The organism is Marivirga sp. (genome assembly GCF_035704835.1).
Classification (GTDB): Bacteria; Bacteroidota; Bacteroidia; order Cytophagales; family Cyclobacteriaceae; genus Marivirga.
In genome coordinates this window covers 1-57671 of sequence record NZ_DASSWQ010000082.1, presented here as the reverse complement: position 1 = coordinate 57671, position 57671 = coordinate 1, and the positions used below count along the sequence as shown (strand labels likewise).

At 34.0% G+C, this 57671-nt stretch carries 51 protein-coding genes and 1 pseudogene (1 of these 52 running past the window's edge); 28 read left to right on the top strand and 24 right to left on the bottom strand.

Translation table 11 applies throughout. The annotated features are described in order from the left end of the window. The 5 genes in view from ccsA (VFM92_RS14390) to VFM92_RS14370 are tightly spaced (at most 49 nt apart) and all read right to left on the bottom strand, a layout consistent with a single transcriptional unit that may run on beyond the window. Nucleotides 1-2358, bottom strand: partial view of a cytochrome c biogenesis protein CcsA gene (ccsA, locus tag VFM92_RS14390; protein ID WP_325122926.1) — the 5' portion only. The gene continues 174 nt to the left of window position 1, outside the view; only the first 2358 of its 2532 coding nucleotides appear in the window; its start codon is at nt 2356-2358; its stop codon lies beyond the left edge, outside the window. A 15-nt stretch (nt 2359-2373) separates the two neighbouring features. After that, a complete protein-coding gene (locus tag VFM92_RS14385) occupies nt 2374-2775 on the bottom strand; it encodes a cytochrome c maturation protein CcmE (RefSeq protein WP_325122925.1) in 402 nt (133 codons plus the stop codon). A 49-nt stretch (nt 2776-2824) separates the two neighbouring features. Then, the gene (locus VFM92_RS14380) at nt 2825-3079 is read right to left on the bottom strand and encodes a CcmD family protein (RefSeq protein ID WP_325122924.1); all 255 of its coding nucleotides are present in this window, start codon (nt 3077-3079) and stop codon (nt 2825-2827) included. Beyond that, entirely contained in the window at nt 3066-3731 is a 666-nt protein-coding gene (ccsA, locus tag VFM92_RS14375; RefSeq protein ID WP_325122923.1) for a cytochrome c biogenesis protein CcsA, read from the bottom strand. The genes VFM92_RS14380 and ccsA (VFM92_RS14375) overlap by 14 nt, the downstream gene beginning before the upstream one ends. A gap of 3 nt (nt 3732-3734) precedes the next feature. Further along, a complete protein-coding gene (locus tag VFM92_RS14370; protein WP_325122922.1) occupies nt 3735-4400 on the bottom strand; it encodes a heme exporter protein CcmB in 666 nt (221 codons plus the stop codon). Nucleotides 4401-4479: 79 nt separating this feature from the next. On the opposite strand from VFM92_RS14370, the gene rfbC reads away from it, so the two are divergent. Beyond that, nucleotides 4480-5031 carry a dTDP-4-dehydrorhamnose 3,5-epimerase gene (gene rfbC, locus VFM92_RS14365; RefSeq protein ID WP_325122921.1) on the top strand — a complete coding sequence of 184 codons (552 nt, stop codon included), beginning with the start codon at nt 4480-4482 and terminating at the stop codon, nt 5029-5031. Here rfbC and VFM92_RS14360 read toward each other — a convergent pair. Further along, entirely contained in the window at nt 4999-6078 is a 1080-nt protein-coding gene (locus tag VFM92_RS14360) for a hypothetical protein (RefSeq protein WP_325122920.1), read from the bottom strand. The two genes, rfbC and VFM92_RS14360, sit on opposite strands and share 33 nt — an antisense overlap. A 119-nt stretch (nt 6079-6197) precedes the next feature. Between VFM92_RS14360 and rfbB the strand changes: the two genes are divergently transcribed. The 5 genes from rfbB (at nt 6198) to VFM92_RS14335 (ending at nt 12299) form a co-directional block, all read left to right on the top strand. Next, nucleotides 6198-7256, top strand: a complete 1059-nt coding sequence (gene rfbB, locus VFM92_RS14355; RefSeq protein ID WP_325122995.1) for a dTDP-glucose 4,6-dehydratase — start codon at nt 6198-6200, stop codon at nt 7254-7256. Between the two features lie 114 nt (nt 7257-7370). Next, complete coding sequence (gene rfbA / locus VFM92_RS14350; RefSeq protein ID WP_325122919.1) at nt 7371-8240, top strand: glucose-1-phosphate thymidylyltransferase RfbA; 870 nt, start codon at nt 7371-7373, stop codon at nt 8238-8240. 60 nt (nt 8241-8300) lie between these two features. Then, nucleotides 8301-10049 (top strand): ABC transporter ATP-binding protein, encoded by a 1749-nt coding sequence (locus VFM92_RS14345; protein WP_325122918.1) that lies wholly within the window; start codon nt 8301-8303, stop codon nt 10047-10049. A 471-nt stretch (nt 10050-10520) separates the two neighbouring features. Beyond that, nucleotides 10521-11066 (top strand): hypothetical protein, encoded by a 546-nt coding sequence (locus VFM92_RS14340; RefSeq protein ID WP_325122917.1) that lies wholly within the window; start codon nt 10521-10523, stop codon nt 11064-11066. A gap of 267 nt (nt 11067-11333) precedes the next feature. After that, entirely contained in the window at nt 11334-12299 is a 966-nt protein-coding gene (locus tag VFM92_RS14335; RefSeq protein WP_325122916.1) for a TerC/Alx family metal homeostasis membrane protein, read from the top strand. Here the strand turns inward: VFM92_RS14335 and VFM92_RS14330 are convergent. From VFM92_RS14330 to VFM92_RS14320, 3 genes are all read right to left on the bottom strand, one after another. Next, a complete protein-coding gene (locus VFM92_RS14330) occupies nt 12296-13252 on the bottom strand; it encodes a DUF533 domain-containing protein (protein ID WP_325122915.1) in 957 nt (318 codons plus the stop codon). The genes VFM92_RS14335 and VFM92_RS14330 overlap by 4 nt on opposite strands. 47 nt (nt 13253-13299) lie before the next feature. Then, nucleotides 13300-13551, bottom strand: coding sequence for a hypothetical protein (locus VFM92_RS14325; protein WP_325122914.1), 252 nt, complete (start codon nt 13549-13551; stop codon nt 13300-13302). 108 nt (nt 13552-13659) lie between these two features. Further along, the gene (locus VFM92_RS14320) at nt 13660-14673 is read right to left on the bottom strand and encodes a gliding motility lipoprotein GldB (RefSeq protein ID WP_325122913.1); all 1014 of its coding nucleotides are present in this window, start codon (nt 14671-14673) and stop codon (nt 13660-13662) included. A gap of 43 nt (nt 14674-14716) precedes the next feature. Between VFM92_RS14320 and VFM92_RS14315 the strand changes: the two genes are divergently transcribed. Then, nucleotides 14717-15346 carry a porin family protein gene (locus VFM92_RS14315; protein ID WP_325122912.1) on the top strand — a complete coding sequence of 210 codons (630 nt, stop codon included), beginning with the start codon at nt 14717-14719 and terminating at the stop codon, nt 15344-15346. Here the strand turns inward: VFM92_RS14315 and VFM92_RS14310 are convergent. The 8 genes from VFM92_RS14310 to VFM92_RS14275 all read right to left on the bottom strand — a co-directional run bounded on the left by VFM92_RS14310 (nt 15343) and on the right by VFM92_RS14275 (nt 23995). After that, nucleotides 15343-16269 carry a lytic transglycosylase domain-containing protein gene (locus VFM92_RS14310; RefSeq protein WP_325122911.1) on the bottom strand — a complete coding sequence of 309 codons (927 nt, stop codon included), beginning with the start codon at nt 16267-16269 and terminating at the stop codon, nt 15343-15345. The genes VFM92_RS14315 and VFM92_RS14310 overlap by 4 nt on opposite strands. 21 nt (nt 16270-16290) lie before the next feature. Then, a complete protein-coding gene (locus VFM92_RS14305; protein WP_325122910.1) occupies nt 16291-17022 on the bottom strand; it encodes a TIGR00730 family Rossman fold protein in 732 nt (243 codons plus the stop codon). A gap of 73 nt (nt 17023-17095) precedes the next feature. Continuing rightward, the gene (locus VFM92_RS14300; protein ID WP_325122909.1) at nt 17096-18007 is read right to left on the bottom strand and encodes a hypothetical protein; all 912 of its coding nucleotides are present in this window, start codon (nt 18005-18007) and stop codon (nt 17096-17098) included. Nucleotides 18008-18010: 3 nt separating this feature from the next. After that, nucleotides 18011-19807, bottom strand: coding sequence for an ABC transporter ATP-binding protein (locus VFM92_RS14295; RefSeq protein WP_325122908.1), 1797 nt, complete (start codon nt 19805-19807; stop codon nt 18011-18013). A 60-nt stretch (nt 19808-19867) separates the two neighbouring features. After that, nucleotides 19868-21901, bottom strand: coding sequence for a protein-disulfide reductase DsbD family protein (locus VFM92_RS14290; protein ID WP_325122907.1), 2034 nt, complete (start codon nt 21899-21901; stop codon nt 19868-19870). A 258-nt stretch (nt 21902-22159) separates the two neighbouring features. Next, nucleotides 22160-22561 carry a hypothetical protein gene (locus tag VFM92_RS14285; protein ID WP_325122906.1) on the bottom strand — a complete coding sequence of 134 codons (402 nt, stop codon included), beginning with the start codon at nt 22559-22561 and terminating at the stop codon, nt 22160-22162. Then, nucleotides 22558-23727: a DUF4221 family protein gene (locus tag VFM92_RS14280; RefSeq protein WP_325122905.1), complete on the bottom strand. Its 1170-nt coding sequence runs from the start codon at nt 23725-23727 to the stop codon at nt 22558-22560. Before VFM92_RS14280 ends, VFM92_RS14285 begins: the two co-directional genes overlap by 4 nt. Nucleotides 23728-23767: 40 nt before the next feature. Next, nucleotides 23768-23995 (bottom strand): hypothetical protein, encoded by a 228-nt coding sequence (locus VFM92_RS14275; protein ID WP_325122904.1) that lies wholly within the window; start codon nt 23993-23995, stop codon nt 23768-23770. A 113-nt stretch (nt 23996-24108) separates the two neighbouring features. Here VFM92_RS14275 and VFM92_RS14270 point away from each other — a divergent pair, with 113 nt between their 5' ends. Together VFM92_RS14270 and VFM92_RS14265 are read left to right on the top strand one after the other, a co-directional pair. After that, the gene (locus VFM92_RS14270; RefSeq protein WP_325122903.1) at nt 24109-24345 is read left to right on the top strand and encodes a hypothetical protein; all 237 of its coding nucleotides are present in this window, start codon (nt 24109-24111) and stop codon (nt 24343-24345) included. An 80-nt stretch (nt 24346-24425) separates the two neighbouring features. Then, complete coding sequence (locus tag VFM92_RS14265; RefSeq protein WP_325122902.1) at nt 24426-25838, top strand: pyridoxal phosphate-dependent decarboxylase family protein; 1413 nt, start codon at nt 24426-24428, stop codon at nt 25836-25838. Nucleotides 25839-25842: 4 nt separating this feature from the next. Here the strand turns inward: VFM92_RS14265 and VFM92_RS14260 are convergent, their stop codons facing one another. The 4 genes from VFM92_RS14260 to VFM92_RS14245 all read right to left on the bottom strand — a co-directional run bounded on the left by VFM92_RS14260 (nt 25843) and on the right by VFM92_RS14245 (nt 28907). Further along, nucleotides 25843-26700: a Brp/Blh family beta-carotene 15,15'-dioxygenase gene (locus VFM92_RS14260; protein ID WP_325122901.1), complete on the bottom strand. Its 858-nt coding sequence runs from the start codon at nt 26698-26700 to the stop codon at nt 25843-25845. Between the two features lie 103 nt (nt 26701-26803). Beyond that, nucleotides 26804-27247 (bottom strand): hypothetical protein, encoded by a 444-nt coding sequence (locus VFM92_RS14255; protein WP_325122900.1) that lies wholly within the window; start codon nt 27245-27247, stop codon nt 26804-26806. Between the two features lie 2 nt (nt 27248-27249). After that, nucleotides 27250-27810 carry a hypothetical protein gene (locus VFM92_RS14250; RefSeq protein ID WP_325122899.1) on the bottom strand — a complete coding sequence of 187 codons (561 nt, stop codon included), beginning with the start codon at nt 27808-27810 and terminating at the stop codon, nt 27250-27252. A gap of 143 nt (nt 27811-27953) precedes the next feature. Further along, nucleotides 27954-28907: a threonine/serine dehydratase gene (locus VFM92_RS14245; RefSeq protein WP_325122898.1), complete on the bottom strand. Its 954-nt coding sequence runs from the start codon at nt 28905-28907 to the stop codon at nt 27954-27956. Nucleotides 28908-28994: 87 nt separating this feature from the next. On the opposite strand from VFM92_RS14245, the gene VFM92_RS14240 reads away from it, so the two are divergent. Next, nucleotides 28995-30254 (top strand): phospholipase, encoded by a 1260-nt coding sequence (locus tag VFM92_RS14240; protein WP_325122897.1) that lies wholly within the window; start codon nt 28995-28997, stop codon nt 30252-30254. 52 nt (nt 30255-30306) lie between these two features. Continuing rightward, complete coding sequence (locus tag VFM92_RS14235) at nt 30307-30720, top strand: response regulator (protein WP_325122896.1); 414 nt, start codon at nt 30307-30309, stop codon at nt 30718-30720. A 10-nt stretch (nt 30721-30730) separates the two neighbouring features. On the opposite strand, the gene VFM92_RS14230 is transcribed toward VFM92_RS14235, so the two are convergent. The 3 genes from VFM92_RS14230 to VFM92_RS14220 form a co-directional block, all read right to left on the bottom strand. After that, entirely contained in the window at nt 30731-31390 is a 660-nt protein-coding gene (locus tag VFM92_RS14230) for a DUF3365 domain-containing protein (protein ID WP_325122895.1), read from the bottom strand. Nucleotide 31391: 1 nt separating this feature from the next. Further along, entirely contained in the window at nt 31392-33311 is a 1920-nt protein-coding gene (locus VFM92_RS14225) for a GAF domain-containing protein (protein ID WP_325122894.1), read from the bottom strand. 98 nt (nt 33312-33409) lie between these two features. Continuing rightward, on the bottom strand, nt 33410-33925 hold the full coding sequence (locus VFM92_RS14220) for a YfiR family protein (RefSeq protein WP_325122893.1): 516 nt from the start codon (nt 33923-33925) through the stop codon (nt 33410-33412). A gap of 237 nt (nt 33926-34162) precedes the next feature. Between VFM92_RS14220 and prfA the strand changes: the two genes are divergently transcribed. The 17 genes and pseudogenes from prfA (at nt 34163) to VFM92_RS14140 (ending at nt 57498) form a co-directional block, all read left to right on the top strand. Then, nucleotides 34163-35233 (top strand): peptide chain release factor 1, encoded by a 1071-nt coding sequence (prfA, locus tag VFM92_RS14215; RefSeq protein WP_325122892.1) that lies wholly within the window; start codon nt 34163-34165, stop codon nt 35231-35233. Beyond that, complete coding sequence (locus VFM92_RS14210) at nt 35217-36602, top strand: choice-of-anchor Q domain-containing protein (protein ID WP_325122891.1); 1386 nt, start codon at nt 35217-35219, stop codon at nt 36600-36602. The genes prfA and VFM92_RS14210 overlap by 17 nt, the downstream gene beginning before the upstream one ends. Before the next feature lie 151 nt (nt 36603-36753). Further along, complete coding sequence (locus VFM92_RS14205; RefSeq protein WP_325122890.1) at nt 36754-37896, top strand: acyl-CoA dehydrogenase family protein; 1143 nt, start codon at nt 36754-36756, stop codon at nt 37894-37896. A gap of 321 nt (nt 37897-38217) precedes the next feature. Then, complete coding sequence (locus tag VFM92_RS14200) at nt 38218-38910, top strand: ABC transporter ATP-binding protein (RefSeq protein ID WP_325122889.1); 693 nt, start codon at nt 38218-38220, stop codon at nt 38908-38910. Between the two features lie 12 nt (nt 38911-38922). Then, nucleotides 38923-41448: an ABC transporter permease gene (locus VFM92_RS14195; protein WP_325122888.1), complete on the top strand. Its 2526-nt coding sequence runs from the start codon at nt 38923-38925 to the stop codon at nt 41446-41448. A 103-nt stretch (nt 41449-41551) separates the two neighbouring features. Continuing rightward, nucleotides 41552-42100: a hypothetical protein gene (locus tag VFM92_RS14190; protein ID WP_325122887.1), complete on the top strand. Its 549-nt coding sequence runs from the start codon at nt 41552-41554 to the stop codon at nt 42098-42100. A gap of 148 nt (nt 42101-42248) precedes the next feature. Further along, nucleotides 42249-42440 carry a 30S ribosomal protein S21 gene (rpsU, locus tag VFM92_RS14185; protein ID WP_085516059.1) on the top strand — a complete coding sequence of 64 codons (192 nt, stop codon included), beginning with the start codon at nt 42249-42251 and terminating at the stop codon, nt 42438-42440. 133 nt (nt 42441-42573) lie between these two features. Next, nucleotides 42574-43455: a tyrosine-type recombinase/integrase gene (locus VFM92_RS14180; RefSeq protein ID WP_325122886.1), complete on the top strand. Its 882-nt coding sequence runs from the start codon at nt 42574-42576 to the stop codon at nt 43453-43455. A 24-nt stretch (nt 43456-43479) separates the two neighbouring features. After that, nucleotides 43480-43779, top strand: a complete 300-nt coding sequence (gene hpf, locus VFM92_RS14175) for a ribosome hibernation-promoting factor, HPF/YfiA family (RefSeq protein WP_325122885.1) — start codon at nt 43480-43482, stop codon at nt 43777-43779. Nucleotides 43780-43858: 79 nt separating this feature from the next. After that, entirely contained in the window at nt 43859-45028 is a 1170-nt protein-coding gene (locus tag VFM92_RS14170; RefSeq protein ID WP_325122884.1) for a tetratricopeptide repeat protein, read from the top strand. 9 nt (nt 45029-45037) lie between these two features. Continuing rightward, nucleotides 45038-46360 carry a hypothetical protein gene (locus VFM92_RS14165; protein ID WP_325122883.1) on the top strand — a complete coding sequence of 441 codons (1323 nt, stop codon included), beginning with the start codon at nt 45038-45040 and terminating at the stop codon, nt 46358-46360. Nucleotides 46361-46510: 150 nt separating this feature from the next. After that, on the top strand, nt 46511-52948 hold the full coding sequence (locus VFM92_RS14160) for a PAS domain-containing protein (RefSeq protein ID WP_325122882.1): 6438 nt from the start codon (nt 46511-46513) through the stop codon (nt 52946-52948). Next, nucleotides 52902-53075 (top strand): ATP-binding protein, encoded by a 174-nt coding sequence (locus tag VFM92_RS16950; protein ID WP_414675579.1) that lies wholly within the window; start codon nt 52902-52904, stop codon nt 53073-53075. Before VFM92_RS14160 ends, VFM92_RS16950 begins: the two co-directional genes overlap by 47 nt. A 487-nt stretch (nt 53076-53562) precedes the next feature. Next, a pseudogene (locus tag VFM92_RS14155) lies at nt 53563-53961 on the top strand (response regulator); the annotation flags it as partial. A gap of 6 nt (nt 53962-53967) precedes the next feature. Continuing rightward, nucleotides 53968-54993 carry a response regulator gene (locus VFM92_RS14150; RefSeq protein ID WP_325122881.1) on the top strand — a complete coding sequence of 342 codons (1026 nt, stop codon included), beginning with the start codon at nt 53968-53970 and terminating at the stop codon, nt 54991-54993. Beyond that, entirely contained in the window at nt 54983-55369 is a 387-nt protein-coding gene (locus tag VFM92_RS14145; RefSeq protein WP_325122880.1) for a response regulator, read from the top strand. Before VFM92_RS14150 ends, VFM92_RS14145 begins: the two co-directional genes overlap by 11 nt. A gap of 686 nt (nt 55370-56055) precedes the next feature. Continuing rightward, on the top strand, nt 56056-57498 hold the full coding sequence (locus VFM92_RS14140) for a hypothetical protein (protein ID WP_325122879.1): 1443 nt from the start codon (nt 56056-56058) through the stop codon (nt 57496-57498). The last annotated feature ends 173 nt before the right edge of the window (nt 57499-57671 follow it).

Genomic DNA, 57671 nt, shown 5'->3' with positions numbered 1-57671 from the left:
AGTATTAGATTCAGGTTTAATGTTTTCAATATTAATTTTCACACCAATTTCCCTATTTTCATCAGGAATTCTACCTGCCATATTATCACGAATTAAATAATATGGATTCAAGATATAATCTTCCCCATCTCCATACACTTTTATTGTAGCTCTAACAGCTAGGTCATCTCCTTTTAATTTCTCGCCTTCAATTTCTTCTACTCTTTTTACATCTTCTAAAACAGTGACAAAATCATTCAAGAAAAACTTCTCACCAAAAGTGACCTCCATAGTTTTTGGTTCTGACCATTCAATTTCCTGAGTTGGGTCAGGTACAGAAGAAACGTGAGTATATAAATCTTTTGTCAGTGTCCTTCTGATGTCTGGCGAGGAAATCAATCCACCCATATCGGCATTAATTTGAGCACGAGGGAAAAGAGAAAATTTATCACCATCTGCATGAAGGTAATCAACTTTATAATAGTGATTTGCTCCATAAACTTTTAAAGTATCTCCAACTTTTAAGATCTCATCATCTCTTTTGATTTCTCTTTTGACAATTTTAGAGTTCACATCTTGAGTATCTTCCACATAAGAAGCCTTCACATAACCGCCATCATGGCTTTCATAAAAACGACCTCTATAGGTAAGCGTATATTCCCCCATGGTTTGAGGGTCATTAATGAAAAGCGGAATATTTTCCTGATTAAAATTATCCTCTACTTCCTCCGAATTAGTTAATAATAATCCAGTTTTATTCAATGAAATAGTTTTAGAATAGCCGGTTGAAAATAAAATCCCCAAAAGCATCATACCCAAGCCCATATGCGCAATGGCACCGCCTGAAAGTTTATAATTACTTTTAACAATTTTGAAAAAGATTTTAGCATTTGCCACTATCGTATAAACAGATGCAATTACTAAAATTATATAGGCTATATTGCTCATCCCAGCCAAAACAATGATTAAAGCAGAAATCAATAAAGTGATAAGTATTGGAAATAAAAGTGATTCTTTTACTTCCGATTTTTTCATCTTCTGCCACCAAAAGAATTGTCCAGTTCCAGATAAAATAGCTAAACCTACTGCAAACCACATTTGCCATTTCGTATAAAATTCAATTTGATCAGCCGGAGGAGCTAAATTTGAAATACCGCCAAATGATTGAATAATAGAATTATAAACTGGAATAGAAGTCGGTAACAAAATTTGAAAACCCATTAAGCAGAGCAAAGTAGCACCCATAAAAATCCAGAATTCCCTTGAATAGGTAGAAACTTCTTTCTCTGTAGATGGGATATGTTTCCAGCGAACAACTGCTAATACAATTGAAATTATTAAAAAGCTTAATAAATATAGTAACAATTGACCTGACAATCCTAAATCAGTGAAGGAGTGAACAGATGTTTCTCCCAGCACTCCACTTCTAACCATAAAAGTGGCATATAAAACCATCAAGAAAACCGAAAGCACCAAAATGATGGAAGCTTTCAAAGCAGTTTCACTCTTTTTGTAGGTAATCATAGTGTGGATACTTGCCACTAAAACTAACCATGGCACTAAAGAAGCATTCTCTACTGGATCCCAGTTCCAGAAACCTTCAAAGTTCAAAGTTTCGTAAGCCCAATAGCCACCCATTAAAATTCCAACTCCTAAAATAGCAGCTGAGAATAACGCCCATGGTAATGCTGGTCTAACCCATCCTTTAAAATCCTTTTTCCATAATCCACCAATTGCATAGGCAAATGGAATTAAGGTTGTAGCATATCCTAAGAATAAGACTGGTGGGTGAATTACCATCCAGTAGTTTTGCAATAATGGATTCAATCCTGTTCCGTCTTCAGGAACATAATTAGGATTGATATTGAAAATTGGCGCATCCATTGCATCTCTTAATAAAATGAAAGGAGAGCTACCGATTTTGAAATCACCAATTACCACTCCTAATATCATGGAAGCAAGGAATGCCTGAACCACTGAAAAGCTCACCATTACGGAAGGTGCCCACTTTTTATTGGTCAATAATATGACAAAGCCTAAAAGCACATTCCAGAATGTCCATAGCAAGAAACTACCTTCCTGACCTTCCCAGAAAGAAGAAATAATATATTCCACAGGAAGTGCTCTGGATGAGTGACTCCATGCATAGAAGTACTCGTAATAATGATTGGAAATAATGGTAAAAAGCGTAGTAACGATACCAAAAACAGCTAAACCATGTAAAACAAAAGTAATTTGCCCATTTTTCAACCAGCCTTTTTGAAATTCGGGCAGGGGACTTTTTTCTGCTTTGTAGAAATTAAATATAGAAATAAGGGCAGTTACAAAGCTTATAATAACAAAAAGGTGACCAATGTCACCTATTGTGGTATGTATCATATTTATGAAATCAGATTAAATAACAGTTTCTTCTTGATATTTTGACGGGCACTTCATTAAAATCTTATCCGCAACGAAAGTCTCTTTTTGGAAGGAGCCAATTACAACCACTTGCTCAGATCGTTTAAAATCAGCAGGCATAGGCTCATTGTAAAATACTTCTTGTTCTATCCCATTTTCATCCACCATCAAGAAAGTGAAGGATAATTTATCATCAGAAGGATTTAAACCAATAATTTCGCCTTCTGCGCTTTTCTTCAATTCACCCACTACATGAATTTTTGTATTATTACCATCCATTGCCATATCATGAGCATCATTGAATGTAACATATGAACTGGCATCACCAGCAGTGGAAACAATCATCATAATAGCTGCTGCGATTACAATTATGCCAAAAATATAGGATTTTTTCATAATTAATTTTTTTCTGCGATTGAAACAAAGGTACTACCCAAATAATTCTTTATTCCCTCTCTTTTAAGGATTTTTCTATTTTTTTTACTTTTTGTTCCGTCATAACGGCATATATTGTGAACCCAACAAAAAGTGTAACGATAATGGCAACTAAAACATATATTTTTCCTTCGGATCTCATAGTATCTGCCATTTCAATTCTATCGTTTTCATAGTCTTCTTCTACTATTTCAGTTTTCTGGGCATAAAGACCCAAACTCATCGTCAGTAAAGTCAAAACCAAGAAATATTTAATCTTCTTCATCAATTTTTGATTTTATAAATGATAATCTAATTCTTAATTCCGTTAACCAAACGCCCAATAAAGTCCAACCGATAACGGCAGGATAAAAGACCATTCTTAATCTTCCATCTAATTCATAAGCATTGAAACCTGGGTTACCACCATTTCCTGGATGTAAAGAATCCGTTAACCTTGGCAAAATGAATAATAAGGGAATTAATGTGGCGTAGGCAAAAATATTATATACCGCACCGATTTTAGCTTTTTGTTGTGGGTCAGTAATGGAATTTCTTAACAGGATGTAGGCAAAATAAATAAGCATCCCAATTGCAGAGGCATTTTGCTTTGGGTCACTACTCCACGGTGCTCCCCAAGTATAATTTGCCCAAATCATGCCAGTAGCTAATCCTAAAATTCCAAAAAGGATAGAAGTATTGACTAACTCTATAGCATAAATATCAAATTTTTGATTGCCTGTTCTCAAGTAGCGGATCGAGAAAATAACAGAAGCAGTCAGCATAATAACCATTCCGAACCACATCGGCACATGGAAATGCATAGCACGAATGGTCTCATTCAAAATAGCTAGTCTCGGGGCATCCATGAGTAATCCAGCTATGAGTGTGTAGAACACCAGCGCAACCCCTATAATTTTCCACCAAGTTTTTCTCATTTCTTAACTTCTCCAGATAAAAGGAAATAAAATAAATGCCGTAGTAATTACAATTGCATCTACGGCTATTAAAGTAAATAGTTTGTCATTCATTAAACTAATGTCAATCCCATCTATTGCGTTATTTGAAAGCCTCACTGACATCAATAAAATGGGTAATAAAATCGGGAAACTTAGCACCGCCATCAAAGCTGTACTGTTATTGGCTTTGGAAACAATTCCCGAAACCAAAGTTAAAACACCTGAAAAACCAATTGATGCAAAAAGGATTGTCAAAAGGAAATAAATATAATTTGAAACAGGATTCCCTAAAATAAGCGCATAAACAGAAAAACCGATTAAGGCAATCAAAACTGAAAGCAATACATTGAAAATAAGCTTCCCACTTAGAATAACCTGTGGTTTGCATAAAGTGTAATAATACAACATTTTGCCTTCCCCTTCTTGTAAAAAACTTTTGGCTACTCCGTTTATATTAGCAAAAACAATAATAATCCAGAAAAGTGCATTCCATGTTAGCGTTTGCATTTGCCCTGTTTTCACATTAAAACTTAAATAACAAATGAAAATTGTACTAACCAAATAAAGCACTATCCCATTAAAAGCAGTTTTATTTCGCCACTCTAATTTTACTTCTTTATCAAAAATGGATATCACTTGTTTTATCACACTGCAAACTTAAGATATAAAGGCTAATAAGACATGGTAAAAACCGATTGTTGTGTGTAATTTGCATAAAAAAATGAACATGAATATTACACGAACCGAATTTGACGATTTATACATCATAAAGCCAACTGTTTTTGAGGATTCTAGAGGCTATTTTTTTGAAAGTTTTCACCAAAAGAAATTTGAGGATGCAACAGGGATTCAATGTGAATTCGTTCAAGATAATCAATCTCGCTCTACTTATGGCGTAATTCGAGGCTTGCACATGCAAGTTCCTCCTATGGCCCAAGCAAAATTAGTAAGGGTTTTAGAAGGTGAAGTTCTAGATATCGCTATTGATTTAAGGAAAAATAAACCTACTTTTGGCAAATCCTTCTCCATTCATCTTTCAGCCGAAAACAAGCATCAATTATACATTCCAAGGGGTTTTGCTCATGGAATTGTAGTGTTAAGTAAAGATGCAGAATTCTTTTACAAATGTGATAATTATTACAGCCCAGAAAATGAAAGAGGCATCATGTACAATGACGCCTCTTTAAATATAGATTGGAAAATTGATGTTGAAAAAAGAATTATATCTGAAAAGGATAAGAAAAATTTAGACTTTTCTAGTTTCCATTCTCCTTTTTAATCCCTCTTTTGCAGCCCTTGTTTTTTTCTCTATTTTATCTAAATATTGAAAGAATATACTTACAATGATAATTATTGATGCTATTCCTAATCCTGCAAGACCGCCAAAAAACCCTAACTTTATTAAACCTGGGCTTGCTGGTTCGGAATAAACTGTAAATCCATCAATTAACTCAAATTGGGGTTTAAGAAATAATTGTCTTTGTATTTCAAGTTTCTTCATGTAAGCACTTCTTGATTCATTAAATACAGAAATTGGATTAGTAATCTGGTCGTCAGCTAGTATAACATTATTAGATCCATCTCGATTTCTATCTCCCATTACTTTGATATTGTTGAATAAAATGTCTTTAAGGCTGTCTAATTCTGCTTCCTCTTCCTCTATAAGTGCATACTCTAACCTTAAAGTTGTATCAGAAATTTGTAGCCTTTTTTTGACGAATGGATTATTTCTAAAATAATTCAAAATTGGCTCTTCTAATTTAGGGATAGCCGAATTGTCATATACTTGAATATAAATCCTATAAGTAGATTTATTAGCCGCGCTAAGTTGTTCTACAAACCTATTAATTACCTCCTCATCTTCTATCTCATTTTTAAGTTGCTCTTTAAAGATTTCCAGCTCAATTATTTCTTCTTCTGAAACAAAAGGCTCATATCTGAATCCTTTGATATTATTCGCTAAAGCTGTATCGATATCTAACGCTATTGCTAATGAACCCTTATTTTCATCCTCAGCTAGCTGGCTCAGTTTATCAATTGAACTTTCCATAAGTCTGCTATTCAGATAAGTTGACCTTAAAAGAAGTGAACTCTCATAGTATTTTGGAACAAAAAAATGGAATACAATTCCTCCGAGACCACCTAAAATACCCAGCACAATTAATAACTTAATGTTATTAACTATTGCGTTTTTAATGCCGACTATAAACAGTATAAAATTTAAGAATATTCGATTGAAGAAATTTCCGATAGCGGAGAACAACTCTCTTAAATCTATTTCGTCTGAATTAGGATTGTTGTTTTGGTTTTTTTCTATCTCTGACATGATATATTAAAAATTTTCACAAATTAACAGAAGTTTTACAAACTAATGAAATAAAAACAGCAATGAATTCTATAATCTATAAGACAATCTCTATTTTTGACACAAAATAAAACCTTAAAATCTTGAAAACTATCTTAATTACCGGAGGTGCGGGCTTTATCGGCTCCCATGTTGTCCGCTTATTTGTGAACCAATATCCTGATTATAAAATTGTTAACCTGGATACATTGACCTATGCAGGTAATCTAGAGAACCTTAAGGATATTGAAGAAAAACCGAATTATATCTTTGAAAAAGGGGATATTACTGATGAAACATTCATCTTCAACCTATTTGAAAAATATGAATTTGATGGGGTAATTCATCTGGCTGCAGAATCACATGTGGATAGGTCCATCAGCAACCCGCTAGAATTTTTAAAAACCAATATATTCGGCACGGTCATCTTACTGAATGCAGCAAAAGAAAGCTGGAAAGATAATTTTGAAGGCAAACGCTTTTACCATGTTTCAACAGATGAAGTTTATGGCTCTGTTGACGATGGCGGTTTTTTCACCGAAGAAACTTCTTATGACCCGCAATCTCCTTATTCAGCTTCCAAAGCTGGTTCGGACCATTTCGTGAGGGCCTATGCCAATACCTACGGATTGCCTATCGTGGTCAGCAACTGCTCCAATAATTACGGGCCTAATCAATTTCCCGAAAAACTAATACCTCTGTTCATCAATAATATCAGGAATAACAAAGCATTGCCTGTTTACGGGAAAGGTGAAAATATTCGCGATTGGCTCTATGTAATTGACCATGCCACGGCCATTGATTTGGTTTATCATAAAGGGAAAAACAAAGAGACCTATAATATTGGTGGGTTCAATGAATGGAAAAACATAGATTTGATCAAAGTCATGTGCAAGGTGATGGATGAGAAGCTTGGAAGGGAAAAAGGAACTTCAGAAAAGCTGATTACCTATGTAAAAGACCGTGCCGGTCATGATTTAAGATATGCCATAGATGCCAACAAAATCATGAACGAGCTAGGTTGGAAACCAAGCCTCCAATTTGAGGAGGGGATTTCCAAGACCATCGATTGGTACCTGGATAATGAGGAATGGTTGAAAAATGTCACCTCTGGTGCTTATCAGCAGTATTATGATGAAATGTATCAAAAAAGAGACTAGAGCCTAGATATTAGAACCTAGACTTAAAAGTTATTTAGTCTAGACTCTGAAAATATTTTTAAATAAGCAGAACTAGTCTAGAATCTAGATTCTAGACCCTAAAAATCTAACATAATGAAAGGAATAATATTAGCAGGAGGATCAGGGACAAGATTACATCCATTGACCATTGCTTTGAGCAAGCAGCTAATGCCAGTTTACGACAAACCGATGATTTATTATCCGCTATCAACCTTGATGCTTGCCGGGATAAAAGACATTTTGATTATCTCTACACCCGAACATACTGGGCTTTTCAAACAATTATTGGGAGATGGTTCTCAACTCGGCTGCAATTTCGAGTATGCCGTACAGGAAAAGCCAGAAGGCTTGGCCCAGGCTTTCATCATAGGTGAAGAATTTGTCGGAAATGACGATGTGGCTCTGATATTAGGAGACAACATTTTCTATGGTTCTGGCATGTCTACTTTGTTGCAATCGAACAGCAAACCAGATGGTGGGATTGTGTATGCCTATCATGTGCATGACCCAGAGCGATATGGTGTGGTAGAATTTAATGAAGAAGGAAAAGCCATTTCAATAGAGGAGAAGCCCGAGAACCCGAAATCATCTTTTGCGGTGCCAGGAATTTATTTTTATGACAATCGTGTTATTGACATTGCCAAAAACATCAAGCCAAGCCACAGAGGAGAACTGGAAATCACAGATGTGAACAAGAAATATTTAGAAGAGGGAAAGTTGAAAGTGAGTGTTCTCAATAGAGGAACGGCATGGTTAGATACAGGTACTTTCTCATCTTTAATGCAAGCATCTGAATTCGTACGAGTAATTGAAGAGAGACAGGGATTGAAAATTGGATGCATAGAAGAAGTGGCCTTCCGCATGGGCTTTATAGATAAAGCCAAATTGCAAAAACTGGCTGAACCATTGGTTAAAAGTGGGTATGGTGAATATTTGATGCGTTTAATTAAGCAATCAAAATAAAAAATAATCAAAAGAACTTTTAAAAAGGTTGTCCGTAAGTAATATCTTTCCAAAAAACTTATGGCACAGCAAAATCAAACCTCTAAAACCACATTAGCTACAGCCTTCAAGACCATTATTTGGCCAAGAAGAAAATATATTTTTATCGGTTTAATTCTTATCATTATCAGCAGAGCCGCTTCTTTGGTTTTACCTGGTTCAAGTAAAATTCTAGTCGATGAAATAGTTCCAAATGGAGATTTGGAAATGCTAAAATACCTGATTTTTGCAGTAGTAGGAGCAATTGTAGTCCAAGCAGTTACTTCCTTTGCATTAACACAAATATTGAGCGTAGAAGCCCAAAATCTTATCGCTCAACTCCGCTCAAAGGTTCAGTCACACATCTTAAAACTTCCGATTCGCTATTTTGATAATGCCAAAACAGGGGAATTAGTCTCTAGAATTATGACCGATGTTGAAGGCGTTCGGAATTTGGTGGGAACAGGATTGGCTCAAATGGTGGGAGGAATATTGACTTCTATAGTTTGTTTAATAATTCTCATTACCATCAGCCCCATGATGACACTTTATGTCCTAGTTCCAGTGGCAATTTTCGGATTTATTTCTTTAAAAGCGTTTGGGAAAATCAGGCCTATATTCAGGGAAAGAGGGAAAATTAATGCTGATGTTACCGGCAGACTGACCGAAACCTTAGGTGGCATAAGAGTAATAAAAGGGTTTAATGCAGAATTTCAGGAAATCAGGGTTTTTGCAGAAGGAGTGGATAGATTGTTCAAAAACATCAAATCAAGCTTAACGGCCACGAGTCTAATTACCAGTTCGGCCACTTTACTTTTAGGTCTGGCCTCAGCCGGAATTATGGGCATTGGGGGGTGGATGATTATGAATGATGACCTGACTTTTGGTGATTTCCTTGCTTTCACGCTTTATCTAGGGTTTATGATTGCTCCAATTGTGCAGATGAGCAATATTGGAAGCCAACTAACCGAAGCTTTTGCTGGCCTGGACAGAACAGAAGAAATTATGAGTACCCCAGTGGAAACCGATAATCCAAATAGAACCATTGAATTGAAAGATTTAAAAGGGCATATTCAATTTCAAAATGTATCTTTTGCGTATGAGGAAGATAAAGATGTGGTCAAAAATATCAGTTTTGAAGCTTTTCCGGGTTCAGTTACAGCTTTTGTAGGAACTTCAGGTTCAGGAAAAAGTACAATATCAGGACTCGTATCTTCATTCTTGAATCCTGATGATGGTCAAATATTAGTGGATGGTCATGATTTAGAAAAAATTACGTTAGACAGTTATAGGAGTAAATTAGGCGTTGTATTACAAGAGGATTTCCTTTTTGAAGGAACGATTCGTGAAAACATATTATTCCCACGACCGAATGCGACAGAGGCAGAACTGCAAAATGCCGTAAAATCTGCTTATGTTAATCAGTTCACTGATAAGTTTGAAAAAGGACTTGATACGCAAATCGGTGAAAGAGGCGTAAAATTATCTGGCGGACAGCAACAAAGAATAGCAATTGCCAGAGCCATTTTGGCTAATCCAAAGATTCTTATATTAGATGAGGCTACTTCTAATTTGGATACAGAAAGTGAGCATTATATACAAGCAAGTTTAAAAGAGTTAATGAAAGGGAAAACCACTTTTGTGATTGCTCACCGACTAAGTACCATTAGACAAGCAGACCAAATCCTCGTAATAGAAGATGGTGAAATTGCCGAAAGGGGACAGCATGAAGAGCTCATCTCTCAAAAAGGACGATATTTTGACCTTTATACTTATCAAGCGCGAATCTGATTTAATAAATAACTAAAGTATTTAATCTATGTAGGAAAAAAACAATGGTTAACATAAATTTTAGATTGAAAAGGGCTTTTTAAGGAAAGAAATTAATATTGTACTATTTTAATATTAAAAATTAGTATAAAATTCTTGTATTGTTTCTATACAAAAGGAAGAATTCATTACGATTAAACTGCACAAAGTTTAAATATTACGCTTTACTTTTTTAGCCTTTTAGTAAAATAAATGAGGTTTAAATAAATTTGTAAGTATGATACCGAATATATTTAAACTAATAAAAAACTCTAGACTTAATGACAATCTCATTAAGGGAGCAATTTTTGTACTGCTATTTGTAGGGATGCTTATTAAATCATTTTTATCTAGCTAATTGTAAATTACTAAGATAATTCAAAATTCAATTTAGTTTTTTATTTAGCTTTGGCATATTTTTTGGTTACTTTGAGATAACTAAACAAAATAACCATGAAAAATATAGCATACTTCTCCTTAATTATTTTAGCAATAATTCAAAGTTGTACTTTCGGAGGTCAGGATGGAGAACCCGGACCTGTTGGTCCAGTTGGTCCTCCAGGTGTCGATGGACAAGAAGCATTCGTATTCGAATATATTGACTTAACCTTTTCGTCATCAAATGATTATAGTCTTCTTTTGGAATATCCCAGTGATTTTCAAATGTTAGAATCCGATAAAGTATTAGTCTATTTTCTATATCCTAATCCTGCAAATGATGAGATTGATTTATGGCGACTTTTACCTCAAACAGAATTTACTAATTTCGGAACGTTAGTTTATAATTATGATTTCACCATGTTTGATACTGTTCTGTTTTTATATTCTAATTTTGATCTCAACTTGCTAGATGCTTCATATACAGATAATTGGATAGCAAGGGTAGTGGTGATACCAGGGCAGCTTCAAACTGGAAGAAGTGTAGAATCAATTGATTATGAAAATTATCAAGAAGTAATTGAATATTACAATATTAAATCTGTGACTTCAGTTAATTAAATAAAACGAATCATTTAGGACTACGGATAATCTAATCCAATTTTATCCTTAGTCTTAAATTATATTTCCTTCGTCTTCTATTTGCCCCAACTCATCTAAGAACCATTTCTATTTTTTTTAAATAAATATTACATCAGATATTTCCTCTTCATACTTAGTAAGGTTAAAAAAGAAAAGAATATTATAAAAATTCACTTATTTTCGATGTAAAATTTAAATAAAAGTTACAAATAAATTATCTTTCGGTTTGAATAGGATAATTATCGTATGATTTTAAGTACAAACATCTTCGATAACACTGAATTTTTGCTGTACGCAATATTTGGAATTGTTATCATTATATTTTTAATTTTCGACTTAGGTTTCTTTAATAAAGATGCCAAAAAGGTATCCTTAAAGGCGGCCTCATATCAATCTGTATTTTGGGTCGTAATTTCTGTAGCATTCGGATTTCTTATCTATAAATTTTACGATGATACTGTATTAATGCTAGAGTTTTTCTCCGCTTATGTGGCTGAATATGCTCTCTCTGTTGATAATATTTTTGTTATACTTCTAATACTTCGCTATTTCAAAGTAAAAGAAACTTACTACCATAAAATACTATTTTGGGGAGTTTTAGGTGCCATCATTTTCAGGGCAATTTTTATCTTCCTCGGTGCATTTCTAGTTGAACAATTTCATTGGATACTTTATATATTTGGAGCCTTCCTTGTTTATAGTGGAATTAAAATATTTTTCCAAAAAGCAGAGGATGATTTAGACCCTGAAAAAAATGTGGTTATTCAGTTTGCGAGGAAACATTTAAAAATTACAAAAGGTGATTTTAATGGAAAGTTTATTATCAAAAGAGGTAAAAAGTATCTTTTCACTCCTTTGTTTTTGGTTATATTACTAGTAGAATCCACAGACCTAATCTTTGCTGTTGATTCAATCCCAGCAGTATTCGCCATCTCTCAAAACGAATTTATACTTTACACTTCTAATATCTTCGCCATCTTAGGATTAAGAGCAAAATTTTTCTTACTAGCAGGTATTATTGATAAATTCTACTTATTACAAAAAGGGCTCTCATTCATTTTGATTTTCATTGGAGGAAAAATGCTTTTAGAGATTTTCAATATTCATATCAGCACGCTGGTTTCTTTTAGTATTATTTTCTCAACCTTATTATTATCGATTTTACTTTCACTGGTAATTCCTCAAAGAAAAAATTTTAAAGACTTGGTTTAGTCTTGAAATCCAGAAGGAAAAACACTTTTTGGCAAAATCTTCATTAATAATGGAAGGGTTAGGAAAGAACCTGGTAGCGCAATAATGACAAAGGCAGGAATAGATTTTAGAATATCTATTAACTGTGCCCTCATTTTCTCTTGTTCCTCATCTGTTAGTGTCTGGGTTTTCGATTTTTCGAACAGATGCCATAATTCCTTGCTTTCCTTTATCTCCTGAGCAATACTTCCCTTATGCTTTTTCAAAACATGGGTGATTCTTTGCAAAATAGTTTCGCTTATAACTTGAAAGGAATGTTTGCTTTGTAGAAAATAGACTTCTTTCCAATTCTCAATAACGAAAGCTTCTATTGCTATTAAGCTAGTATCCAACTCTTCTTCGGTAAATCCTAATTGCTTTGCTAATTGACATAAAAAATTACGTTCATCTGTACTAACTACTTTATCTGCCCAAATCATTAAAATTGATAGTTCTAAGACATACTTTTTCAGTAACCAAGTATCAGCTTGTCTTAAATCAATTTCTTCCAAAGTAATTCCATCCTTAAAAGCATCCATAGCAATTTTACGTTGTGACTTCGAGAGATTTGAAGAAGAAAGGAAACTTAAAAACATGTTTTTTTCCTCTCTTTCTATAATTTGATTAGCATGAGCAGCTGCTGCGATTACTTTTAACAGCAACATTTTCATAGCATCTTTATGCCACTTTATGTTATTAAAATTCCCAGCCGACCATTCTCCAAAGTAATAAGTGTCTAAAAATAATAAACTGTTTTGAAATAAACTGGCCCAGAAATAATCCCATCTGGATTTTAGAAACAGTCTTTTATGTAAAACATGTTCAGTAAATTTGAAATTATCTTGGTTTCGTCTGCTAAAAGAAAAAATATTCTTTTTTGAGATATTCGGATCTAATATTTTATAAAAACCACCAATTGATTGGCTGGTTTGCATATAAAAATCTTTCCAGTCATTTTCAGAATGAAGCGTATCCGTTAAGTTTAATCTTGCGCTATGAATGAAGCTCTCTCCAGTAAAACAATTTTCATTTTACCTAAGCTATTCCATCGCTGCTCTTTAGGATGTTTTATTCCTGGAGCATGTAAAGGATGTCCATAGATTAATCCAGTTGGCTGCACAATTTTATATAATAAACTATCGTGATCTTGAACCTTATATTGATTCAGATCAATTGGATGTGGACTCCGAAAATCAATATATTCTTTTAGCCAACCTTTTTCTGCAGGATTCATAACTTGGAGTTTAGCTTTTACAATTGCTTATAAATTAGCTAATTATTTCAATAAATTGAACCTACAATTATGTTTTTCGACTACTGTTACTCTTTTGAGGATAAAATTTTATCCCCTAGGCTTATATTTTGACTTACTAAATATTTGTTGCGCATCAGTATTCTCCATTAACTCTTTTACTGTCACATCCGGATTATTTCGCATATAAGATTTAACAATTTGCCAACCAACCCAAATACCAATTCTGCCAGGACACTGCTGACTGATTTCATAAGTCTTAGGTCGTTCTCCTATAAACTTATTCTTCATGAAATGACTTGTTTCATATAGTAAATCATTCTCTAAAAAATTAGCCCAAATAATGTGCTCGTTTTCATTAATATCTTCAATTTCCTGAGAAGTATAGCCTATTATTAAAGAGTCTGGTGTGCACGGAATCGTCATTTTAGTGAGGTAATATGATTTTCCATAAAAAACCATGTCCGCCAGAAGACTTTGGTCGCTTGGATCTGTTTTATTTTGCTTTTGAGTAAGCAAAAGCATAATCATTGGAACAATATATTCCTTCTGATAACGCATTAAAATATACTCTGGAATTCCATTAGGAATATAGGCTGCATCTGGCCCTAAAAAGTAATCTGCCGCTATACTGATTAAACTATCGGAAACAAAAAGATCTTTTTGGAGTCCCGCTAAAACAATTTCTAATTCCGGCACTACTACAGTTGGATAATAATACTTGTAATAGCTAAAAGCTTTTTCAAAATCATTTTTTAAATCACTAAAATCACCAAAAGTGTTTTTTACTTGCTGATAAAGTGTGTCATTGTAAGATGGATTAGAAAAAATATTAACCATTCTTTTGGCCACAACTGAATCTGCACCAAATCTTCTGCTTTCAAAAAAATAATCAGCTACAAAGGGGTTTTCCTGAATAAATTGAAAAGCTTCTTTTTCAGAGCTAAGCCCTGCCATTTCCTCTGTCAAATCATTTAAAGGAATATTTACTTCAATACCACCAACATTAGGTGCTTCTTCACAAAATTTATCTTTGTGGCTGCATGCTGATAAAACAATCAAGCTTATTAAAGAAGTTAATACACAATATTTATTACTTTGCATAAGTCATTAGTTATCTTTGTCCTGAATTCTAAACCCAAAATAAATGAAAAAATTGTTCTTTTCTGTCTTATTCCTGTTTTCAGTTTGCATTGCTCAAGCGCAAGTAAGATTTGGATTTAAAACCGCACCGAATATATCTTTTAATAGAATAAATGCTGAAACTGATAATACTGAATTTAGTACTGATGGAGCAGGATTACGGTTTCAGTTAGGGCCTATTTTCGATTTTGAGTTTAAAGAAAATCATTATTTCAGTACTGGATTAATTTTTACTTCAAAAAGATCTGCATTCATAGCTGATTCAACAGGGGCCACTCCAGAGCGATATAATGAGCATTATAATCCTCAATATCTACAAATCCCATTAACTTTAAAACTATATACAGAAGAAATAGGGTTAGACAAAAAAATATATTTCCAATTTGGAGGTACAGTCGATTTCAGAACAAATAATCCTGGTGATGAAGAAAAAATTGTGAAAAGCTTCAAATTCATGGATTTAAATTCTCTGCTAGCAATAGGATTAGAATATGGAATAGGCATCAAAACCAAAGTTTTTGGGGGTCTGATTTATCAGAGAGGTCTTCTAAATGTTATTAACGAAAATATTTATAATGACAATTTCAATTTGAGAAATGATTTTATAGGCTTGGAATTAGGTCTTACTTTTTAATTCCTTGCTGGTAGACTAACCACATAATAATCATCTCCTGTTATTCTTATATCATCATCTTGAATCCAGGGATTGTAAATTCTCAAGGTTTTGTAAGTTAGGTTTTGTTTTATGGCGTAATCCACCCAATCTATAGATTCCCTTAAGGTATCATATTGATAAACATATGGCTCATAAAGGTGCTTCTGTAAAATATTGAGCCCGTAATCTTCAGGGCTTTCAAATATTTGTTTTATAGCCAAAATCCTGAATACATATCGAGAAGTTTCATCATTCAACCTTAAATCATAATAATTATCTACCTTTTGATGGTCAAGTGCATTTTGCATTCCTCTCATTCCTCTGTTATAAGAGGCAGCTACTAAAGTCCAATTACCGAATTTTTCATAGGAGCGTTTCAAATATTTACAAGCTGCTTCGGTGGATAGGACTGGATGATATCTTTCATCTACATCTCGATTAATCTCCAAACCATATTCCCTTCCAGTACCCTTTAAAATTTGCCAAAAACCTGCTGCTCCCGCATAGCTATCAACATTCTCCAAACCACTTTCAATCAAAGCTAAATACTTGAAGTCGTCTGGAATTCCATGTTTCTCTAATATGGGCTCAATCACTGGAAACCAACGATTTGCACGTTTAAATAAAAAAATTGTATTGTTATGCCAATAAGAATTTATGTGCAATTCCTTATCTAATCGCTCCTTCACATCATCTATTTCTAAAGGAACCTCTTCACCTGCCAAATTGATATTTTCAGGCAGAGGAATTGTCTTCGCATTGGTAAAAGCAATTGGTTGTGCTTCTTCCATAACTGGATTATAGGTTTCTTCTATCCGAGGCTGACTACCATAAAAAGCCACAATTAAAAAAGTGACTAATGAGGCTATAGAAATATAAAGTGCAAATTTGCTATCTGTCATAAATTTATTCTTATTTTTAAATTAGAAATTAGGCGAAAGCATAAACTGAGAATAGAAATTATCTATTACTTTAACAGCTTCTGTAGGCGTATCGACTACCGTAAATAAGTCTAAATCTTCTGCGCTAACGTTATTTTCCGCTTCAATTAGAGTATCCTTTATCCAATCAATTAACCCAGACCAGAATTTTTTTCCTACCAATACAATAGGAAATCGACCTATCTTATGTGTTTGTATTAACGTTAGTGCTTCAAAAAGTTCGTCCATAGTGCCAAAACCACCTGGCATTACAACAAATCCTTGTGCATATTTTACAAACATCACTTTTCTAACAAAGAAATGATCGAAGGTGATTAATTTATCAGGATCTATATAAATATTATTAAACTGCTCGAATGGAAGGACAATATTCAAGCCTACAGATTTCCCATTTTCACTTTTTGCTCCTTTATTTCCTGCTTCCATTATACCTGGACCCCCGCCAGTTATTACACCGTATCCGTGCCTTACAAGCTTTGCGGCCACTTCTTCCGCCATTTTGTAATAAGGATGATCTGACTTTGTTCTAGCAGACCCAAAAATAGACACGCAAGGACCAATTTTCGATAATTTTTCAAAGCCTTCGACAAATTCAGACATAATCTTAAAAATAGCCCATGAATCGGAACTTTTGATTTCATTCCAATCTCTGTCTTTAAAAGCTTTTCTAATTTTATTTAATTCTAATTTATCTTCGTTATTTGATTCACTCATTTTAAATACGTTTAAGGTTAATCTAGCATTTTATTTACTGCAAAATACTAATTTGGATATTATTTAATTCTTTTCACTGTTCTTGTGGACGCTTTTCATCATAATCCGCAGGTTTATTTCTTTTCCACCTTTTATGCGTCCATAGCCATAAATGTGGATTTTCATCAATATCAGCCTCTAAAAACTTCATATGTTTTTCGGTGATATAGCCATAGGCTGTTTCACTTGGATTGGTCGTTATAACTTCTACATCTACTTCATATCGAGACCTTGCCACTTTTTTTACATGCGCATAGACTGGAACTAAGTTAAATTTCTTGGAAAATTTTTCCACACCAAAGAATACTCCTGTATCTCTACCTAAAAACTCCATCCAATATGAATTATATACATTCGCTGGTGATTGATCTGCGGCAAAACCCAACAAAAAATGTTGATCTTTATGCTTAATCACTTCTCTATAAGCATTATTCTTGGGGAATAAATAATTTCCTGGAAAGCGCGAACGGTTTTCTTTTATTAGATTTTCCATTACCTGATTTTTTAAAGGCTTGTACATGATCAATGCCAGTGGTTGATTTCTTGGTACCATAAAGTTTACACCTTGTGTTGCCCATTCCCAATTTGCAAAATGTGGTAAAATAAAAGCAATACTTTTCTTCTCATCCATCAGCTTTTGGACTTCAGCATTAGCATTGAATTTATATCGCTTTTTAATGGTTTTTTTAGAAAACCCAAATGCTTTAATACTTTCAAATATTAAGTCTGTAAAATGATAATAAAATTGATGAGCTATTTTCTTAATCTCCTGCTCAGATTTATCAGGAAAAGACTTGCTTAGATTATCCATTACCACTTTATAGCGGTAGAGTTTGAGCCTTATAAATAAAAAACCTATAAAACTAGAGAGCCCATGGTAAAACCAAAAAGGAACTTTACTCAATAACCAAAAAAGTGCTTTTAAAAAATAGTATTTAACTTTCATAAGTTAGTCCTGAAGCTGCAGTTTCACCAAATTGCTGTAAGTTCCATTTTCGGCTTCTAAAAGCTCTTGATGAGACCCTTGCTCAGAAATCTGTCCATTATTTAGAACAAAAATTTTGTCTACTTTACGGATGGTAGCCAACCTGTGGGCAATGATAATAGTAGTTCTATTTTGCATCAACTTATCCAAAGCCTGCTGCACCAAATGTTCTGATTCAGCATCTAAAGAAGAAGTGGCTTCATCTAAAATAAGGATTTTAGGGTCTTTCAAAATTGCACGAGCTATAGCAATTCTTTGTCTTTGTCCTCCTGATAATTTAACGCCTCTTTCGCCAACTAATGTATCCAAACCTTCCGGAAAATCTTTGACAAATAACCACGCATTCGCTTTTTCTGCAGCGGCTATAATTTCCTGATCCGTAGCATCTGGCTTTCCATATGCAATATTTTCTCGAATAGAGCCTCCGAATAAAATGATTTCCTGAGGCACAATTCCGATGTTTTTTCTATATCCTGTAATCGATAATGAATTTACATCTAGTTCATCAACAGAGATTTTACCCGATCCTAATGGATAAAAACGCATTAAAAGTTGAATAATAGTGGATTTTCCAGCTCCACTATGACCTACTAAAGCTACCTTTTCTCCAGCTCCTACCGATAAATTTAAACCCTTCAATACTTGAACATCCTTACGAGTTGGGTATGCGAAATTAACGTCCTCAAACTGAATGGCTCCTTGTAAATTTATTTTCTCTTTTTCTTCTACCTTCAGCTCTTCTTCTTCTTGCAATATTTCCATTACTCTTTCTGAGGCACCAATCGCTTTTTGAATTTGGCCATATAAATCTCCTAAACCTGCAATTGAACCACCAATAAAGGTAGTGTAAAGTACAAAGCTCAATAAATCTCCCACACTCATGCTTCCTTCTTGCACTAAGCTGGCGCCATACCAAAGAACGGCTACGATTCCTCCAAACATGGCAAAGATGATAAATGAGATAAAAGCGCCTCTATAAGTAGCAGATTTTAGGGCTACCTTCACTACTTTATCAAGTGATTTACGGTAACGCATCACTTCAATTAGTTCGCTAGTAAAAGATTTTACAATGTTGATGGATTGTAAAGTTTCTTCAACTATAATGTTTGCTGAAGCTAATTCTTCCTGAGTCTTTTTTGAGAGCTTACGTATAAACTTTCCGAAAATCACAGCAGCAACTACTAAAACTGGAAAAGTAGCAATCATAAAAAATGCCAGCTTCGGAGTGAAGTAAAAAATTATAGCAGCTCCAATAACTAAAGTAGAAACTTGTCTGATAAACTCAGCTAGCGTAACTGAAAAAGTATCTTGCAAAAGAGAAACATCAGAAGTAATTCTGCTAACTAATTCCCCAACTCTACTTTTATCGTAAAAGGTCATGGGTAAGCTCATCAATTTAGTATAAAGCTTGGCACGCATGTCTGCCATTGCTCTTTCACTTACTTGAGCAAAAAGATAAACTCTGAAAAAGGAGAAAAAACTTTGAACGGCTAATATTCCAATTAGTATAAATGCTACCGTATTGAGTTCAGTAAAAATTCCTGAAGATTTCCCCTGGGCAACATCCACTAATTTCCCCATTACATAAGGAAAGCCCAGAAGGGTTGTACTGGAAATTAATAGAAAAAACAAGCCAGCTATAAAATAGCCTTTATAGGGCTTTATAAATTGGAAAACTCCCGTAAGCTTTTTAAAATTTTCTTTGTTGAGTGGCTTTTTCTCTTCCTCTTTAAGCGATTCGCTTTTTCTTCTTTTTGCCATTCTTAATTACTATATCTTTTGAAATGATTATAATCCCGCAAAGATACGATAGTTCTTTAATTAAGGCTTGTTTTTAGCTTCGAACTTTTCTTTTCCCTCTTCCAGAAAATCCACGAATTTGCTAATACTTCTTTCATAAGCAATTGGGTCTACCAATAGTTCACCATTTGTATCCAACAAAACATAGTAAGGCTGTGCATTATTGTTGAAGCGCGTGATTTGAAAATCAGCATTTTGTTTGCCGATTGATTTCTTTACTTTGCCATCATATTCACTAGTATACCATTCGCTTTCAGGAAGCTCCGTTTTTTCATCTACATATAGAGCCAGCATTACATAATCGTTTTTCAATCGATTCAACACTTTTGGATCTGACCAAACTCTAGCTTCCATTTCTCTACAATTTACACAACCATGTCCTGTAAAATCTACAAAAATAGGCTTATTTTGCTCTTTTGCGCAAGCCAATGCTTGTTCATAATCGAAGTAGCCTTTTATTCCGTGTGGAAAATGCAGCATATCCGCATATTTTGGTTCTTCACATAATTGATCTTCAGCACTTATTGCTCCTGAGCCACCACTATTCTCGCGAATAAGAGTTGGTAAATCAAAGTCGTGAGAGCTCATCGGTGGCAAATATCCGGAAAGACTTTTCAAAGGCGCACCAAACAATCCTGGAATCATATACAGTACAAAACTAAAAGTTACGATGCTTAGCATTAACCTTCCCACTGATAATTTTTCTATAGGGCTATCATTCGGCAATCTTATTTTCCCTAAAAGATAAAGTCCTAGAAAGGCAAATATCACAATCCAAAGCACCAAGTATATGTCTCTATCTAATATTCCCCAATGATAAACCTGATCCGCTATGCTCAAGAATTTCAAACCCAAAGCCAATTCTAAAAACCCTAATACCACTTTTACGGAATTCAACCAACCACCTGATTTTGGTAGATTATTTAACCATTCAGGGAAAATGGCAAAAAGCGTAAAAGGAATGGCGAATGCTAAACTAAAGGCAAACATGCCCAAAAGTGGTTTAATGACCATACCACCAGCAGATTCTACCAAAATACTTCCCACAATAGGGCCCGTACAGCTAAATGACACCAAAACCAAGGTGAACGCCATAAAGAAAACACCCCCTAAACCACCTTTATCTGCTTTAGCATCCACTTTATTGACAAAACCTGAGGGTAAATTGATTTCAAATAGCCCGAGAAATGATAAGGCAAAAATGAAGAACACTAAAAAGAAAAAGACATTCGGAATCCAGTGAGTGCTCAACCAATTGGCAAATTCAGGGCCATTTATAACCGCTATTACAGTTCCAGCGACCACATATATCACAATAATTGATAATCCGTAAATAACGGCTTGACGAATTGCACCAGCTCTGGATTTAGCTTTCCCGGTAAAAAAAGTAACCGTCATTGGGATCATAGGGAAAACACAAGGCGTCAATAGAGCGGCTAATCCGGCTAAAAAAGCCACTAGCATAAAGCCTAAAAGGGAATAAGGAGAATTTGAATCTTGCTGCTGAAGGTCAATTAATTTTTTTTTTCCTTCCTTTTCTGAATTCTCGATTGAACCTTCCTCTTTACCTTCTGAACTAGCAGAAGATGCCGTTTTTTCCCCAAATGAAAAATCATCATTGAAAGGAATACATTTTCCATCTATATCTGAACAGACTTGATAAGTATTGCTAGTTTCTATTCTAAATGGAATTTCTTTTATGATTACTTTTTGCTGAAACTCACCTTTAACTTTGAAATAAGTATAATCTCCCTCCCAAATCTCATCATAGCCTTTTAACGGATTTATTGGAATGATACCATTAACTAATTCATAAGAATCATCTTCCTCAAAATCAAATTCGGTTAGCAGAGGGCCAGGATCCAAATCGAAATCAGAGGAATACAAGTACCAATTTTCTTCTATTTCAGCTCGGAAGGAAAGGGTTGCGGTATCGCCCACTTCTAGATTTTCTTCTAAAATAGAGCTCTCCCAACTGATGGGCTTCATTACTTGAGCAAAAGAGTTTTGCAAAAATAAACCTACCAAAAGTAGGGTGTAAACTAAATATCTCATAAACTTTTAATAACGCCTAATCGTCTTACAAACCTAAAACACGAAGATAGTTAAATTTTGTTGGAACAAATGTGACATAAGTTATGCAAGCAATAAAACGAAAGTGGTTGTTTTACTCACTTTTAGGTTTAATATTAATTGGCGCAGGTTTAAGCCTAGCAATAGATGTTGGTTATTATTGAGTGTAAAACTAAGAAAATAACTATCTTGAATATTTGCATTAAGCAAAGCAGCTTTTACTGTAAATTGCACTTATTGTTAATTAGGAACTGAAAATTCACTGACAGAAATAATTTTTCCATCATCGGTTTCTACCAAAATTGGATAAATTCCAATATTCCTACTTTTTATTACGTTTTTTTCGTCTATAAACACCTGGTCATGACTTAAAAATGCTGAGTCCACTTTTAATCTGAATAATTTCAAGTCTTGAATCACAGTAAATAATACATTTTTATTTATACTATCAATATTTTGTTCCGCGTAATAGGTAACATTTAAGATACATCCAGTACAGCCTTCTTTTGGAATAATGATTAAATCCCTTTCCAAAATATTTTCATCAATACTGAGTAATTCATTTTCAAAGGATTTGAATTCATTCGTACAACCGAATAATAAGATGGGAATAAAAATAAATAACAATCTTACGGATTTCATTTAGCAATGTTAAATACAGAAAAACTTAACAGCTCCTCATTTTCCTTATACAAATCACTTCTCGCCATTAACAAGCCTTGCTTTGAAACCAATATCATAGTTGGGTGATATTTTAATCCATCAAAATATTGTTCACCAACTTTTTCGAAATTAGACGTTAAAATCATAATTGAAAAATTAGTGATTGATCTGCCCGCTTCAAGTTCAGCTTTCTTTGGTCTGATGTAAGCAACTCGATAAAATAAATCTCTAAATTCATCATAAATTACAGCATTATAATCGGAATTTGACCAGCTGTAATCTCCTTGTTGTTGATTTGGCACTGAATGGTCTTTTTCTACTCCATAATTAATATCTTCTTTGAAGGGTTCAAATTCCTTTATAAATTTGGAACCAACATAATATTTATTTAAATACTTACCGGCCGAATTATAGCGGTAGATAAAGTTATCAATAGGGAAACTTGAAATTAAATCAGAGCCATACATATCAAAAGAAATTTTGTATTTGAATGTTGCTCCCCAATACCCCTGGTTGTAATTATCAGGCAAGTTTATCATATAATCCGTTTCCTGTGTTTTTAAGTTATATCGTATAACAGAATTTTGATTGGAGTAATCCGTCAAATATTGATTAATACTGCATGGAATGAAGACATAATCCCCAACTTTTCTGATGGGTTTCATAGTAGCAGGTTCTGGCGATACTGAATTACTATTTTTTGAAAAATCTAATATCTCATTTTTCGAGAGTAAATTCCCTTGATAGTCTAAAATATACAGATTTGCATCCCAAGTATTGTATAATAATAAGCTATCGCTTAAATAGGCATGATCAAAAATAGTCAAATGTCCCACTCCATTGGGGCCCTCTCTGTCTAATTTTAGTTTCTTTTCAAGTTCCCCCGTTTCTAAGTTATATAAATAAAAATGCTGATTGTAAGCATTTATAAAAGATAAATAAGACGTATTGTCAATCTCCAAACTTTTCATGGATTTATGGTGAAAGCTAGTCTCATTATCTAAATTCAGTGAAATTATAGCTGTTTCTTCTAAAGAAAGGCTATCATTAAACTCTATTCCATTTGCCTCCTGAAAATAAATTTCAGTCTTTTTTTTGCTATCGCACGAGGCTAAGATTATCAAAATAATTATTAAATTTTTCATAAGAAAAGTAGGAGTTACAATGATAGTAACTCCCGTGTAATTAATCAGCTTTTTTAATTACTAGTAAAGTAGATGAACAAGCTGGACCACTACCACTCATGTAACATTCATCGCCTTCTCCAGCTTCAGACTTTCTACAATTACCATTATTATTATTTTCATCGGAACTCACAAGGCAAATATAGTCAGAATATGCACTGTAAAAGCTAAACATACATGCGATTAACATCACAAATAGAATTGTAATTTTTTTGATTTTTAATTTCATAATATTTATGTTTTAAGTTCGAAAACTAAAGTAGTCGTTTTTTTTTTTTAAACAAGTATTTTTTATTTTTTTAAAAAGCAACAAATTTAAATAACTCAAAAAACTTATATCTCATGCAAGCGACAATGCAAAAATGGTTATTATTCTCAATTGGAGGTTTAATTTTAATAGGTGCTGGTTTAAGTATGGCAATAGATGCCGGTTTTTATCGCATGGAACACACTGAAAATTGGAATTGGTTATACTACGGAACATTTGCCTTGATTGTCTTTAATTCAGGAATTTGTTGTTTCGGTCAAGGCGTTATTTATAAAGTCAGATTAGAGAGAGAAAACCAAAATTCCCACTAAATCCTTTATATTTGAGCATTATCATTCATTCAATAACTTGGATGAACAACCGTTTCAAGCAATTTCTTAATTAAAGCTCAATGGATTCTAACGAATTTCGTAAAAATGCCCACTCCATGGTCGATTGGATGGCCGATTATTTAGAAAATGTAGCCCAATATCCTGTATTATCTCAAGTGAGGCCTGGAGACATTAAAAATGAAATCCCTGCTACATTTCCTGATAAGCCCGAGGCATTTGATGAAATTTTTAAAGATTTTGAACATAAAATAATGCCAGGCATTACCCATTGGGAAAGCCCAAATTTCTTTGCCTATTTCCCTGCTTCTAAAAGCAAAGCATCTATTTTAGGAGAAATGATCACATCCGCCTTAGGCACACAGGGCATGGTTTGGCTCACTTCTCCTGCTGCCACCGAATTGGAGGAGCGCATGATGGACTGGATGAGAGATTTATTAGGCTTAGCAAATGATTGGACAGGCTCCATTCAGGATACTGCCTCAACTGGAACTTTCAATGCACTTATTACAGCGAGAGAGAAAGCTTCCAAGTATCAAATCAATAGGAAAGGTTTCTCAGGAATGCCACAGTACAGAATTTATGCATCCGAACAGGCACATAGTTCCATTGATAAAAATGTGAAAATCGCTGGATTTGGCTCTGATAATTTAGTGAAAATCCCAGTGGATGAAAACTTTGCCATGATACCCGAAAAGCTGGAAAATGCGATTCAGAATGATTTGAAAGCAGGATTTAAACCACTTTTCGTTCTAGGCGCATTAGGAACAACTGGAACAACAGCTGTAGATCCTTTGGATAAAATTGGCGATATCGCTCAAAAACATAATCTATGGTTTCATGTAGATGCCGCCTATTCTGGAGCAGCATTAATTTGCCCTGAATTTAGATGGATGTCAACTGGATTGCAAATGGTTGATAGCATGGTGTTCAATCCACATAAATGGCTGTTCATAAATTTTGATTGTAGCCTCTATTTTGTGAAAGACTCCGAAGCTTTGATTAAGGCTTACAGTATCACGCCAGAATATTTGAAAACTGATTTAGATAATGAAGTCAAAAATTATAGAGATTGGCACATTCAGCTAGGGCGAAGATTTAGATCTTTAAAACTTTGGTTTGTTTTAAGATCTTTTGGAGCAGAGCAGTTGAGAACTATTATTAGAAATCACATTAATTGGGCTAAAGAGCTGGAGAAAGAAATTAAAAGTTCTGATGATTTTGAAATGTTATCGCCTGTTTATGTAAATCTGTTGTGTTTTAGATTTAATGACAGGAAATCAGATGAAGAAGAACTCAATGCGATGAATGAAAAATTAATGAAGAAGCTAAATGCATCTGGTAAAATTTTCATTACCCATACGAAGCTGAATGGAAAATTCACTTTACGATTAGTTGGAGGTCATCCTGAACTTAAAAAAGAACATTTAGTAAATGCATGGGAGCTGATTCAAGAATTCTCTAAGGAATTGTAAATCATCAGGCTTTCTTCATTTTTTGATACCAGCTATCCATCACTACACTATGCGGGAGCGTCAGAACTGATAAAAATATGATGGTTAAGAAAAATGGAGAAATCGCAAATTCAAAATATGAAAATGCAATTAATAATATACATGCCCCAACTATACTTATTAACGTAAAGGGCAATAACTCTTTGATAAAATGAGTTAAATCAAAATTCTTTCTTTTTTCACCCAAATACATATATTCATCATATAGCACTTTTAGTGAATGCCAAATGGCAAAATACAAAGCAAATGCCAATAATGGAGGAATGGTGAAAAATGCTAGGTGTAATAATAGGAATATACCGATTTCACTTAAAAATCTTTTTCTGGAATTCACTCTTTTTATCAGTATGTAAGCCATAAGAAAAATGGTAATTACAGAACTTGTTAAAAAGAAGTAATACAAACTGAAAGGAGTGATTACTGTTGCAGTTTGATCGAAATGAGATGTTTCTAAAAAAAACTGGATTAATTTGTCATAATGATGGTAAAACAATCCACTGATTATTGACCCACCCCAGAACATATACAGCAATTTCTTAGCTATATTTTTTTCGTCAATTTTAACATCGCTAAACTGTGACTGCCCAAAATGATAAAATGATATTAAGAAAAATACAACCAAACTAAAGTAAGGAAATAAAATCCAAGCGATTACATAAAGCCCAATCAAGCCTAAATAAAAGGTATAAAATTGAATTTGAGATTTAGTGCACTGCTGCTTTTTCTGTAAAAGAATATGGTCAACTGCTCCATGAGGAATTCCTAATAGAAAAATTAAACCTAAAGTAATTTTCAGTTGGGTATCAAAAGTCAAAGTTTCCAATATTGGATAAATTGAAATAACCAATATGGTTAAAAAAATATGTAAAAAATTAGATTTGAGCATATTAAGTCATAAAACTGAATTTAATGCGATTTGTTTATACCTAATTTACTTCTACAATTAAAACATCTTTTCCATTCCAATTCACCTTCTCTCCAGCTTTCTTACCTTTCAAAATTTGTGCGAATGGTGTAACTGCGGAAATCATAAATAAATCTGTATTTTCAATGGTTATCTTACCGTAAGAAATCGATATGAAATAGGCTGCAACGGATGTCTTCACCATCGCACCAAAACTTACTTTGTCAAAATTATTGTTAAAGTTAATCTGATTTAAGCTATCAAGCTGTCGATCAATAACACTAAGTTGCGCGCGAAGTTTTTCTTTTTCCTGATTCATCATTTCACGTCCTGTTTCATATTTATCGCCTGCAGAACTTTTAGTATCAGAACCCATAGAATATATAATCGCTTCAATCTCCCTAGAGATATTTTGCTTTTTAGTATCCAACTCTTGCCTACATTTTTCTATGATTTCTTTCTTCATTCCTACCGGTTAATTCGTTTGAACATAGCTGCTAACTCCTCTTTATTTTTCCTCAGATCACCAATCGTACATGCATAACTTTTTAGCGACAAAATATTGGGAAAACTCAATTTTCCCATTGCTATAGAATAGCTAATGGTAATTGGAACATAATTTAAAATCATTACAACCTTTTGAAAGAATTTTGTTTTCACCTGTCTAAACCCAAGTTTTTCTGCAGTATGTGGATTGATGAAATATGCATTTGCTTCCAAAACAACATCATTTTCATTTTCGCTAAAACTATCCAATAAGTTGAGCATTCCTTCCATATAACTGTAAAGAATGGCTTTCTTATTTCTAGCCTCACTTTTCTGGATGCTTAAGGTGTAGTAATAATCAAAAAGAGTACCTCCATGCAATTGAATCTTACGGTCTTTTAAAGAGGAAGTAAGCAATAGAGGTGAATAATAAATAATTTGACCATTTTTTCTTCCAATCGGAACATCAATAAAAGAAGCATAGATGGATATCACTGGCTGAACAAAGAACAAAATTAACCACACTTTTGTGCTCCAAGCCATAAATACAATCACAGCACAAATAATCAATAAATTAAAAATAAAAGACCACAATTTTCTCTTTTGATCTCTTTTGGGCAGTATATAATATCTGTGGATAATTCTCATCTAGCATTAAAAAAATCTATCCTTATTTTATTAAAAAGTTAGAAGGGCAGTTTTTGGAGGTCAACATTTCCCCCACAAAGAATCACTCCCACTTTTTTACCCTGAAACTGCTCCTTAGCCTTCATCATGGAAGCAAAAGGCACCGCTCCTGAGGGTTCTACCACCAATTTCAAATAATTAAATATCAAGCGCATAGCCTCCACTATTTCAGAATCAGAAACGGTCACAATATCTTTTATGTATTTTTTAATTATTGGAAAGTTTCGTTCTCCTAAAGAGGTTCTTAATCCATCCGCAATAGTGTCTGGATTTTCCATAGGAATTAATCTGCCAGCTTTCCATGAACGATATGCGTCATCAGCACCCTCAGGTTCTGCTCCAATTACGGGCACTTTATTACCAAAATATTGAGAGGAAAGTAGTGTTCCAGCCATCAGACCACCACCACCGATTGGGGCAAAAATAGCTTTTAAATGATCGGTATCTTCGAGCATTTCTTTAGCACAAGTTGCCTGACCCGCTATCACATCATAATTATCATATGGATGGATGAAAGTAGCACCTGTTTTTTCTACTACCTCATTTAAGGCTTCTTCTCTAGCCTTCAAATTTGATTCGCAATAAATTACTTCCGCACCATACCGCCTAACGGCCTCCACTTTAACTTCAGGTGCATTTTGTGGCATTACGATATAAGCAGGAATCTTAGAAAGTTTAGCCGCTAATGCCACTGCTTGAGCATGATTACCAGATGAATGTGTGGCCACACCTTTTTTTAACTGTGCTTTACTTAAAGATAGAATTGCATTGGAAGCCCCTCTCATTTTGAATGCTCCAACTTTTTGTAAATTTTCACACTTAAAATAGACATGCACGCCTAACATTTCATTTAATTGGTTTGATGTGAATATAGGCGTCCTGTGGACATAATCATGAATCCTTTTTTCTGCCGAAATTATATCTTCTTTTTTAGGTGTTTCTTGAAGGAGCATTGGGTTAAGTTAGTTATAATTTGATATATTGCTAAGGAATATCTTATGATATAAGTCAGTTTAATTATAAATTTAATTTTTTCAGCTATGCAAGCTAATAAGTTTCTTCGATTATTTTTCGCCCTATCGTTCCCAGTTTTCTTTTTTGCTTGTAATAATAGTATGGAAGATGAATTAGATAATGATTTTGAATTCCAACATGTAGTAAGTTACGAGTTTTTAGACTCAATTTCTACGAATGAAATTTCAGCCCGTTTTGGCGGAAATGGTCTGGTTTCGGGATTTGTTAATTTTGACATTACAGCTCATCGAATTACTTATATGACCGAAAATTTTGATGGTGCAGAAGTTGAAGCTTCAGGATTAGTTTTAATTCCTATCGTAAAGGGTTCTGCTAAGTTGACCAGTCTTCAGCACAGTACTTTAGCCAAAGATGCTAATCCAGCAATCGATCGTGAAGATGACGCCCCTTCCTATTTATCGGAGGATAATGCAGAAATTCATTTATCTGCTGCTTTACTGGCTTCTAATGGTTACATGATTTCTGCTCCTGACTATATAGGCTATGGAAGTACAGGAGATATGTTTCATCCATATGAACATGCCCAGACTACTGCCACCACAAGTTACGACATGTTAGTAGCAGCAAGAGAATATGGCGAATTTTTAAAAGTTGCGATGAGAAAAGAAGGAGACACAGATGTGGAACAGCTTTACTTACTGGGTTATTCACAAGGTGGGAATTCCACAATGGCATTGCATAAATATATTGAAGCTAATCATTCTACAGAATTCAATATTGTACGAAGTGCAATGGGTGCTGGAGCCTATCATAAAACCGCAGTGGGAGATTATATTTTCAATTATCAAGGAGATTTAGGATATTCTCTTAGTCTCTATTTATGGGTGATGGATACTTATGATAAGGTCTATTTACAAAGAGGATTGAGTTATTACCTAAATGAGCCTTATGCTACTGCAGTAATTGATAGTGGTTATTTCGCCATCGTACCATTGAATACTAATCCTCAGGAAATCTTTACCGATGAATTTATTGCTGATGTTAACAATCCAAATAGTGAATTTAGAAGTGCATTAGCAGATAATGATATTCATGACTGGAGAGCAGAATCACCTATTAAATTATTCCACAGCAGAGAAGATGCTTTAGTGCCTTATTTTAACTCTGTTGATGCCTATGAAAACTTAATAGCAAATGGTTCGGAAGAAGTGCTTTTTGAAACATATGAGTTTGGAAGCGATGTTGATCCTGAATCAATTCATGGAAGTGCAGGAGGTAGATTCTTTATAGATGTAATTTCAATATATTTCCCTTCCGGAAATTAAGTTCCAATCATTTTGTAATTACATAATATGTAATTGTCTAAATTTTGATGATATGTTATCAACTAATAAAAACTTTGAAGTAATTATTGTAGATGATGATGAAATGACAATTTTTCTTCATGAGGTTCATGTCAAAGAAAATGGCTTTCATTCGGCACCAAAAAGCTTCTATAATGGAAGAGATGCTATCGATTATTTCAACACCTACTACAATGTTGCCAAGCATTATTGCATTTTATTAGATATAAACATGCCCATTAAAGATGGTTGGGACGTAATGGATGAAATTATGAATAAGGGTATGGACAGAAATGTTTCAGTAGTGATTTTAACGTCCTCCATTAATACTGCTGATCGAATAAAAGCTGAAAAATATGAAATGGTAATCGACTATGTAGAAAAACCATTAACCATAGAACATCTCAATAAAATTAAAGGTCAGGAAAAATTCCAGTCTTATTTTTAGAAGGAGGTGATTACAACTTTTGCACTATTTCTTTTTTCAGAAACTTCAAACTCCACATACCTCTCAAGTCTCCAACTTTGTAGCCTGTGGCTTTATCATTAGGATAATCTTCCTTTAATATGGCTTGAACTTCAGCAGGAATCTGACTTTGGCTTCCATGGCAATTCAAACAAAATTCAGATGGTATTCGGATGGGTTTATTGTATAGAATAGTATCTCCTGGACGGATAAATTGAACATTTGCACCTAAATCATCTCCCCGATCCGCGGAGTATTCATAAGCTTCCAATATTTGCTTTTCTAAATCAGAAGGCGAATTAGTAGGGTTTCGATTTTTAGAACTAACTCTTTTAAGAAAAACCTTGTATTCATTTGCTAAACTATCAGTAAGTGGATAAGCATTCATGCTACAGAATTGAGCAGCAGCTTTATAACCACCCTTTGCATATTGCGATGTTATTTTATTCATAAAAACAGCACCAACTTTTTCAGTGATAGAATCACCAAGAACTCCTGTCCTGTAAATGATATCAGCTTCTGATACTTTTTTTACCTCTCTCAGATCATAGGAATCTGCAATCTTTTTAGGTCTGCGCTTTTCAGTAGAAAACCCACAGCCCCAAAGCAGCAATAATAGTAATCCAAAGGATATTTTTGAAGTGGATGACATTTTAACTCGACTCTCCATTAACAATAATAGAGCCTATCATTAAATAGCTATTCCCCCCAGAATCTTGTCCACTTAGTGGGCCACAAGAGAATTGAGCATTTAAAATCTCTCCAGTATTATTTTTCATTTTAATTATTCCAGACCAAGTTTTACCAGACTCTAATGCACTTTTCATGGATTTGAGGATATCTTTAGATTCAATAATTTTTGAAATCTCAACACCACCTAGTTCAGAAGAGGAATAGCCTAATTTGTCAGAAGTAATATTATTAATACTATTAATATAAAATGAATTATCTAGCTCTACCATCATATTGGTATAGTTAATAATTTTTTCTTTATCCTCTCGCTCACGTTGCGAACGTTCCATTTCCTCTTGAGTAGCTTGAAGTTCCTCCATGTTTTGACGCATTTCCTCCTCTTGAGAACGCATCTGCTCTGTCATTTCTCTAGATTCTTCCAATAATTTGGAAGTTCGTTCATTAATTTTCACAGATGATATAGTAGAGGCGATATTTTCCGCGATTTTCTCTACAAACTCTCTCTCATGTTCAGCAAATTCATTAAATGATGCCAACTCTATAATTCCATAAGTTTCATCATTGACTTTCAATGGAACTATCAAAACGCTATTCGGATTTGCTTCTCCTAAACCAGAAGTAATCATCACGTAATCTTGTGGAACTTCTGTCATATAAATAGTTTCCCCTTCCAGCCAAGCCTGACCAGTTAAGCCTTCGCCTTCATAAATTTTTTGCTCTAAATATTTCTTTTTATCCCAAGCATAGCAAGCAGTCAATTCTAAAAAAGGATCCTCATCATCTTCTCTATTTATGACAAAAATTCCTCCTTGATTTGATTTGGTATATTTTACTAAGTTAGAAATGATGTCATCAGATAATAAAGAAATATTATCATTATTCTTTCTTAAAATATCTCCAAACATAGCCAATCCTTCTGTCGACCAGTTTCTTTTCTTATCTTCTTCAGCAACTTTTCTTAAGTTACCTCTCATATTAATAAGGGCATTTCCTAAAACATCACCCTCACTTAATGGCTCATAATCCGAGTCATATTTACCATTCCCAATATTTTCTGCAAAATATGAGGTGTCTTTCAATCCGTCAACTAATTGACCAACCGCAACAGCCATTTCACCTATCTCATCATTTCCAAACTCCCTATCATTGTTTTCAGGTAAAATTCCTTTCCCTAATTTTACAATAATCTCTTTTATGTAATTTACAGGTTTTGTAATGGAAGAAGATAACCAGAACGCTCCTATCAAGCCTAAAATCACAAATACTACTCCTAGAATTATGGAGGTATTTTTTAAACTATTGGAAGATTCCAAAACCTCAGCTTCATATTGTTCTGATTCTTTCTGTTTTTGTACTAAAATTTTATTAAGATGAGCAATTACGGTATCCGTTCGAGGAATCACTTCCCTTTCAATAGATTCGGATGCCATAAATTTTACGATAGGATCTTCATAATCTTCAAACGTCAATAGGCTCCCCATTATTTCTTTCTGAATCTCCATCAAATTTTCAAATTCAGTAAAAACGGTATCCATTTCGAGCCGTTGCTCTTTATCTTCCCAGTTTACCATTAAAGCGCTAATCTTTTCTTTCATCGCTGGATATTCTTCCTCATGAATGGCTTGCAGACTTTCTTTATCTGTTTCATTACTTTGAAGATATACCCAATTGGTCACCAACATTTTTGATTTGATAATCAATAAATTAAAATCCTTTATGCTAGTTAAGGAGGGTTTAATAACATTAGAATTGGTTGCAGTCAAATTACTGTTTTGAGTAACAGTGAAAATTGTGATACCCGCATACACAATAAATATTAAAATAAGGGTGATAAACCCGCCTAGTATTTTATTACCAATCGTAAATCGAAAGTTTTTCATTTTTTGGCCTTTAAAAAATTATTCTTTTTTAAACTTAAGTAAATTTTTTGAATTATGAATTTAATCCAATGATTCAGATTACGCTTTTTATGTAATGTTTAATTTATTTCTTCCCCAAAACGGGTGAGCTCTTGAGACACTTTTAAGCCCGTGCTTTCCAAAATTTTGGTGTTCATCTCAAATTTTAGTTTGCCATCCACATCTTTAAAATTTATCATGGAGCCCTTCTTTGCCATCCCTTCGGATTCGGTCACTAATAAGCATGGTTCACCATTTAAGGCAGTTTTAATAGAAGGGAAATTTTGGTTTTGTTCTGAGGGTACAAATAATATATGAAAATACTCTCCTTTTTTTACCTGTTCAAGTTGCACAACTTTGATATTTCTATCACCCACTTTTTTAATTTCCGCCATTTCTTTTAACAAAGGAATAATTTCTGACTCCCCTACAACGCCTATTATGAAATCTCCCTTCTTTTTCTCCGCTGGCCATTCTATGTATTTGGTGAAACTATAGAAAAATACTTTATGAAATCGATACTTTTCTTGCGCAAAGCCTGCTTTCGCTACAAAGAGTAGAATAAAAAATATAAAAACGATTTTTAACTGACGCATCTGTAAATAAATTTACTAATTGATAAGTATTTTATGCAAGTTATATTATCCATGCGTAATTTAACCTACTTCTATTTTATTTTAAAGTGAAAAAGTAGTCATTTTTCGATGAAAAAAGAAGTTTTAATCACTGAAGCCTACTAAAAAGGCAGAACTTTCAATCATTATCCGTGATTTTCTACTTTAATCTATTGATTAATATTTAGTAGTTTTGTGCTTAATAAATTTTGATTCTTGATGTTAGACAGATTAGAACGGATGAAAGAACGCTTTCAGGAAGTGGGCCAGTTAATGGTTCAGCCTGATGCTATGGCGGATATGAAAAAATTTACTCAACTCAGTAAAGAATATTCGGATTTGGAAAAAGTAGTGGAGGTTTATGATGCTTACACAAAAGTTTTGGATGACATCAAGCAAGCAAAAAACATTTTGGAGACTGAAAAAGAACCCGAATTTAGGGAAATGGCCAAGATGGAGTGGGAGGAATTAAAACCAGAGAAAGAAAAACTGGAAGAGGAATTGAAAAAAATGCTGATTCCTAAAGACCCAAATGATTCTAAAAATGCAGTGCTCGAAATTAGAGCAGGAACTGGGGGAGATGAAGCTGCTATTTTTGCTGGTGACCTTTTCAAAATGTATCAGCGCTATTGCGATAAAAACGGATTAAATCTGACCGTGCTCGATTTAACATTTGGAACAGCAGGCGGTTATAAAGAAATTATTAGTACCGTTACCGGAAAAAATGCCTATGGAACCATGAAATATGAATCTGGCGTCCATAGAGTGCAAAGAGTTCCGGCTACTGAAACCCAGGGAAGAGTGCATACTTCAGCTGCCACTGTTGCTGTTTTGCCCGAAATCGATGATGTGGAAGTAGAAATTGACATGAATGATGTCAGAAAAGACACCTATTGTTCTTCCGGGCCTGGTGGTCAGTCGGTTAATACCACTTATTCAGCGGTTCGATTGACTCACGAGCCTACTGGTCTGGTTGTAACTTGTCAAGATCAAAAATCTCAGCTTAAAAACTTTGATAAAGCACTAAGAGTATTGCGTTCTCGTTTGTATGAAATAGAATTAGCAAAGCAAAACGAGGCAGTTGGTGCTCAAAGACGAAGTATAGTCCGGAGTGGAGATAGATCTGATAAAATCAGGACCTATAATTATCCGCAAGGAAGAGTTACTGACCACAGAATAAATTACACTGTACATAATTTACCTAACATCATGAATGGTGAAATTGAAGACCTTATCGAAAATTTACAGATTGCCGAAAATGCCAGCAAATTGGATGAAACGGCTCAGTAAGACCTTACTTTTCGCTTTAGGTAGTTTCTTTTTTGCAGGATTTGCCTCTTGTTCATATGAGCCGGAGCCAACTTCTGAGCCGATAATTTTAACTTTTTCTACAGATACACTGCAATTTGATACGCTCTTTGCAGAAAGGTTGAGTATTACCAAGCGATTAAAAATAAAAAACCTATCCAACAAAGCGGTAAATATTTCATCTATTGCCTTAAGAAATCAAAGTCAAGATTTTCAGTTAACCCTGAACGGTAGGACTCAATCAAGTTTCGCAGATCAACTTTTATTAGCTGAAGACAGCTTACTTTTATTAGTATCAGCCAATATTGATCAAGGAAATCAAGATAATCCCTTTGTGATTAGAGATTATCTTGAAATCACCAACCAAGAAATTACTCAATCAGTTGTTTTTGAAGCTTGGGGCCAAAATGCACATTACATTTCAGATTCTATTTTAGTCTGTGATACTCGCTGGAGTGCGAATAAGCCTTATGTTTTAACGGGCATAATTCAAGTAGATTCTGCATGCACTTTAAATATTGAATCAGGAACCAAAATTTACAGTGCACCTGAAACTTTCATAATAATAGACGGAACTTTACAAGCGGAAGGAAATCTTGAAAATCCAATACTTTTTACCAACGACAGATTAGATGAACCATTTGCTAGTTCTCCTGGTCAATGGGGAGGAATTGTATTTTTGGAAAATAGCAAAGACAACTTCATTAAACATACTACTATTAAGAACGCTCTTTTTGGTCTTAATCTTAATATTTTTAATCCCGATAATGAACCAGATTTGACCATGGAAAATTGCTTTGTAGGTAATATGGCTATTTCTTCAGTAATCTCCCTAAACAGTGATTTTGCTGCACTAAACTCCGTTTTTTACAATACCGCCTCAGGAACGGTTTCCCATACAGGCGGAGGCAGTGCTTTTTACACCCACTGCACTATTGCGAATTATTTTAATACCAATAGAGAAAGCCCAGCTGCTTTATTTTCCGATTCAGCATTTGATAATAATGAAAATGAAATTATAGCCCCTATTAGCATTCAATTAGTGAACAACATCATTTACGGGCGAATTACAGAAGAAATCAGATTTTTAGAAGCACAAGAAGGCAACTTAAACTTATCATTTTCTCATAATCTGTTCCGAAGCAGCATAGCGCTTTTGAGTGAAAATAATTCAATTCGGAATCAGGGCCCTGAATTTAATGACATTAGCGCTAATGATTTCCGATTAAAAAGTACTTCACCAGCAATCAATGCAGGCTTATCAACCGATATCTCAACCGATATTCAGGGTCAAACCAGAGGAAATATGCCAGACATAGGAGCTTACGAATTTATTGAAATTGAAGAATAAAGTAAATTTTGAGAACTTATCCCCTTAGAAGTCAATAGTATCAATGTAATTTTTGACACAACCTTTTCAACCTAACTAATGTTAGTTGGGTATATAAAGCAAACTTGATTATCTTTGAAATTATTTCGGGAAACGACAAATTAAAATATTTATGGATTTTGGATTGAATGAGAATCAAAAAATGATTGCACAAATGGTGCAGGATTTTGGAGCAAAAGAAATTACCCCGCATCGCGACCAGTGGGATGAAGAGCAACACTTCCCAGTAGATGTTATGAAAAAATTGGGTGGCTTAGGATTAATGGGTGTTTTAGTACCTCAAGAATATGGTGGCTCCGGTTTTGGCTATGAAGAATATGTAACCGCTATCATGGAACTTGCCAAAGTTGATCCATCTATTGGTTTATCAATGGCAGCACATAACTCTTTATGTACTGGCCATATTTTACAATTCGCTAATGATGAGCAGAAAAAAAGATGGTTACCAAAATTAGCTACCGCAGAATGGATTGGAGCTTGGGGCTTAACCGAGCCAAATACGGGTTCTGATGCAGGAAATATGAGAACTACTGCCGTTCAAGATGGCGATTATTGGGTTATTAATGGTGCTAAAAACTGGATAACACATGGTAAATCTGGTGATATTGCAGTAGTTATTGTTAGAACTGGCGAAAAAGGTGATTCTCATGGAATGACTGCTTTTGTAGTGGAAAGAGGAACTGAAGGTTTCAAAGGCGGCAGAAAAGAAAACAAATTAGGAATGCGTTTGTCAGAAACTGCTGAAATGATTTTTGAAGACTGCAAAGTTCATAAAGATAATATTTTAGGAAATGTTGGAGAAGGCTTTATCCAATCTATGAAAGTATTAGATGGAGGAAGAATCTCAATTGCTGCACTTTCTTTAGGAATTGCCGAAGGAGCTTATGAAGCAGCTTTGGCTTACAGTAAAGAAAGACATCAATTCAATCAACCCATTTCTAACTTTCAGGGTATTGCTTTTAAATTAGCAGATATGGCAACAGAATTGGAAGGTGCCAAATTATTAACTTTCCAAGCCGCTGATTTAAAAAATAAAGGCAAAAATGTCAACAAAGAATCGGCTATGGCTAAATACTATGCTTCTGAAGTGGCAGTAAGAAACTCCGTTGAAGCTGTTCAGATTTTTGGTGGTTATGGCTATACAAAAGATTATCCTGTTGAAAAATACTACAGAGATTCTAAACTGTGTACGATTGGTGAAGGTACTTCCGAAATCCAAAAATTAGTAATCAGCAGAGCTATTTTGAAAGGTTAATAGTTCGAATCTTATAATTGATTTTGAGGATTGATGGCAGGTTGCCGTTAATCCTTTTTTTATCAACTAAAAAATACCCTCAGAATTTTTCAGTATTCAATTTCTATTTTGTTTTCGTTATTCTTCAAAATAAATAGAATATTTGCCATCTATCACTCTTTTCAAACTGTTTAGCTCTTCAGTCGTTTTTCAATGACTGTTGTTTATAAATAAGAGCATGAACTAATCAAGGAGGAATTTGTAGTAACCATGAGATTACTGCCGGAATTCAAGAATATCTATCTCGAATTCCAAATAGCGGTTGAAAATTAATACAAACACATGAAGCATATTTTAGCAGTTCAAAATTTAAGTAAAACCTACAAATCAGGCGAGAAATCCTTAACTGTACTTTCTGAAATTAATTTTGAAATAGAACCTGGAAGTAGTTGTGCTATTATCGGCCCATCAGGAAGTGGCAAAACCACTTTACTTGGTTTGTGTGCTGGTTTGGATGAAGCAGGAACAGGATCCATTATTTTAGACGGTAAACAACTAGAAAATCTTTCGGAAGATGAGAGAGCAGCCGTCAGAAATGCATCCGTTGGTTTTATTTTCCAAAGTTTCAATCTTTTGCCAACCTTAACCGCGCTGGAAAATGTGATGGTGCCTTTAGAATTGTTAGGCAAAAAAAATGTAAAACCTATTGCCGTTGACCTACTTGAAAAAGTAGGTTTAGGAGATAGAATGCATCATTACGCCTCTCAACTTTCAGGAGGCGAGCAACAAAGAGTTTCAATCGCAAGAGCTTTTGCCAATCAACCTAAAATTTTATTCGCAGATGAGCCTACAGGAAATTTAGATCAGGAAACTGGAGATACCATTGAAGCCCTCATTTTTAATTTAAACAAAGAATTAGGAACGACTTTAATTTTAGTGACTCACGATAACGAACTAGCGAAAAGAACAGACCGAATTCTTCAACTCAAAGGAGGAAAACTTATCAAAGACACACTAACGTCAGAGGAAGCTTAAAAAACCATTCTCATGCAAAATTTAAATTGGTTATTGAAAATGGCTTGGCGAGATAGTCGCAGAAATCGGTCACGCTTATTTCTTTTTATGAGCAGTATTGTGTTGGGCATTGCTGCATTAGTTGCTATTAATTCATTTGGAGATAACCTTACGCAACAAATAAATTCTGAAGCAAAGGAACTTTTAGGAGCCGATGTGGAACTGGAAAGCCGAAGCCCGTTTCCTGATTCGCTTTATCAATTTCTTCAAAATGAAAATCTTGAACTTTCCGAAGAAAGAGCCTTTGCCAGTATGGTATATTTCCCTAAAAATGGAGGAACTCGGCTGATAAATGTTCGTGCAGTAGAGGCTAATTATCCTTTTTATGGCGCAATAGAAACAACTCCTTTTAGCTCAGCTGAAAGCTATAACACTAATGAAAAAGCATTGGTGGATCAATCTTTGATGTTGCAATTTGATGTCCAGGCTGATGATTCAGTTCGCATAGGAACCTACACTTTCTCTATAGCGGGTGAAATCAATAAAACGCCAGGACAATCAGCTATCACTACGACAGTAGCACCACCTATTTTTATTCCTTTTTCCAAGTTGCAAGAAACAGGTTTAATGCAAAAAGGAAGTCGAATCAATTATAAATTATATGTAAAATTTCCTGATGGCGTTGATGATGAAACCTACTTTAATGAAGTTTTAAAGCCACGATTAGAAAAAGAAGAAATTCGATTTGATGATGTGGCAGAGCGAAAAGAGGAATTGGGAGATGCTTATTCCGATTTAACAGGCTTTCTGAATTTAACTGCATTTATTGCTTTACTCTTAGGTTGTATAGGGGTAGCAAGTTCTGTTCAGGTTTATGTAAAAGAAAAAGTAAAATCTGTTGCAATTCTCCGTTGCTTAGGTGCTTCTTCTTTGCAGGGAATGTGGATATTTTTAATTCAGATCGCTGTTATTGGGTTGATAGGTTCCGTAATCGGCTCTTTGATAGGCAGCAGTATTCAATATTTTCTTCCTCAACTTTTTGCCGATTTTCTTCCCTTTGAAATTGAACTCAGCTTTAGTTACAGCTCCTTTTTTCAAGGTATTTTAATTGGCTTGTTGGCTTCCGTCCTTTTTGCTTTAGTTCCGCTTTTGCAAATTCGTAAAGTTTCTCCTTTAAATGTATTAAGAAGTTTAGGATGGGGTAAAACCTCTAAAGCCAGCCGCTTTGTATATATTTTAGTTGTATTATTTGTATTTGGCTTTTCATACATACAGCTTAATGAACTTGATAAAGCGGCTATATTTACTGTTTCTTTACTCGGTTCAGCATTAATTTTGATGGGGGTTAGCAGATTAATCATTTGGGCTGTTAGAAAATATTTTCCAGAAAATGCGCCTTTCACCACACGCCAAGGTTTGGCTAATCTGTACAGACCCAACAATCAAACTTTAATATTGGTAGTCACCATCGGATTAGGAACAGCCCTAATCACAACATTGATGTTAAGCCAGGATTTGCTGCTGGATAAAGTGAAATTAAGTAGCAGTGAAAATCAACCTAATATGGTTCTGTTCGATATTCAAAGTGATCAGGTTGATGATGTAATAGAGATAACAAAAAAGGATAGTTTGCCAGTTATTCAGGAAGTGCCGATTGTCACTATGAAACTGCATAGCATACAAGGTGAATCCGTAGAATCAATACGAGAAGACACCACGGCTGGAGTTCGTAATTGGGTGTTAAGAAGAGAATATAGAGTGACTTATCGTGATAGCTTGATTGACTCAGAGACTATTTTGGAAGGTAAGTGGTATGGGGAAGTTCAAAATGCGAATGATTCTATATTCATTTCATTGGATGAAGGCTTAGCGGAAGACATGAAAGTTGGATTGGGAGACGCCCTCACTTTCAATGTTCAGGGAGCGCTAATTCAATGCTACGTAGGAAGTATTAGAGAAATTGATTGGCAACGCGTGCAAACCAATTTTCTGGTTGTTTTTCCAGAAGGCGTATTAGAAGAAGCTCCTAAATTTCACGTTTTATTAACGCGATACGAGAAAGTAGAAACCTCAGCTCAATATCAGCAGAAAGTCGTCAGCAAATTTCCTAATATTTCTATAATAGACTTGGATTTGATTTTGAAGACGGTAGATGAAGTTTTGGGTAAAATTTCCTTTGTCATTCAATTTATGGCTTTCTTTAGTATCATCACAGGTGTTATCGTCTTAATTGGTGCAGTTAATATAAGTAAATTTCAGCGCATGCAGGAAGCCGTTTTATTGAGAACTATAGGCGCAAGCAAAAAGCAGATTGTGCGCATTAACTTTATGGAATATTTCTTTTTAGGAAGTATCTCCAGCTTAACGGGCATCTTTATTGCCCTTTTATCCGCATGGGGACTAGCTTACTTTAGTTTTGAAACGGTATTTATCCCTAATCTTTGGGCAGTGCTGATAACTTATATCGGGATTACAGGCTTAACGGTTTTCATTGGGCTAACAAATAGTAGATCGGTGGTAAATAAACCACCTTTAGAGATTTTGAGGAAAGAAGTCTAATTAAAGATAAGTTCCACAAACTTCGGTTGTTAATGGAGATGTTGAAAAAATTCGAAATTTGATGAAAATTCAAACTTGAATACCTTCTTTAAGTTTTTTGAGCATGAAGAAATTCATTTTACTATTCTTACTAGCGAATCTTGCTTGTTCTGTCAATACTTCTGAAAAAGTGGAGATCAGTAAGCTAAGATTTAATTACCCTGATGATGCCTATATCTTTTTCAGAAATATGAGGCAAACCAGTTATGATTTGGAAATAATGGAAGAAGGTGGCTGGCGTATTTATCGCCATGAAGATCGCCAATCTGCTTCTACTGATTTTTACTTTAATATTGCTTTAGTTGTAAACTGGAGAGCAAATAAAGTTTACCCCATTATAGAAATGCCTAATTCGATAGAAATAGAAAAAGAAGGTTTCGAGGTCTATTGGGAAGCTTTGGAGTCTGATGATAAAGGAAGCATTATTTTGGAAGGCGAAAAAAGAAGAAATGAGATGATTTTTACTGCAGAACTTTATAACAAACTGATAGAGGAAGTACAATTTTATGTAATGTATAAAAACAGAAAATTGCCATTATTTCAAAACTCTGACCAAAAAGAAGCTTGCCGGGTTACCTTATATGATTTTTATAGAATGACAGGTTTACTTTAAATATCATTTGCTATGGTATTGAAATTCAATTGCATTAGGTTTTACAAAATCATTCTTCTACCTTTGCAGTCCTCAAAACAGTGGGCATAATTACTGAAAAAAACAGCCTACTGTTCTGGGAGATTATTCACGAGAGGAGGTGTAAATTATGATCGTAGTAAACGTAAAAGAAAACGAATCGATTGATAAAGCTTTAAAACGCTTTAAGAAGAAGTTTGAAAAGACTGGTGCTTTGAAAGAAGTCCGTGCTCGTCAACACTTCGTAAAGCCTTCTGTAGCCAGAAGAAAAGAAGTTATCCGTGCCGCCTATAGGCAAAAAATGAGGGATTTAGATAGCTAATTAATTTAGCTATTATCAAATAAATTGATTAAGTTAGTATCCACTTGCAACAATTGCATAGAAAGGATACTAACTTTTTTTTGCTCAAAAACTGAAAAGTCCTTTCATTTAATTTTGACGGTTTATTTTAAATATGCTGAACACTTTCCTGAAATATTTAGAGTTTGAAAAGCGCTACAGCAAACACACCCTAATTTCATATCAAAATGATTTGAATCAATTCATTTTATTTCTGGAAAATCAATATCAACTTCAAGATTTACTCAAGGCAGAACATAGGCATATACGTGCATGGATAGTAGCCTTGATGCAAGAAAAAATCAAACCGAAAAGTATCAATAGAAAAATCATTTCACTCAGAGCTTTTTATAAGTTTGCTATTTCTCGAGAAGCGGTAAACCAAAATCCTACACAGAAAATAAAAGCCCTTAAAACCAGCAAAGATTTACCTCAATTTGTGCAAGAAAAAGAAATGGATACTCTTTTATCACTAATTGAATTTCCTGATGATTTTGAAGGCAGCAGAGATTCATTAATAATGGAGTTACTTTACGGAACTGGCATAAGACTTTCTGAATTAATCGGCTTAAAATATTCAGATTTCAACTTTCAATCCAAAACGATAAGAGTTTTAGGAAAAGGAAATAAAGAACGAATTATTCCGTTTCATAACCAAATATTAAGCAGATTGAACACTTATATTTCTCATAAAAATAAAGTGTTTTCGAGCAACGAGAATACCGCCTTAATCGTTTCTAATAGTGGAAATGAAGCTTATCCCATGATGATTAATCGCATTACAAAAAAGTACCTTAACCAGGTTACAACTATAAGTAAAACAAGCCCTCACGTATTGAGGCATACATTTGCAACACATTTATTAAATAAGGGCGCAGACCTAAATGCAGTGAAAGATTTGTTAGGACACAGCAGCTTAGCTGCAACGCAGGTTTACACCCATAATTCGCTTGACAAACTCAAAAAAGTATTTGATCAAGCGCATCCTAAAGCGTAAGTTTAACCATAAAACACAAAAATCATGAAGCTACAAATGCATTCGATCCACTTTGACGCAGACACAAAACTGTTAGACTTTATTCAAAAACGAATAGACAAATTGGAAACCTTTTATGATCGATTTATCGATGGCGAAGTTTTTTTACGATTGGATAAAGATTCTGATAATGGAAACAAAATTGTAGAAGTGAAATTAAATATTCCAGGCAACCAGCTTTTTGCAAAAGAAAAAAGCGATTCATTTGAAGCTGGTATAGATGCTGCTTCTGAAGCCTTGAGAAGACAAATTAAAAAGTTCAAGGAAAAACAAATGGCACATTAATTGATTTGTATAATATATTTTTTAAAAAAGCTCGATTTAAGTCGGGCTTTTTTAATTTTGCTTTAGTTACAAAACTATAATGATTCAAAAATTACTCATTTTCAGTATTTTATTCACTTTTACATTTTCTGTAAAAGCACAGTATGTTATGGAACAGGATAGCAGTATTCTGCTTAATAATATGTACATCCAAATGGAAGTTAATGAATCCGTAAATGACATTTATAATGCTGAGCATGAAAAAGTAAAAAAAGATTTACTATGGTTGCGTTACAGATTCCCAAATCATCCTTTACCTTATTTCCTTTTTGGCCTAAATGAGTGGTGGAAAATTTTGCCTGAGCCATCACACTACCCTAATAATGAAAAAATGATTGCCTATCTGGATACCGCTCAGTTTTATGCAGAAGCAATGGAGGAGAAAGATGAAGAAAATTTAGAAGCTAAATTCTTTTTGGCTGCCATTCATGGCTTCAAAGGAAGGTTTTATGCTGAAAACCAGAACTGGACAAAGGCAGCATTCGAAGCCCGAAGTGCTTTAAGTTATATGGAGGATAGTAAAGGGAATAAAAACTTAAGTCCAGAGTTTTTGTTTGGAGATGCTTTATATAATTATTACGTTGAATGGGTGCCTGAGCATTATCCTATCCTTAAACCAGTATTAAGTTTCTTTGATGATGGCGATAAGAAATTAGGAGTGGAACAACTGACCAAAGTAGCTCAAAATGCTTTTTATACCCGAACAGAGGCACAATATTTTTTGATGAGGATTTGGGCATTAGATGAAGGCCAGCTATTTAAAGGGTTACAGCTATCTGAATATTTGCATGAAACTTATCCTCAAAATGCCTATTTTCACAGGTTTTACGCCCGGTTATTGTATACAGCCGGACGAATAGATGATGCTGAACGAGAATGTCTGGAAATATTTCAAAATATAGAGGCTGGTAAATCAGGTTATGGCGGCACTTCCGGGCGTTATGCAGGTTTTTTTCTCGGTCAAATCTATGAACGAAAGAATAATTTGGATGAAGCCAAAAAATATTATGAAAGAGCTATGATTTCATCCGAAAGTGTAGGAGAAGAGGAATCTGGTTATTATCTCTATAGTATTTATCATTTAGGGACTATTGCGCAGAAAAAAGGAGATTTGGAACTAGCTGAAGATTACTTTAAAAAAGCAAAGAAAAAAGCAGGGAGAAAACAAGGCATTTACCAAAGTGCTAAAGATAAATTGAGAGAATTATAGCATTTACCTGTGAAAACAATCGATTTCCTGATAGCGCCCATTACTTTTTTTGTGCTCATGTTTATTGCTTATGGTATCAGAGAAATTTCTGCTGACCAAGAAACAAGAAAGTATTTCTATCCCGCCTTGTTATTGAAAATGCTGGGTGCAATTGGAGTCGGGTTAATTTACCAATTTTATTACGGAGGCGGAGATACCTTTACATACTATACAAACGGAGCCTCCCACATAGTAAGTGCATTTTATAATAATTTTTCTGCAGGAGTAAAGCTCCTTACAGCAAATGGAGAATTTGATTCTGAGACTTACAAGTACTCGTCAAAAATCTGGATGTATCGAGACGCTACCTCCTACTTTATTGTTAGAATAGCTGCTATTTTTGGAATTCTCACTTACAACTCTTACGCAGGAACAGCCTTATTTTTTGCTTTTTTCTCCTTTTGGGGATTATGGATGATGTATCAGTCTTTCTGCAATATTTATCCTGAATTGAAGCTTCATTTTGCTATTGCTATATTTTTCATTCCAACCGTATTTTTTTGGGGCTCAGGTATTTTAAAAGATACCGTCACTTTAGGTGCAACAGGTTTTTTAGTCTATTCCTTTATTCAAGTATTCTTTGAAAGGAAAAAATTAATTTGGAACACTATGCTCTTGCTTATTTCTATCTATGTAATTACCTCTGTTAAATTATATATTTTCTTATCTCTTATGCCCGCTCTAATTCTCTGGTATTTTTTCTACCGAATTGGTACGATTCCTTCATTAGCAGCAAGAATATTGGTGGCTCCTTTTTTACTCATAATCGGTGGAGGAACCGCTTACTATGTAGCGCTTAAAGCTGGTGAAGACAATAATAGATATGCATTGGATCAAATTGCAGAAACTGCCCAAGTAACCGCCTATGACATTCGCTACTGGACTGGTAAGGATGCCGGCTCAGGTTATTCCTTGGGAGAATTAGATGGCACCTTCGAAAGCATGATTCGCTTAGCTCCCCAAGCTGTTAATGTTTCCTTATTTAGACCTTACATATGGGAAGTAAATAATCCATTGATGTTACTTTCTGCCTTGGAAGCATTGTTTTTACTTGGTCTTACAATTCGACTTTTTTATCGAAATAAATTAATAGACATTACCCAAAGTATCCGATCACCCATCATTTTATTTTGTCTGATTTTTGCAATTATTTTTGCTTTTGGAGTTGGCATTTCCACCTACAATTTTGGTACGCTTTCCCGCTACAGAATTGTGATGGTTCCTTTCTATGTTATGGCCATTTTCATCATAGATTTTCATGCACAAATAAAAACCTCTAACCCAACAGAATAATATTCTTTAATTAGTTGTAAGCTCAAACTATTAATTAATTATTCTGTGGAATACTTATAATTTATTACTTAATACACTGTTTTTGTTAAATTGTTGCTATCTTAAAAGTTCAATTTTTTTACCTCTACTACTTCCCATTATTTAATTTTTATGGATGCTTTAGAATTTAATAAAATCAAATTACTGCATGAACAGGTCGAATCCTTAACCAAATCAGGAACCTGGGAATTAGATTTAAAAAAAAATAAACTAAGTTGGTCCGATGGAGTCTTTCGCATGCTTGGTTACCAACCTCAGGAATTTGAAGTGACTTTTGAAAAAGGTGTAGAAGTAATTCACCCTCAAGATCGAGAAAGAGCCACTGCCTTAATGGAAAATGTTTTACAAAATAATGTAGAATATATTATTGAAAAAAAACTACTTACAAAAACCGGAAACATCATCCATGTTCGCACAAAAGCCAATGTTTTTAAAGATGACCAAGGTACTCCAATAAAACTTATAGGTGTTTTTCAAGATATCAGTGATTTTGTAAAGTCACAAGAGCAAGTTGTGGAGCAAAATGTGTTAACTCAAGATATCATCAGAAATCTTCCTTCCGCATTTTACCTTTTTAATGAGAAAGGGGAGCATTTGTTATGGAACAAGCAGTTAGAAGAGATTACAGGCTATAATCATAAGGAAATTGCATCACTAACACCCTTAGATTTATATGAAGGGGAGGAAGTAGAAAAGATTAAGTATCATATAAATGAAGTTTTAGAGAAAGGTTATACTGAGGTAGAGGCGTGGCTCAGTACTAAAAATAATGGTAAAGTTCCTTTATTTTTTACTGCTTCTATTATTCAGTACAAAGGAGAACGCTGTGTGTTCGGAACCGGCACTGATATAAGCAAAAGACTGTCACTTCTGCATGAACTCGAATTACTAATAAGCAATACTGATGAAGCATTTATTTACATTGATCAGGAATTGAATGTGATTTCGTTTAACAATCAGATGAAATCTCATTATTCTCTTCTTTTCAATAAGGAGCTTAAAAAGGGACTCAAACTTACTCATTTAGCTAAAAAAAATCAGAAAGAAGATTTAAATCATATCATAAATCAGGTTTGGATGAAACAACAAGCCAAAGCTATCCTTCATGCTAATTCAGATGATCAAAAGAAATATTTTGAGCTGAAATTCAAACCGATTTTATCGGATGATAATAAAGTCGATGGCATATTCATAACTTCTCTTGATATAACCGAAACGCATACCATACACACCGCGCTTAAAAAAAGTAAACAAAAACTGCAGCAAGTACTCGATAGCTCCCTTGATACATTATGTACCATTGATGAAAACGGAATTTTCCAAATGGTTAGTCGATCATCTGAAAAATTATGGGGGTATAAACCAGAGGAGTTGGTTGGAAAGCCATTTATGGATTTTGTAGTGGAAGAAGATAAAGCGTTAACTACCCAAGTGGCTAAAGAAATAAGAGAAGGGAAACAATATAGGAATTTCGAAAATCACTACAGACATAAAAACGGTGAAATAGTCCCTGTTGTATGGTCTGCATATTGGGAGGAGGAACAAAACCTAATGAATTGTGTAGCAAGAGACGCTACCGATAAATTACAAGAAGAAGAACAACTTAAATTCAGTGAAGGGCGGTTTAAGTCTCTGGTTCAACAAGGGGGCGATTTAATCGCAATTCTTGATTTAGAAGGCAAATACAAATATGTAAGTCCTACTTCCACCTCTATTTTAGGTATAAAACCGGAAGAATTTATAGGCAATAACGCATTTGATTTTATTCATCCTGATGATAAGGAGTGGGCGGTTAAAGAATTTGAAAAACTTGAAAAAGAGAATCATATAGTTTTACCTCCTTTTCGATTTAAAAATAAAAAAGGTAATTGGAGATGGTTGGAATCCCAAATTTCAAATCTATTTGATGAGCCTTCGGTTCAAGGAATAGTCGCTAATTCTAGAGATGTAACTGAAAAAATTGAGATTGAAAAAGAATTAAAAGAAGGCAAAGAAAGGCTAGAACTTTTAATGAAAGCCGGCTCTGAAAGCATTTGGGATTATGATATTACAAAAAATGAATTATTCCTTGGAGAGGGCTATCAAAAAAAATATGGTTTAGAGTCCTCTAAAAAAATAAGCAACCTTGAATTACATGATGCGCTAGTTCACCCAGAAGATTTTGAATCCTTTAAAAGTGGTATAACCAAGGCTTTTGCAAATCCTAAAATTACTGAATGGCAAGAAAGCTATCGTTTTAGGAAAAAAAATGGCGATTATGTAAGGGTGCAAGATAGAGCCATTATATTAAGAGATGAAAAAGGGAAAGCAATTAGAGCGATTGGCGCTATTAAAGATGTAAACCAACAATTTCTGAGTAATAAACTCGATGAAATAGAAAAAGTACTGATGGAAGCTAGTATTAAAGCTGAGATGCCGCTTCAGAAATTACTGAAAAACTATTTATCAGGCATCGATTCTTTATTTCAAGGAATGAAATGCTCTATAAGTTCTATAGAACAAGGCCGACTAAGAAACCTAATTTCTCCAGGACTACCTAAAGAATATTTAGACGATATCGAAGGCTTACCAATCGGCTTAAATCAAGGTTCTTGTGGAACAGCAGCATTTTTAAAGAAACAAATAGTTGCAAAAGACATTTTCAGTGATGAACGATGGGCTTCCTTTACTCATCTGGCAAAAAATTATGGGTTCAAGTCATGTTGGTCGGAGCCAATTTTTAATGAAAAGGGTAATGTAATTGCCACATTTGCTATTTACCATGAAGAGGTAAAAGGTCATGAAGATTTAGAAATTAATATTTTTGAAAGGGCCGCTAGATTAATTTCAGTTATTCTTCAAAATTTCGCTTACATCAAAAACATTAAAGAAAGTAACGAAAGATTTACTTATATCAACAAGGCTACTAATAATGCTATTTACGATTGGGATATTAACAGTGATCACTTTTACTGGGGAAACAGCCTTACTCGAGTATTTGGACATAACATCAATGAAAATAAATTTAGCCTCAGAGACTGGACACAGTGGATACATCCAGATGATCTAGATGAAATTCTTCAAAATCTAGATATGCTTTTAGCCAATCCTCAAGAATCCAAATGGAGCTATGAATACCGATTTAAAGATATAAATGGTCAATATGCCTTTGTTGAAGATATTGGCTATTTAATAAGAGATGAAAATGGTCAACCTTTACGGATGATCGGTGCTTTAAGAGATCAGACGCAATATAAACAAGAACAAATTAAACAGGAACTCCAATATAATCTGTCGCAATTTTTCAAAATGGAAGACAGTTTAGACCAAATCCTGAACAAAAGCATTAAATATTTAAGCGAGTTTGGTTCGTATTCTGCTGGTGAAATATGGCTACTGAGCCATGATAAGCAAATACTTCATTTATCTGCATGCTATGCTAAAAGTGGAGATAAAGAAGTGTTTTATAAAGAAAATGTGCTAAAAACTATCCAGCTGGGTGAAGGATTACCAGGTTCAGTTTGGAAAACCTTGAAAAATGAAGTCTGGAATGACATTAACAAGACTTCGAAATTTGAGAGATCATCCTTAGCAGAAAAAGCAACTATAAAATCAGCAGCTGCTTATCCTTTTTTCTACCGTGAAAAAATAATAGGGGTTATGGTGCTTTTTTCAGATTATGAATTGAAAGAACATGACCATAATGTCACCTATTACAATAATTTAAAGCATTATCTAGGTGCAGAAATAATGCGAAAACAACAGGAAGAGGAGCTTAATCTATTCTTTAACAGTGCACCTGATATATTGGCCATAGCCTCTCCTGATGGATATTTTGTAAAAGTAAATCCTGCATTTTGCGAACTTCTTGGGTATGCAGAAGATGAACTAACTTCAACCCCTTTTTCAGATTATATTCATCCAGATTATTTAAAGAGCACTACCTTAGAGTTTGGTGAAACCATATCAGGAGATCGAAAATCAAGTGGTTTTATTAATCGCTATAGAACCAAAAACGGAAACTACAAATGGATTTCATGGAACTCTTCTGATGTTTTTGGGCAAGAAGGATTCGTCTTTTCTTACGGAAGAGATGTCACTGAAATGCTTGAAATGCAACAAACGGTTAAAAACGCCACAAAATTAGCAAGAGTTGGTGGTTGGGAAATCAATCAATTAACTGGGGAACATTCCTGGTCACCAATGACCAAAGAGATTCACGAAGTGCCTCATGATTTTAATCCAAGCCTGGCTGAAGCAATAAATTTTTATCACCCAGATTATCAAGAAAAAGTTAGCGAAGCGGTAGAAAAAGCCATTGAAACCGGAGGCCCTTTTGATTTTGAAGCTATCATAATCACACTCAAAGGAAATGAAAGATGGGTTAGAGCAATTGGAAATGCAGAGTTAAGAAATGGAGAATGCATACGCATATACGGAAGTTTTCAAGATATAAATGATAAGAAAAATGCAGAGATTAGGCTTCAAAAAATCTCCAACAACATTCCCGGAGTCATTTTTCAGTATCATTTAAAACCAGATGGCACGGATTTTATGAAATTTATAAGTGAGGGCTCTAAAGAAGTTTGGGGTTTTGATTCAAAGGATGTTTTAGAAAATAATCAACTGGTTTGGAACAGAATTGAAGCCGGTGGGGAAATTGATAAGGTTCAAAAATCTATAATGGAATCTGCCGAAAATTTGACAAGATGGCGAGCAAAATGGCGATATATCATGCCTAATGGTCTTGTCAAATATCATGAGGGTTTTGGTAATCCAGATGTATTAGCTGATGGTACTATTATTTGGAATTCTATTATCACTGATATCACTGATTTATTTGACTTGGAGAAAATGGCGGAACGTACTTCTAAATTTGCTAAAATAGGAAGTTGGGAGTTGAGTTTATCTGATGACTTGAAAGAAGATAGACTTTTTTGGTCACCAACAACTCGGCAAATTCTTGAGGTTGACGATGATTATAAACCTTCCTTTTCATCAGCTTTTGAATTTTATTTTCAAAAAGACAAAAGATTCATTGAGAAGGCAATCCATAAACTCATTCATGAAGGAGAAGAATTCGATTTTGAAGTACCCATTAAAACACATAGAGGAAATAAAAAGTGGAATCGATGCATTGGCCATGGTGACCGAGTAAACGGAAAAACGCTTCGTATTTATGGCAGTTATCAAGACATTGACAAGCAAAAAAGGACAGAACTTGCAGTGCAGGATGCTCTAACTGAAAAAGAGGATATTCTAGAAAGTATTGGAGATGCTTTTTTTGCAGTTGATAAAAATTGGATAGTTACGTATTGGAATAAAGAAGCAGAAAAACTTCTAGGGAAGAAGAGAGAAGAAATTCTATCAAAAAATCTATGGGAAGAATATGAAGCTGCCATAAGCCTTAAATTTTACGAAGAATATCATAAAGCCGTAAATACGCAAGAAACGGTTCATTTTGAAGAGTATTTTCCCCCTATTGATAAGTGGTTTGAAGTAAGTGCATATCCTTCTGATAAGGGATTATCCGTATATTTTAAAGATATAACATTAAGAAAAACTGCTGAAGAAAAAATCAGAGCTTCCAATGACCGTTTTGAAAAAGTAGCACTGGCCACAAATGATTCCATTTGGGATTGGGATTTAGTTTCAGGAAGTGTTACTCGCTCAGGAAGTGGTTTTGAAAATCAATTTGGATACACTATTTCAGAAGCTAACCAAGATATCCATTTCTGGAAAAATAATGTTCATCCTGAGGACTTAGAAGCGATCTTAAAAACACAGCAGATAATACTGAAAGATAAAAATTCTAACTTCTGGACTGGCCAATACCGATTTAAAAAGAAATCAGGGGAATATGCCTATGTAATTGATAAGGGACTTATTGTACGAAATGAAAAAGGAAAAGCCATCAGAATGATAGGAGCCACTACTGACATTACAGCCCGTAAACGATATGAAGAATCCTTACTTGAAATAAATGATAGACTTATTAAGCAAACTCAGGAATTAGCACACTCAAATGCTGAACTCGAACAATTCGCCTACGTAGCTTCTCATGATTTACAAGAACCGCTACGAATGGTTTCAGGCTTTTTGACACAATTAGAAAAAAAATATGGTGATCAGTTAGACGAAAAAGCTAATCAGTACATCAACTTTGCCGTGGATGGAGCAAAAAGAATGCGTCAAATCATTTTGGATTTATTGGATTATTCTAAAATTGGTAAAAAGGAAGAAGAAATAGTATCAGTAGATCTGAATGAGGTATTGTATGAAGTTTGCCTTCTGCAGCGCAAGCAGATAGAAGAGTTAAACGCTAAAGTAGAATTTAAAGATTTACCCATAATATTTGGGCATCCCTCACCTATGATTCAGGTTTTCAGTAATCTTATTTCAAATTCACTCAAATATAGCCATCATGAGTTACCTCCAAAGATTATAATCAAGGCAGCAGAACTCAAAAACGAATGGAAATTTTCCTTAAAAGATAATGGGATAGGAATAGAAGAAGAATATTATGAAAAGATTTTTAATATTTTTTCAACGGCTACACAACAAAAATGAATACTCAGGTACAGGTATGGGTCTGGCAATTGTAAAGAAGATAATTGAAAACATGAATGGCAATATTTGGGTAAGGTCAACCCCAGGTAAAGGCAGTACATTCTATTTTACTATTCCTAAAGCCTAGGATTAAAAAACAAATGTAATTTTACAAACGCAAAAGAACATTTTTTTATATTTATTTCACTTGATATCGTATTTCATATCCATAATAATTTTGTAGTTTTCTTGTATATTTTATCATTATATTAAATCGGAGAGTAAAAAAGATGATAAAAGTCATTGAATTTGAATAACATCTAAATTTTATGGCGCAACTTAGCTTAAAAAGCATGATGTATAGATTCAGTATTATTTTTAATGTTTTATATAGCCATGTAGTGGAAAATATGGCATGTAATATCATTAGGAAGAGTATAAATTCAAAGAATATATATTTTAATACATTTACTCGGGTTAATTAAGGTTTAAAACAGAAAACAGTATAAAATAAAGCTGTTTAACGTTTTCCTAAAACCCCACAAAATTCATTACAGTAATTATTACAAAATGGATCAACCAATAAAAATGAAATCTACATGAAATCAATCCATATCCTTTAAGTAGAAGATAACGAGGGCGATATCGTATTGACCCAGGAAGCTTTTGAAGAAAGCAAAATTATTAATACTATGGACGTGGCTAAAAATGGTAAAGAAGCCCTAAATATTTTATTTCAAAAAGAGGGTTATGAAAATAGTAAGATCCCTGATTTAGTGCTTTTAGATATTAATTTGCCCATTAAAAGCGGTCATGAAGTCTTACAAGAATTAAAATCAGACCCCGTAAAAAAGCATATCCCCATTATTATGCTAACCACTTCCTCGGCTCAAAATGATATAAAATTAGCCTATCAACATTATGCTAACTGTTATATTACAAAACCAGTTGAAATCAATGAATTTTTGGAAGCAATTTCCACAATAGAGCAGTTTTGGTTTAACATTGTTAGCTTGCCTTCTAGTAATAGTTAATTGAAAATGAAAGGACCAGATATCAGATATAATGTATTAATAATTGAAGATAATCCTGGGGATTATGTCCTGATTGAAGACTATTTGGAAGAAACCACCATTGTAAAAAAACTACATTGGGCAGAAAACTTCAATGAAGCTAAAAAAATACTAACTGAAAATAATTCAATTGATATTATTTTGCTGGATTTAAGTTTACCTGACAAAGATGGGGAGCCACTCATCAAAGGCATTCAGCTTTTTTCTAACAATAAACCCATAATTATTTTAACCGGCTATCCTGATGCTGATTTTGCAATCAAATCATTGGCTTTAGGCGCTTCAGACTACCTATTAAAAGATGTTTTAAATAGTACCGTTTTACACAAGAGCATTATTTATAATATTGAGCGGAACAAAATTCTAGTGAACCTCAGAAGATCCGAACAGCGCTATTCAGACCTTTTCCATTTCAGCCCATTGCCAATGTGGGTTTTTGATAGAGAAACTTTGAATTTTCTAGATGTGAATGATGCTGCCATTGCTCATTACGGATATACATACAAAGAATTTTTAAGTATGGATATTACACAAATCAGAGCCAAAGCTGATATGCCCATTTTAGTTTCTGCACTTGATAAAGTGAAAGAGGCGCATGAAAATTTATATCATGGTGAAATTACTCATATCAAAAAAAACGGGGATTATATAAGGGTAGAAGTTCGTTCCAATAGCTTTGAGTATAAGGGAAGGCCAGCAGAAATTATTTTGGTAAATGATGTAACAGAAAGGAACCAACATATTGAAGCAATAGAAAAGCAAAATGACATACTTAAAGATATCGCTTGGACTCAATCGCACGTTGTAAGAGCCCCATTAGCCAGACTTTTGGGCTTGGTCAATCTGTTAAGTGATGGTAAAATTGGCGAAAGTGAGAAAAAGGATTTTTATAAGTATATTCAAGATTCAGCAGAAGAGCTAGATGAAATTGTGAAGGGAGTGGTGAGCAAATCACAACAATTTGATATTTACAAAAAGAAAGATGAAAATTAAGACCTTAATCATAGATGATGATGAGATTTCTATCATGCTTACTGATATCTTATTAAAAGAAATACCTTTTTTCCAAGAAATCAATAGCTACTTAGATGGTAATTTTGCATTAGAAAATCTGAAAATGGAATATTCAAATGAAATTGCATACATCATAATTTTAGACATCAATATGCCATTAATGAGTGGCTGGGAGTTTTTAGAGGAAATTAAACACTTTGCTTCTCATAAAAACACCTCTGTTTTTATGTTAAGTTCATCTACAGACAAATTAGATATGGAAAAAGCAGAAAAGTTTGAATTGGTAAAAGGATTTTTCAGTAAACCATTGAAAAATGAAAATCTTAAAGAAATGCAAGCACTTACTACTAATTGATTGCTCTCAAAAAGAGAGAAACTTTTAGCTTCTCACTTTTTGATGAATCAATTTTTTTTCTTGTTTCTTCGAATTAATAACGCCCGTAATAAATGGGAACAATATTGCTGATGTAATCACTATTATTTGTACTATCATTTCTTTACTCATCTTATTTTTATTAATATACTTATTATTACTTTAGAAATGCTCTTAAACTTAAATTGTTATTGGTTGAACGAGATTTAAAACTCTAAACAGTACATAAAATCAAAGGCTTCATCCTAGAATTAAAACTAAAAAATACTTACCGCAGTAAAAAATTAACATTTGGTTTTTTGGGAATTTTTAAAAAGGGGCCAACAAAAAATTAATATCAATATACTAAGGTGTACATGAATCAGATGCATCGATAATTAAATCATTTTAAGATCAAATCTTGAAAATTACTAGATATAAAGTGGATTTTTATAAGATATTTAGCCGCTGATGTAAGGTTTTTAGATAAAAACTGAACTTTTTTATGTGATTTTGATCTAAATAATTAACTTCCCTTTGAATTGACATGAAATGAGCATAAATTTTAGAATCCTCAACGTACCAACCGAGGATAGCTTGTCTGCCTCTGGCAGGAATAAAATTTATTGAATTACATGTGACCGTTGAAAATATAACTATACTCATGAAAATGCTGAATAAATAGAAATATGGCGAAACTTAAGAATATTATCATGCAACTTTCAGACGCAGATTATCATGCTGTACATGAAAGCTTATCCACGGGCGGAGCAGAAAAATCTGCATATTTGCTGAAATCAATGCGTGAAAGTTCTTCCAGTGATCACGCCATTATGGAGGAGCTGGAAGTGAATACTAATGCGTATTACACTTTAAGATCAAGACTAAATCAAAAAATAGAAGAATATCTCCTACAACAAATGGAGAATCCCAGAACGGATATTCTTAAAAAGGTAGCAAACATCAATGAAATAATATTCACAAAGAAAAAAGCTATCGCTATTGCAACTTTAAAGAAGTTAGAAAAAGAATTAATTGATTATGACCTTTCAAACGAATTAACAATAGTTTATAAAGCTTTAAAAAAATTGCACCAGAATACAGAAGAGTATTTTGGTTATAGCCAATTATACAATCGCCATGTTGCATACATGCTAGCAGTTGATAAAGCAGAGGATTTGTTAAGCAGTTATTTCATAAAATTTGGCAATTACTCCCTAACAGGCGATGAAACCAACAAATTAGAACTGGTTTTATTAAACAGGGAAATGATAAATACTTGTAGAATTTACGACTCCCACCGGTTATTTATTTATAAAAACTGTTTGAATATCTTCCACAGGCTGTTTGTGGAAGAAGATGAAACAAGTGTAGATTTAGATCCGATTGAGGACCTATTGGCGAAGGCTGACGGAATTTTTGAACTCTACAGCTTAGATTCTATCTATTTCCATTTGAAACTTGTTTACGAGTTCCTTAAATTAGAGTATTACAATCACTATAGATTATTTAGAAAATCGGATAATTATTTTGAGGAAGTAAACGAATCATGTGCTGCATTTTTATCCAACTTTAATTTGTTTACCTATCCAGCTCAATTCTTAATAACCAAATTGCAAAGGGCTAAAAGAATTCCAGAAAAAATAATGCTTTCTGAAGAAAATGCTGCTCTTTTTCAGGACTTTGAACCTGATAGAGATGATATTCCACAATACATTACGTACGCCACTTACCGTTCTTTAAGTTGCCATTTCGACAGAAAATATGAGGATGCTGCTAAATGGTTAAACAATTTATTGAATGACGTAAGCCTTAAAAAATATCAAAATGCTCAATTAGAAATCAAAACACTTTTAGCATTAGAATATTGCTTAATGAAGGATTACGAGCTATTTAATCAGCTTATAAATAGTATTCAAAGACAAATTCGAATCATCGGGAAGGACAATTGCATGAACATTCAAGTTTTGAATAAAATCATGAAAATATCTTTAAGCGAATCTAAAAGGAATAAAGAGGAAAAAATTCAAGAGCTTGTGAAAAAGTTTAAGTCACTTGAACCCATTCAGCATTTTGCTCCTACTTTACTACTTGAGTTCAATGATGACATGATTAAAAAACTGGTTGGATAACTTATTTTAGGACGAGACACCCAGAACAAAAAAGGGAGTATCTCATAAACTGTGTAAGTTCTAAATCAGGGCTTACAAAACAGTTATTGAGCCTCGGAAATTTAGGGAGTGATTTTGTAAAAATCGCTACTTAAATTTCGAGGAGCCCGCGGCAGGCGCTTTTCTCAATTTGT

Excerpts from the sequence above, each read along its gene's own strand:
- VFM92_RS14385 (WP_325122925.1), bottom strand. The coding sequence starts at position 2,775 with ATGAAAAAATCCTATATTTTTGGCATAATTGTAATCGCAGCAGCTATT.
- VFM92_RS14380 (WP_325122924.1), bottom strand. The coding sequence starts at position 3,079 with ATGAAGAAGATTAAATATTTCTTGGTTTTGACTTTACTGACGATGAGT.
- ccsA (WP_325122923.1), bottom strand. The coding sequence starts at position 3,731 with ATGAGAAAAACTTGGTGGAAAATTATAGGGGTTGCGCTGGTGTTCTAC.
- rfbC (WP_325122921.1), top strand. The coding sequence starts at position 4,480 with ATGAATATTACACGAACCGAATTTGACGATTTATACATCATAAAGCCA.
- VFM92_RS14360 (WP_325122920.1), bottom strand. The coding sequence starts at position 6,078 with ATGTCAGAGATAGAAAAAAACCAAAACAACAATCCTAATTCAGACGAA.
- rfbA (WP_325122919.1), top strand. The coding sequence starts at position 7,371 with ATGAAAGGAATAATATTAGCAGGAGGATCAGGGACAAGATTACATCCA.
- VFM92_RS14345 (WP_325122918.1), top strand. The coding sequence starts at position 8,301 with ATGGCACAGCAAAATCAAACCTCTAAAACCACATTAGCTACAGCCTTC.
- VFM92_RS14340 (WP_325122917.1), top strand. The coding sequence starts at position 10,521 with ATGAAAAATATAGCATACTTCTCCTTAATTATTTTAGCAATAATTCAA.
- VFM92_RS14335 (WP_325122916.1), top strand. The coding sequence starts at position 11,334 with ATGATTTTAAGTACAAACATCTTCGATAACACTGAATTTTTGCTGTAC.
- VFM92_RS14330 (WP_325122915.1), bottom strand. The coding sequence starts at position 13,252 with ATGCAAACCAGCCAATCAATTGGTGGTTTTTATAAAATATTAGATCCG.
- VFM92_RS14325 (WP_325122914.1), bottom strand. The coding sequence starts at position 13,551 with ATGAATCCTGCAGAAAAAGGTTGGCTAAAAGAATATATTGATTTTCGG.
- VFM92_RS14320 (WP_325122913.1), bottom strand. The coding sequence starts at position 14,673 with ATGCAAAGTAATAAATATTGTGTATTAACTTCTTTAATAAGCTTGATT.
- VFM92_RS14315 (WP_325122912.1), top strand. The coding sequence starts at position 14,717 with ATGAAAAAATTGTTCTTTTCTGTCTTATTCCTGTTTTCAGTTTGCATT.
- VFM92_RS14310 (WP_325122911.1), bottom strand. The coding sequence starts at position 16,269 with ATGACAGATAGCAAATTTGCACTTTATATTTCTATAGCCTCATTAGTC.
- VFM92_RS14305 (WP_325122910.1), bottom strand. The coding sequence starts at position 17,022 with ATGAGTGAATCAAATAACGAAGATAAATTAGAATTAAATAAAATTAGA.
- VFM92_RS14300 (WP_325122909.1), bottom strand. The coding sequence starts at position 18,007 with ATGAAAGTTAAATACTATTTTTTAAAAGCACTTTTTTGGTTATTGAGT.
- VFM92_RS14295 (WP_325122908.1), bottom strand. The coding sequence starts at position 19,807 with ATGGCAAAAAGAAGAAAAAGCGAATCGCTTAAAGAGGAAGAGAAAAAG.
- VFM92_RS14290 (WP_325122907.1), bottom strand. The coding sequence starts at position 21,901 with ATGAGATATTTAGTTTACACCCTACTTTTGGTAGGTTTATTTTTGCAA.
- VFM92_RS14285 (WP_325122906.1), bottom strand. The coding sequence starts at position 22,561 with ATGAAATCCGTAAGATTGTTATTTATTTTTATTCCCATCTTATTATTC.
- VFM92_RS14280 (WP_325122905.1), bottom strand. The coding sequence starts at position 23,727 with ATGAAAAATTTAATAATTATTTTGATAATCTTAGCCTCGTGCGATAGC.
- VFM92_RS14275 (WP_325122904.1), bottom strand. The coding sequence starts at position 23,995 with ATGAAATTAAAAATCAAAAAAATTACAATTCTATTTGTGATGTTAATC.
- VFM92_RS14270 (WP_325122903.1), top strand. The coding sequence starts at position 24,109 with ATGCAAGCGACAATGCAAAAATGGTTATTATTCTCAATTGGAGGTTTA.
- VFM92_RS14265 (WP_325122902.1), top strand. The coding sequence starts at position 24,426 with ATGGATTCTAACGAATTTCGTAAAAATGCCCACTCCATGGTCGATTGG.
- VFM92_RS14255 (WP_325122900.1), bottom strand. The coding sequence starts at position 27,247 with ATGAAGAAAGAAATCATAGAAAAATGTAGGCAAGAGTTGGATACTAAA.
- VFM92_RS14250 (WP_325122899.1), bottom strand. The coding sequence starts at position 27,810 with ATGGCTTGGAGCACAAAAGTGTGGTTAATTTTGTTCTTTGTTCAGCCA.
- VFM92_RS14245 (WP_325122898.1), bottom strand. The coding sequence starts at position 28,907 with ATGCTCCTTCAAGAAACACCTAAAAAAGAAGATATAATTTCGGCAGAA.
- VFM92_RS14240 (WP_325122897.1), top strand. The coding sequence starts at position 28,995 with ATGCAAGCTAATAAGTTTCTTCGATTATTTTTCGCCCTATCGTTCCCA.
- VFM92_RS14235 (WP_325122896.1), top strand. The coding sequence starts at position 30,307 with ATGTTATCAACTAATAAAAACTTTGAAGTAATTATTGTAGATGATGAT.
- VFM92_RS14230 (WP_325122895.1), bottom strand. The coding sequence starts at position 31,390 with ATGTCATCCACTTCAAAAATATCCTTTGGATTACTATTATTGCTGCTT.
- VFM92_RS14225 (WP_325122894.1), bottom strand. The coding sequence starts at position 33,311 with ATGAAAAACTTTCGATTTACGATTGGTAATAAAATACTAGGCGGGTTT.
- VFM92_RS14220 (WP_325122893.1), bottom strand. The coding sequence starts at position 33,925 with ATGCGTCAGTTAAAAATCGTTTTTATATTTTTTATTCTACTCTTTGTA.
- prfA (WP_325122892.1), top strand. The coding sequence starts at position 34,163 with ATGTTAGACAGATTAGAACGGATGAAAGAACGCTTTCAGGAAGTGGGC.
- VFM92_RS14210 (WP_325122891.1), top strand. The coding sequence starts at position 35,217 with ATGAAACGGCTCAGTAAGACCTTACTTTTCGCTTTAGGTAGTTTCTTT.
- VFM92_RS14205 (WP_325122890.1), top strand. The coding sequence starts at position 36,754 with ATGGATTTTGGATTGAATGAGAATCAAAAAATGATTGCACAAATGGTG.
- VFM92_RS14200 (WP_325122889.1), top strand. The coding sequence starts at position 38,218 with ATGAAGCATATTTTAGCAGTTCAAAATTTAAGTAAAACCTACAAATCA.
- VFM92_RS14195 (WP_325122888.1), top strand. The coding sequence starts at position 38,923 with ATGCAAAATTTAAATTGGTTATTGAAAATGGCTTGGCGAGATAGTCGC.
- VFM92_RS14190 (WP_325122887.1), top strand. The coding sequence starts at position 41,552 with ATGAAGAAATTCATTTTACTATTCTTACTAGCGAATCTTGCTTGTTCT.
- rpsU (WP_085516059.1), top strand. The coding sequence starts at position 42,249 with ATGATCGTAGTAAACGTAAAAGAAAACGAATCGATTGATAAAGCTTTA.
- VFM92_RS14180 (WP_325122886.1), top strand. The coding sequence starts at position 42,574 with ATGCTGAACACTTTCCTGAAATATTTAGAGTTTGAAAAGCGCTACAGC.
- hpf (WP_325122885.1), top strand. The coding sequence starts at position 43,480 with ATGAAGCTACAAATGCATTCGATCCACTTTGACGCAGACACAAAACTG.
- VFM92_RS14170 (WP_325122884.1), top strand. The coding sequence starts at position 43,859 with ATGATTCAAAAATTACTCATTTTCAGTATTTTATTCACTTTTACATTT.
- VFM92_RS14160 (WP_325122882.1), top strand. The coding sequence starts at position 46,511 with ATGGATGCTTTAGAATTTAATAAAATCAAATTACTGCATGAACAGGTC.
- VFM92_RS16950 (WP_414675579.1), top strand. The coding sequence starts at position 52,902 with ATGAAAAGATTTTTAATATTTTTTCAACGGCTACACAACAAAAATGAA.
- VFM92_RS14150 (WP_325122881.1), top strand. The coding sequence starts at position 53,968 with ATGAAAGGACCAGATATCAGATATAATGTATTAATAATTGAAGATAAT.
- VFM92_RS14145 (WP_325122880.1), top strand. The coding sequence starts at position 54,983 with ATGAAAATTAAGACCTTAATCATAGATGATGATGAGATTTCTATCATG.
- VFM92_RS14140 (WP_325122879.1), top strand. The coding sequence starts at position 56,056 with ATGGCGAAACTTAAGAATATTATCATGCAACTTTCAGACGCAGATTAT.